Source organism: Paenibacillus ferrarius, from assembly GCF_002027705.1.
GTDB classification, from domain to species: domain Bacteria; phylum Bacillota; class Bacilli; order Paenibacillales; family NBRC-103111; genus Paenibacillus_E; species Paenibacillus_E ferrarius.
In genome coordinates this window covers 1-57671 of sequence record NZ_MBTG01000073.1, presented here as the reverse complement: position 1 = coordinate 57671, position 57671 = coordinate 1, and the positions used below count along the sequence as shown (strand labels likewise).

Here is a 57671-nt window from a genome sequence, read left to right as displayed (position 1 = left end):
AAGGCACTGGGGTTACATATATCAACTGTAGGAGAAACCTTTTACATGTTATTCGAATGACGTACCACCGGCACATCAATTGTTATGCGAGTTCCCGTGTCCGAATCGCTTTCATACCGCATACATTGGCTTTCACCAAAGTATAATTCCAAACGTTTCTCGATATTTTTGATCCCATATCCGCTGCCACGATAACCAGGTCTATCGCTTAAATCATTCTTTAAGCCGATTCCATCATCCTCAATAGATAGAAGCAATCGCTGATCTTTCGCAGTTGCCTTTATAGTGACAGTTCCCTTACCATCAGGCTTTTCTGTAATACCGTGCACAATGGCATTCTCAACTAAAGGTTGGAGCGTGATCTTGGGGAGTAAACAATCCAAAAGCTCCTCATCTACCTCAATTGCGAATGTAATCCTCCCTCTGAAGCGCCTCTGCTGGATATCCACATAAATACGACACATGCGAAGCTCATCCTTCAGCGTAACGAGATCCTCACCTTTATTCAAAATAAGTTTGTAATAATCCGATAACGCATAAACCACTTGCTGGATATTGTCCCGTTCTTCTCTTTGGGCCATCCAATTCAGCATATCGAGGGTGTTATATAGAAAATGTGGATTGATCTGGGATTGGAGCGCCTTGAGCTCTGCCCCCTTTTTTTCCTGGCCTAACTGATATTGCTCCTGAAGAAGATCTTGAACACTATTAATCATGTAGTTGTAGCTTGAAACGAGTCGACCCATTTCATCGTCGCGCGGCTCAATATCAAGTTTCCTCAGCTCACCTAGCCGAACCTGATCCATCTTCCTGGACAACAAGAAAATTCGAGCTGTAATCGATCTAGTTACGGGGAAAATAAGGATCATCAATGCAGCAGCCACCACCACATAGATCATGATCATTTGTGTACCTACAATATCTACGGCTTTTGATGCCGCTGTTTTGGGAATGATCGAAGTCAAGAAAATGCCAGTTTTTCCAATCTGGTTGCATCGTAGCAAGTAATCCATATTATTCAGCTTGATTTCCTCAAAATCACTTTTTGTTTCCTTAATTTGAGAGGGGCTTATGACTAGGTCGGATACATGGGCTGCGTTGACATTGTCACTACCCGCAACCAGCTGTCCCTCTTCATTTATCAAATAAACTACCTGCTCAGGGACAGTTCGCGTTAAGTTATCTCGTATTTTCTTTAAATCCAAGTCGATCGTTACTAAACCTATCGAGTCACTATAGTTCCTCGTATCCCATAAAATTCTTCCTAAAGTCAAATACTTGCGTGACTCGTTAGAACTCTCATTTTCGTACAACACCCAAGTAGGCCTTCCCGCATTGTTAATTACTTTCTTGGACCATTCTCGACCTTCAATTAACTTTAATTTGCGGAAACGCGTATCTGTTCCTGACACAACAAACCGATCATCGATATAGTAGGTAATACGTTCGCTCTCCGAGCTCTCCTCCAATGTCTTTGTATAAGTTTCTATTTTGCCAAAATCAATGAGTTGTTCACCAATATCCTTCTGCAAGGGATCAGTTCCTAAAGCGGATACAAGAGCATCATTTAAAATGACCATCGTCGACAACTTCTCAATTCGAGTAAATGTCCCAGATAAGGAAGAAAGGGTTTGTTCATAGTTTTGATTAGCTGCATAATTCTGAGACTTCAACGTAGCACTTGTTATTTTTTGATATGAAATAATGAAAGTAATCATCAGCGGGATAAGTCCTACCAAGGCGAATAAAAATAGCAGTTTTTGCTTTAATGATAAGTTTGAAAACCAAAGTTTGATCTTCATTTCATAATCATCTTTCTATACTCAACAGGTGTCAAATTCGTTGCTGCCCGGAAAACTTTCGTGAAATAACTGGCACTTGCGTAACCGCACAACTCCGAAATCATATTTATTTTATAATGTTCATTCGATATCAATTTTTTGGCCAGCTCCAATCTGTAATCGCCAATGTATTGCTTAATCGTTACCCCGGTTTCGTTCTTAAATAACATGCCGAGATGTGCTGTGGACAGATGAACAGACTCTGCAATTTCACGCACATCCAAATCCACATGGCTGCAATTGGAAGTAATATATGACATCACATCTCTTATAACCCTAGAATATTGGGATAAATCCTCCAATTCCTCAACATACAAAGTAAGGAGCTGCTGCATAAAATTCTTAATTGCAAAGATTGAACGACACTTATGAATATACATTTCTAGATCGTTCGTATTGAAAATGTGGTTCATTTTATTTAAGAGTGAGCTTTTCTCGTGCAATATAGCTTGCGCAAAAGAAATGAACAATTCACAAACTCGTTCTTTGCGTGGATATTCAAACTCGCAGAACTGCTTACAGATCATATCAACCCAAGCAGCTAATTGGGTGGGTTCATTCTTCAACAAACTGTAGAATTCCGAATAGAGCTCAACTCCCAATCCCTGAGGAGCATTTTTTCTTTGTTCCAATCCGAACATTTGTAGATTTGGATGATAAAAGGAACTTTCTAATGCACGCAATGCTGTTTGAAAGCTTTCAGCAACCGTTTCTAAATGAAGCGCTTCCTTTCCAACGCCTAGAATCCAGCCTTCATTTTTTTTTAAGAGAAGATCAATTACATATAAGATTCGCTTCCTGTCATGCTTCTTAACGGACAATATAGAGAGGTACTTATTATTTTCAACTACTGTACCTAGAGATGGGATGTGGTAGGAGCTCCAATAATCGTTAATAAAAGCTATCCAACTATCTTGTACTTCTTCATCTGTTCCTTGTGAGAGTACAATGCACATATATGTACTATCCGCTGGAAAATCAGTCTCCTTGCAAATTGAAATGACTTCTTTCACGTTCATGCTTTTGGATTTCAACATTCCCGCGAGTTTTTGGCGTTGTAAGGCCATGTTCTGATTCATCATACTTTGGTGTCTATTCTTCGTATGAATAAATGCTACTGTTTTCTTGATCGCGGCTTCCAAATCTGTCAGCCTAATTGGCTTCTCTATATAATCTACGGCAGATAGTTTGATTGCACTTTTTAGATAATCAACATCCATATATCCACTCATAAATAACAACTTACTTTCACTGGAACAAACAGCTAATTTCTCTGCGAATTCAATACCATTAAGCTTGGGCATTCGGATATCCGTCAACACAATATCGGGATGGAAATCCTCAGCAATTCGGAGTGCTTCCGCACCATCTCTAGCTTCTTTTATCTCTGTAATACCTAATGGTGTCCAATCCATCGATTCCATTATGCCAAGCCTGGTGTAATCATCGTCATCTGCAATTAATAAGCGCATGGGATCGTACTCCTTTTAAGATCACTTCATAAGTTCATCTTAGCATATCTGATAGGTGAAATGCAGGCATCCCACCCCTATTCGGGATGGGATAAATATGGGATCTATTTCTTTTTAGCAGCAGCGAAAGTATCCAGTTGTTTCTGCAAAGCTGCCATATACTTATCAAAGCCTGCACCTTTAAGTTGTTGCTTCAAGGCTTCTAGATCAGCCTCTTGGTTTTTCTTAACCATCCCTACTACCAGAGGCAGAGCAAATTGTGTTCTTACTGTTTCTAAACTTGAATTTTCAGCAGCCAGTTCAGACGTGTTAAATACAAATCCTTCGTACGGATTCATTTTCAAAGAAGGAACAAGAGCTTCACCTGCAGACTTTAATTTTTCATAAATACCTTGCCATTCAGCAGGATATTTCGGTTCTGGATTCATAAAACCATCACTCAGGCCTGTCCATGCTGGCTTTTTGTTTTTGGCATCAATTCCCTCTGAGGAGACTGCACCATTGACCATTTTATAGTTTTCACCTTCAACACCGAAGCTGAGCAAATTATAATAAGTCTGATCCACATGTGCTTTTTCAATGAATTTCAAAGCCGTTTCAACGTTCTTACTTTGAGCGCCAACTGAAATCATCGTTGTTGTTTCATTGGAATGCGATGGCAAGAATATCGTTTTGGGATTCATCATTGAAAAGTCTACCCAATTCAATTCAAATTCTGGATGAGCATCTTTAATGGTTGCAATATAATTGCTGCTTACAGCATAGAACTGATTGTTGAACTCAAGTGGTTTTTTGCCAGCTTTCATGAGCTCTTTCGTTTTGTCGCCTTCATTACCTTGCGATGCTAACACATCATGGGCAATAATCCCATCGTCGTACCATTTTTTTACATACCCAAGAACTTGTTTAAACTCTGGCGTATCATAAATACTCATTGCTTTGTATGGTTCATCCACCGACGCCACCGTTAGTACCGTTCCATTCAAGGATGTAACTGTTAAATACTTATTACCAGCAACCATAGCCCAGACGTTGTTAACTGCACGCTTATCGATAATCATTGGCGTATCTGGAAATTCTTGCTTAGCTTTATACAAGTATTTCTCTGCCGTTTCAAGATTTGTGATTTCCGGTAATCCCCATTTCTTTCTCAAGTCTTCACGGAACAGCATGCCTTCCCCAGCAGCAATACCCGGTTTTGACAATTGGGGAATGCCGTAATTTTTGCCATCAATCTTAAGACGATCCAGAATATCTCCATAGCGCTCAGTAAGCTTCGGCGTGTTCTTCAAGAACGGTGTTAGATCAGCGAATGCATTTTTAACGGCAAAATTTTTGAAATCCGACCATGCTCCGCCAACATAAAGATCATATTCCTTGGCTACAATGGCACGACTAATTTGATTTTTCTCATCGCCCCATGGAATGAATGTAAATCTGACTGTTGCATTAAAATCCTTCTTCGTAAGCTCATCCAGCTTCTTATAGAAGTTAGCCATTCCACTAGCTGGTTCTGCCCCCATTGTGATCGCTTTCAATTCTATAAGTGGACCAGATGCTTGCGATGCAGCCGGTGTAGTCCCCGTTGATACACCTGGAGTTGATGTTGCATTTTTGTCGGATGAACATGCCGCAGCCGAAATGACAACAGATGACATGAGTACTGCGGATAATACTGTTTTTAGTTTTTTTGTTGCTAACAAGAAAATCCCCTCCAATAATTTTTATATATGTTTTACAGAGGAAGCAATCCGAGAAAGGCTTCCTCCAGTCAACAACAGAATGGGTACAGTGTCAACCTTTTACGCCGCCAATAGTAAGTCCAGATACGAAATAACGTTGGGCAAAAGGATAGAATAGAAGAACAGGACCTGTAACCAACATAGCGGTAGCCAACTTCATCGTTTCTGAAGGTAAAGCATCCATAACAATCTGAGAGTCCTTGACCGCATCAGTCATCCGAGCTAGCATCCTGTAGAGTAAATACTGCAGCCCCCACTTATCCTTATCTGAAATCAGATAGAGACTATATCCAAACCAATTGTTCCAATAGCCAAGCGATAGAAACAAACCAACCGTAGCAGATACGGGCTTGCATAATGGAATGATGATCTGCCAATAAACACGGAAGTCACCTGCCCCGTCAATCCTTGCAGACTCAACTAAGGAGTGAGGAATACCTTTAATATAATTACGAAACAAGAAGATATTAAATGGACCTAATAAGCCAGGTAGGATGACGGCCCACAACGAATGATTTAGATGAAGAAAGGTCGTATTAACCAAATAAGAAGGAATTAATCCACCACTGAACAACGTTGTGAAGTAGATAAAGAAAGCTGCTTTATCTCTGTGTTTAAAATCAGTCCGTGACAGTACATAACCGCTCATGGAGGTTAGCAGTAGTCCTACTACCGTCCCAACAAGTGTTACGTAAATGGTGACCAAGTACGCATTTCCTATCGTGTCCCCTAAATTACTAAATACGACTTTGTAGGCTTGTAATGAAAACTCCTGAGGAAACAGTTTATATCCGTTAATAGCGACCTGACTTTCATCACTAAACGAGCCAGACAGTACAAGGACGAAGGGCAATAGACAAACGATGGCAAAGAACGATACGATCGTAACCGCGATCACATTAAAAATTTTGGTACCAGCATCCTGTTGTATCGTATTCCTTTGCTTTTTAATGGATAATTCAGCCATAATAAACTCCTTTCACCTGAAAAATAGCAAGTTAGAAAAGTGCATTTTCCTTATCAGCTTTTTTCACAATATAATTAACAGTCAAGATAACAAATAAGCCAAATACAGATTGAAACAGTCCAGCTGCTGAACCTAAGCCCATACTAAAATTGACGGTAAGTGAGCGGTATACGTAAGTATCAATAATATCTGTTGCATTTAAGAGGAATCCGTTTTGACCAATAATATTCCAGAACAAATCAAACTGCCCACGCATAATACTTCCTAATGAGAATAGAAGCAGTACAATTACTGTTGGTTTGAGCAGTGGTAATGTGATGTGAATGATTCGCTGCCATTTGGAAGCACCGTCCACATAAGCTGCCTCGTAAATACTCTCATCAATTCCCATGATGGATGCCAAGTAAATGACGCTGCCATACCCCAAGCCCTTCCAAATCTCGACAGCAACGATAATGAATGGCCAAACTGCCGGTGTCGCATAAAAATCAAACTTCTCAAAACCCATTGCCGTGAAAGCGCTGTTAATTACTCCAAAATCATAATTGAATAAGTTGTAAACAATTGAACTAATAATAACCATAGAAACGAAATATGGCATAAACATTAGCGTCTGAGAAGTCTTAACAAACTTCTTATAGGTAAGCTCTCTGAGAAGAATAGCGACAGACATTTGAAAAAAAGTGTTTAGTCCAATAAAAGCAATATTGTATAAAATTGTGTTTTTCGTTAATTTCCATATGATGGAGTCAAACCCGCCTTGGAACAAAAACTCAAAGTTTTTGAACCAGACAAACTTACTTGCGATTCCTTTGCTAAAATCATAGTCCACGAAGGCGTAATAGACACCAAACATCGGCAGGTATGAAAATAGGATAAAGAATACGATCATTGGGGTAAGCATAAAATAATACGTTTTATGTTCTCTAAAGTCCGAAAATAATTTTTTCTTTGTTTTTTTCTTCGTATTTTCATTCGTTTGCACAGTTATGATTGCTTCTGACATATGCTCTCCCTCTCCTTCTGTTTTAATTTTATCAAAGGCAAAGTTAAGGGCATATATCACTTTTACATGATTTCTTGTACTTTTTTAAAGCGCATACATTAAATGTAGAACGCTTTCTTTCAGCATACAAACAGCTCATTTGAAATCAACAATATCGTTTTCTGATTCCTACGGTCTTCAAGCAAGAACATGAGGACGCAGTACGGGAACCAAAGCGATTGGAATGAGCCCGTTCGCTTGGAGATTGCGACTACCATTAATGCAATCAAACGTGAAATACTAAAAAAATAAAGAGACCGTTATGAAAATGAAACGGACTCTTTTTTTACTCAATTTTCACTCATTTTATCTCGACCTTTGATCCCGATACCAATCATTAACTTCTTGAGTTATCTTATCTCCCCCATACGCAAACCATTTTTTCACAAATGATTCGATGTCGCTTTCAGGGGTACTATTGAACAGGAACTCTTGAAAAGTCTGCTGTTCAAGTTTCTGAAGAAGTTCCCATTTTGATTTCATGGTTGTAGTAGGCGGCCCTGTAAATGCTTCTTTCATGGAAGCTCCTTCTGGAGAGAACAACTCGGGCGTAATATCCTTAGGAATTGCATCTATTACTTTCGATGGAATTCGCGCTCCGTCAAAAGTCAACGTATAGGATGACACTCGAACGGCTCCCCCCGGAATTAAAGCAGCATCAGAAGAAGGAACTCCATTGACTACCGTCCAATCGTAGTCTCTGGCAAGCCCCTGTGCAAATTCTCCTGTTGAAGTGGCATAATAATCAAACAAGTAGTTTTGGTACTTAAAGAAGATTTCGGGATCCTTCATCTTTTTATTGATAAGAATGGCGCCGTTAACGGGCAACGTACCTCTTCTCCCGACGAAGCCGCTCGGACCATTGGGTATGGGGATCGCTTTAATTACAACTTTAGGGTCATTTTTCAGCAGATCAGATAACGGCCATCCAGACATCCAATATGGTCCCGCAATAATGCCTGCCTTGCCAGCAATGAACAAATCAGCCGCCTTTGTCTCATTGTACCATTCACTTTCTTTTGAAACATAACCTTTCTGTATCCACTTTTTCAGCACCCGTAGCGCATCCTTTGCACCGGGCTGAACCGATCCGTACTTTAATTTGCCGTCTTCAGCTAGATTCCACTGTTTAGGTATTATCCCGAATGCGCCAAAAATCCAACTGGAATCAGCCATCCATGTGCTGGGGCCGTTTCTTAATCCGATCGTTAGTCCGAATGTATCATTCTTTCCATTACCGTCGGGATCCTTATTTGTGAATGCTTCCATCACCGCTTCAAGATCTTCTATCGTTCTTGGTACAGGAAGCTTTAACTTATCTAACCAATCCTGACGAATCCAAAGAACAGGATCGGTAGAATATTGATAGTCAAGAATCGGAATTGCATATTTTTTTCCGTCACGCACAAAAGAATCCCATACGGCCGGGTCTTCCTTCATGGCACTTTTCCAGACAGGAGAGGCATATTTTTCAAATAAATCACCAATCTCCCTGAATTGCCCGGAGTCTATTAATTCTTGTATTACATCTCGTTCCCTGATGGTAACAATGTCAGGCATATTTCCCTTAGCAAGTTCAATACGAAGCTTGTTGGCATAGGCGCCATTCGAATCGTGAATCGTCCAAAGATACCGGATTCGGATGCCCAATCGTTCCTCAGCCCAATTGGTATGTATATTATTCTCCAGATTCTCGCCATTTTTAAATTTCATATCGGGGTTTATGGAGCCAACTGTGTACATGTTAACTGGAGGTACATACTTTCCAAGTTTCGCGTCATAATGTATCGAATCTTGCATTTGGGCCGTAGTGTTGTTGGTGATTTTTCCATTGTTTGTTTCGCTGCACCCAGAACAAATGATCAACACTAATACGATCAGTAAACATGACCATATCTTTCCCACCTGAAGACCCCCTTCCAAACAGTCTCATAGTATATTCATCTTATTATAAATTTTAAGGTCGTCCTATCATAACAGAACAATCGTCTATATGGTATAATCGATATGGTATAATTTCATTAACAAAATAGTTTTGCAGTAAAGGATGGTCCATTGCGATTGCGTGCTAATCTATTCCTCAAAATAACCGTATTACTGTTCACGATCATATCTATCACTTTATTGCTATATGGATTATCCTACAAAAAAGATGTCGGAGTCATCACCGAACAAATTAAAACCTCCGATTTGAATCATTTAGATTTTTTCACAAAACAAATGGACAATAACGTGAATCAGTTAGCCGGTTTAGCTTATACCTTACAACGCGACCCTACGATCCGAGAATATGAGCATATCCAAGATCTCCAACATCTTATTGATCCCAACAAAACCACACTGACTGTTCTGGAAAAGTTGGCTCTGCAAACTAGTTCAAGTACATGGGAAAATCAGATTAACATTTATAATATACAAAAACGGGAGGCACTGTCTTCAGATGCTTCGGTTGTTTTCGAAGAGTCCCTGCTGAAAAAACCTCTGGCAAAAGGCTGGAATTATGATCCGTCGATGAAAATGAACAGTTCGGATAACGGTTTCCGCTTGCTGCTCGCCGATCCTGTCGACTTTGCAGAGACGCCAGAATTGTCGAATATGATCATTGAAGTCCGTTTCCCAGTATCCAATTTGCAAAAAATGATCGGGGAATATAAGTATTACGGTGATACATTCCTTTATCATCCAAAACTCGGTCTTATAAAAAACCAGAATTTGGATACAAATCTAGCAATCGGGATTATGAACAACTTGAAGAACATTCAAGCTGAACAGCAGTTTTCAACCACAGTCTATCTTCAAGGCAAGCAATACTTGGTCAGTATGATTCGTTCGACATCGTTAGGATGGTATATGATTCATTATTCACCGCTTGAACAAATTTTGCATCCAATTAGAACCAGCCGGGTTTCATTTATCACCGCTTCTTTTGTATTGCTTGCTCTCAGCACTTTGTTTTCTCTAATCATGTTCCGTCAGGTACAGCGCCCAATCGGTATTTTACTCAGAGCTGTAAACAAGATGAAAGAAGGTTATTGGTCCACACGAATTCCGACGAAAACAAATAATGAATTCTCCCTCTTAAATCAAGGATTTAACGAAATGGCTCAGAAGGTTCAGGAATTGATCGAATGTGTCTATCTCGAACAACTACGTACCAAGGATGCTTATCTGAAGCAATTGCAAGCGCAGATCAATCCGCACTTTCTTTATAACTGCCTTAATTTTATGAAAAGCAAGGCAAGAGTAGGCGATACAGCCTCTGTTGAAGCAATGGCACTTAACCTTGGCGAGTATTATCGCTACATAACGCGAATGGATCATTCATTGACAACGATCGGACAAGAAATGAAGTTAGTGGAAAGCTATTTATCGATTCAAAATCTGCGTAAACAACGTATCGATTATTCCATAAGCATCACGGACGTTTTGCTTACAGAGCCCATTCCTAAATTGTTAATCCAGCCTATCGTTGAGAACAGCATTATCCATGGAATCGAAAAGAAATTGGGTGACGGCAGGATCATGATCCATGGAGAAATCAAGGATGACACGCTGATCATTTCAGTCGAAGACAATGGAGCGGGAATGGATCCCCACCAAATGGAAGAGCTCTATGCCGTACTAGACACGCCAATCCGTGAGGATGGCGGATGTGGGCTTTGGAACGTTCAGCAGCGTTTGAAACACCAGTATGGCGGCTTGTCCGGTTTACTCATTGAACCTTCTGAGCTTGGAGGAGTCAAAGTTACACTTCGCATCCAAAAGAAAGGATTGAATCATGTTACAAATACTACTCGTTGACGACGAACCTTATGTTGTAGATGACTTGTCTATCACAATCCCTTGGGCGGATTTGCAGTTTGAACAAGTCCATAAAGCCTACTCAGGACAAGAAGCATTAGAAATCCTTATGCACAATCCTATTGATATCGTCATAACGGATATCAGCATGCCTGAAATGTCCGGCCTGCAGCTGATCGAGGAAATTCGCAGCGGGTGGAAGCATATCAAATGTGTGCTGCTTACTGGTTATGCAGAATTTGAATATGCCAAGAAAGCTATCGAGAACCAAGCAAGCGCTTATTTGCTAAAGCCAATCGGGGATGAGCAATTGATCGAAGTGCTTCAGCAACTGCATCTTGAGATTCAGCGTGAATGGGAGACATTATCTTCCTTCCAGAATACGATGCAGACGTTTCGTGAGCATTTGCCGTTGCTGCGAGACCGGCTTCTTAATGAAACTCTTCAAGGACGACGATTCACTAAAGAGCAACTTTCAGAACATATGCATAAATACCAACTGTCTCCGATGATTGACGAGCATGTAGCGATTATGATCGTGCGGCTTGAAGATTACTTTCAGAGGCAAGACATGAACAGTATACCTCTGTTCGAATACGCTATTGTCAATATTGCAAATGAGTTGTTTCATGAACAGTTCGATATTTGGTCATGTAAAGATGTACATGAATATTTAGTCTTTCTTCTCAAGCCAAAATCACCGGACGTCCGCTCTTATTCTTTAACTCAAACTGCCTTTGAACTGCAAAAAAACGTTAGCATGTACCTCAAAGGAGATGTTTCAGTCGCAACTACGTCATGGGGAATATTCCCATACAAAGTGCGTGAACTATATCAATCTGCAGTTGCTTTGATCAGGCAGAGAATCGGACAAGATACTGGTCTCTTCTTGACCGTAGATCAACAGATCAGGAATCAGGACATCCAAATCATGCAATCGCTTTATGAACCTCCAACCTTTCTTCATTTGTTCGAAGCGAACCGCTGGGATGCCATTGAAGAAAAACTTCATGCCGTTTTTCATGAATTAAAAGGCAGTGGAGAACACTCTCAGGAGCATATTGAGGTGACCAGAAATTATTTAAAGACAGCATTTTATTATTTTGCCCATAAAAACAATAAGTTGCTCAGAGATATCCTTGCCCCCTCGATGAATGAAAGTAGAAAGTTCCACTCTCCCGAGATGCTGAAGGATTGGGCAATGGAACTCATAGTGCAATTAAGGGCATATTTTGACTCGGGGCATCAAGACCAGCGTTCAATTCTTATTAACGATGTGCATGACTTTGTAGATAGTAATATCGGTTATGTCTCCCTTCAATCCATTGCAGATCATGTACAGCTACATCCCGTATATCTCTCTAAAATTTACAAATCAGAAACCGGAAAAAGCATCAGCGATTATTTTTTCCAGGTTAAGATGGAAAAAGCAGCCCACTTACTGACTAACAGCCAGCTTAAAATTTATGAGATTTCAACTTTGCTTGGTTATTCGACTGCACACTATTTTATTAAGCTGTTCAAAGAGTACAGTCATATGACTCCCCAAGAATTCAGAGAACGGTCAAATTGAGAGGATTATTGAAAATTCAAAAACGTGGAGCATCGTTACGACACTCCGCGTTTTTGTAATAATTGTATGGTCAATTACGCTGTAAGGCTCTTCAGCATTTGATAGGAGATCTAAATCTACAAATCAAATCCGCCTTTGCGAATGACTTCCTTATACCAGAAAAAACTGTTCTTTCGCGTGCGGGTTAACGTTTGAAAATCGACATGTATGAGTCCAAATCGTTTGCCGTATCCCTCTGCCCATTCAAAATTATCCAGCAATGACCAGGTGAGATAACCGATCAGATTCACACCGCTCTCCAAACAACGATTCAATTGAATCAAATGCTGCTTTAGATATTGAATTCGCCTATTATCGGTTACGTGCCCTTCCTCCACCTCATCGTTATAACAAGCGCCATTTTCTGTAATTAGAAGTGGGATATTCCCGTACTTTTGCGTAATATAGCACAGCACATTATAAAATCCATCGGGATAAATAAACCAATCCAAATCTGTCTTAGCATATCCGGTATCGACATCCTCATAGTCGAATAAACCTTCATCCTGCTTGTATCTGCCCACATTGCCCGTATAATAATTAATCCCCACATAATCAATTGGATAGTGAATATCTTTCATATCGCCTTCCTTTATTTCCAGAGAGACTCCCTTCGAGGCGAACCAATCGAGCATAAATTGCGGATACTTTCCTAATAAAACCGGATCCATAAACCATTCCAAAAAGAAAGCGATGCCTCTGCGGCATGCATCCGCGTCTTCCTTGCGATTGGAATACGGCTCCAACCAGGTCATATTAGGAGCAATACCTATTTGTCCTGAGATCCCCAGTTCCCTGAAACGTTTCACGGCTCGACCATGAGCAATCAGAAGATGATGTGAAATCGTAACAGCGAGCTGCAAGTCCCGATTCCCAGGCGCATGAATACCCATATAATTGGAGAGAAATGAAATGCACCATGGTTCGTTTATAGTTATCCAATACTTGATTCTCCCTGCAAATTCACGAAAAATGACTTCCGAATAGGCAACAAACGCACCAATTGTATCTCTGTTTGCCCATCCGCCCCGATCCTCCAACGTTTGTGGCAAATCCCAATGATATAATGTACAAACAGGTTCGATTCCAGCTGCTAAAAGTTCATCAACCAGATTGGAATAATATTCGAGTCCTTTCAAATTTATCTCTCCAGTGCCGCTCGGGAATATCCTGGGCCATGCAATTGAGAAACGGTACATCGTAATTCCCAAATCTTTCATAAGTGCGACATCTTCTTTGTATCGATAGTAGCTATCGCATGCTATATCGCCATTATCGCCATTCTTCACTTTACCAGGCGTATGCGAAAATGTGTCCCATATAGAGGGTCCTCGCCCGTCATCCTTCGAGGCCCCTTCTATTTGATAAGCAGCAGTCGCCGCTCCCCAATGAAAATCTTGTGGGAATCGTATTTGTGCCATTGATCATTTCCCTTTCTGTATATCGATCATGATTTAACTGCTCCCGTCATGGCGCCTTCAATAATATACCGCTGCAAGAAAATATACAGGATGATCATTGGACTTGCCACAATGACAAGTGCCGCAGCCAATAAAGTCCATTGATTGCTGAATTGGCCGTAGAACTTGAATAACCCCAGTACAATTGGAAATAGCTTCTTATCGGAAAGATAAATGGTCGCCCCTATCACGTTGTTCCAGACCCCTATTGCTTGCAGAATCGCGCTTGTCGCCAATACGGGTTTTATTAGGGGCATAATTATCATCATCACATATCTGGAATAGCTGCACCCGTCGATGCTGGCCGCTTCATCCAATTCTCTCGGGACCGCCTTTATGTAACCCGTCATGAGCATAAATCCGAGACCAATCCCTGTGTTCACCAAAATATACCCGATTCTGGTATTATACAAACCTAGCCAATGGATCAAATTCCACTGCGGAATCATATTGTTCGGCAAAAAAATCGCGATCATAAAAAATACGTATACAAAGTTGCTCCATTTGATATAACTGCGGGATACAGGAAAAGCAGCCAGAGCGGAAATCAGAACTGACGCCCCGACCGCTACACCGGTGTAAAGTATACTGTTCCAAATGTACGTGCTAAAATTCCCCTGTTTCCATGCATTTACATAATTTTCAGGTTGAAATTGCTTGACAATGCCTACCGGATCCACAATAAATTCAACGTCCGGCTTAAAGGACACATTAAACAGATATAAAAGGGGATACAGGTAAAGTATCACCATTATCAGCATGATGAGATAGCCGAGAGGTCTGGGCACCAAATGGATCTTCATTACAACTGCACCTCTCTTCGCCGTAAATAATATTGAGCAATTACTGCTATGACCAGGACAATGCTGAATTGAATAACAGCAACCGCAGAAGCAAATCCTTGTCGAAGTCCTAAAGCACCCGGCGTACCTCCGAATGCGGCACGATATATTTCATAACCAAGTACACTTGTGTTGAAATTGCCTTGAGTCAGAACAAAAACTACGTCATATGTTTGCAGCGATCCAATAATGGCCAAAAGTAAATTTACTGTGGCTGTCGAAGCCAGCATTGGCCATGTGATATGAACAAACGATTGCCATGCTCTAGCGCCATCAATATGACCTGCTTCATAAAGGTCGCCTGGGATTGCCTGCAAGCCGGCAAGAAAGATGACCACCGTATACCCCAGCGAGCCCCATATCTGTATAAAAACAACGATGTAGAACGCCAAATCATAGGAGCCCAAAAAAGTAGAAGAGCTGCCGAATATCCCCCACAGCTTCTGAATCGGTCCATCCATCGGATTAAACATGAGCGACCAAATCAATCCAAAGACCGTTACGCCCAACACGACCGGCATAAAAATCAACGATCTGTAAAACAAATGGCCTTTCAATTTCGAATTAATAATGATAGCGAGAAGAAGCCCGATAGCTGTCTGTACGATCGTGACAGCAAACGAAAAAATGACAGTTCTCTTGACCGAAGCCAAATAAGCCGCCGTTCTGCCTGAATGAAAAAATTCTTTGTAATTATCGAGACCGATAAAATGCCACTTCACTCCTGCAACTCCCGAAATATCGGTAAATGAGTATATAATGCTCGCCATTGAGGGTCCAAAAGAAAATACAATGTAAATGATTAATGCCGGCAGCAGGAATCCGTAGGGAGCCCATTTATGCCACTTTTTACCGAATGGATACATCTCCAGCAACTCCTGTCTAGTGAAAAATGGAGGTAGGCGCGCAAGCAGGACTACCCCCAAGTGTTTGTCTTCAATTATTTAGCGTTTTTCATTTCGACTTCCCACTCTTTTTGCATCTTTTGCATAATTTCTTCAGGAGTTTCCTTGCCTGCCGGCTTCAGAAACTGAACAGGCGTCGGACTGCCCGTGTAATCGCCAGCTCCTTGCGGTGCTTGCCAAATAACATCCATGGCCAGCTTCAAACTACTTGCAAGCGGAGCAACTTCCTGCATAAACGGATTCGTGAATTTGACATTTGGCTGAGTAGGCAAGAAACCAACTGTATTAATAAATTCGTTATAGATATCTGGTTGAGAGATAAATTCGAGATACTTTAATGCGGCATCTTTATTAGCCGATTTTGCGGCGACTAATAGAGACATGTCATATTTACCGAAGAAATTTTTATTATTCTCCGCTTTATCACTGGCTGGCATCGGAAAGTATCCAAATTTCAGACTCGGATTCGCTTTCTCAATGGCACCTGAATTCCAAATCCCGTCAGGCATCATAGCCGCTTTCCCCGTTGCGAACCGTCCAACGACCGAAGCATAGTCGATACCCATAAAGTCCTTCTCGGTATAGTTCAACATTTGTTGATATTTAGTAAATATCTCCGAGAATACCGGATCGGTGAACTTAGTTTCACCAGACCATAACTTCTTGTCTAATTGTTCAACGTTAGGCTCAATAGCCTGAATAAATCCATTAGCTACCATTCCAAGCGGCCACACATCTTTGCCTGCGAGTGTGAACGGAGAAACTCCGCTATCTTTAAGCTTCTTAGAGACCTCCATCATCTCTGGCCAAGTTGTCGGTACTTTTAGGCCATTTTTCTCAAACAATTCCTTGTTGTAAAATACGCCTGTGTAAGTAACGGTTCCGATATCGACACCCCAAACTTTATCCTTGTATGTAGTGGCATTTTTCAAAGCTTCCGGGAAGTAATTATTCAAGTACGGTTTTCCCGTCAAATCCTCAATCAGGCCGGCATCGATGTATTGCTGCAGCGGAGGAACGGCTGCGCCTTTATGCCAATCTTTTTTGGGGTTGATCGCGAAATCCGTTATGATATCCGCATCGTTAGCGTTTAAGCGGGTTTGCAGTAAAGTTTGATATGCGGCGTCAGGTTTTGATGTATCTAACGTAATTGTAATGTTTGGATATTTCGCATGAAACTTTTCGTTGACTTTCGTCAAAGCCGCAATATTCGTTGGCTGTTCCCATGTAGCCAGTTTCAACGTGATCGGTTTTTCAGCTTTTGCTGTTTGCACAGAAGTGGTGCTTTGATTATCTTTTGGTTTACTGTCTGTCGTTGCCGTGTTACTGCCGCATGCCGTGAAAACAAGTGCCATTGAACAAGTAGTCAATACAGTTAATCCTTTTTTGCCAAGCAGACGCATTGATAGTCCCCCTAAATAAGTAGTTGTATGTAACCGGTACCGTTGTTACTCCTTTATTATAAATTTGAGAGAATAGGCATTAAATAACAAATCGACAGCATTGATAACAAAAAAGCAATATACAAGTTATTCACTACAAAATTAGAATCGGATTGTGTCAAGGGGTAATCGCGCCGTCATTGACTAAGATAATGTCGTCGATAAATACGCTTAAGTCGCCGGCATTGCCTCCGGCAATATTCCCAAGCTCGAAGCTCACTCGTCCTTTATCCGTAGTATCCTTGTCATCAATAAAAGTAAACGAATATGTCTGATCGGTCGTACCCAAATCAATGATTTTACTGCCATAACCATGCCATGCGTAGTTATGAGCGGCATCATCCGACCAACCGACACTGATGTTCATCTTACGCGGTGTTGTCGAATGCGCCTTGAATGACAGCGTGTATTGGTTGCCATTTTTATAACCAACTCCCTCATAGTAAACTTGGCGCTGCCAGGATTCTGTCCCGACAGTTCCTACATCGGCCCTCAACGAACCGTTGTCATTGGAGATGGCAAGCTGGCCGCTATCTTGTGAGAATAATGTCCAACCCGTTAAACCCGAAGCAAAATCGCCATTGGGAATCAAATTCGCCTTTTGTGACATAACCTGCACCAGAGAAACATTATCCAGATAAACGGAATGAGTGACAGAAATTTCGCCGAGTTTGCCTAAACTAAACAGAGCTACTGCGTCCGGAACATCGGCTGTCATCGTGAATACTTTCTCGAAATGCTGCTTATTGCCAGTTAAACTTACTCTTTGATCCATATAAGGCGTATATGGAGCCTCTTTTAACTGTACGATTCCTTTCATATCCCTCGAAACTGACGCTGAAGCATCAAAACTGAACCGATATGTCTTTCCGTTCGCAAGCGCCTTATTTGCTGTTTGTTTAACTTGGATATCGTATTCGTTCGCACCAGGTCCATCAATATCCACGCTTAATTCCCCATTGGCTGCAGAAATTGCGGTGGACTGCACGCCAGCGTCTGCTGAATTTTTCATCAGTGTCCATCCACTTGTATCATTGTTGCTGAAATCCCCGTTTTGAATCATTTCCCGAGAGAAGCCGATCCATACGGTGCTATAATCCTGCCCTGCCAAACGCAAGTAATAGGTTCCTGCTTGCAGATCCAACTGTTCGATATAAATCGTTGTATACGATTGCCTGCCCCCAGTATTGCCAACGGCAACTGCGATCGTTTTCACTGCATGCAAGGATTCGTCCAGAACCGTAAAGTTCAATACGGAGTCGTCTTTGACGCTTGAGACCCTTACTGATGGCACATAGCGTCCTGGCTGCACGATGCTGATTTTGTAATCAGTATAATTGCCTGGGGCCATTCCTGTGAGGTCTTTAGCGCCCTCCCCACTTGCTTCTAACGTTGTTCCTCGCGTTTCCCAATATTGGTCTGCTGGAATATGAACATAATCATTCACTGTGGGGGAATCATTACGTTTAATCAAACGTACATTATCCAATACAATTGTTCCCGTGTCACCGCCTAACAGAAACTTCAGGTTAGAGTCAGTTTGTGTATCATTTACCGTAAAATGTTTGGTATAAGTATTCATGGCATCAGTCAGATTCACGGTCGGTCCTCCCGTATAGGTTACACCGCCACTCACTCCTGAATCGAGACCGACTGCGATCGAACGGTTGTGATCTGCCTTAGCATCAAACGTTAACGTATACGTAGCCCCTTTGGAGAGCACAAGCCCTGATTGCGACAAGTAAACACTCTCAGGAGTAGTACCACCATTTGCTGTGGTTACATTAAGCTTACGATCCATCATGTAGGTGGAAGGTACAAGATCGTTGCTTACCGAGGCCGCTGCAACTGCCCCTACAGCTTTTGTAATATTCCAGAACGCCATTCTATCACTGCCTTGATCGAATCCGCCGTTAAAGACCAGATTGCCGTCGCTAAGCGGCTGCCTTACCTTTGGCGGCTCCGGAATCCACGGAATCTCAACCACCCTTACGTTTGTAAAATAAACGTTCGCGGTAGACGTCTTTCCCAGATTGAACTCGAAACGGGTATTATTATCAGTCTTACTCTTCATATTGAAGGAGTACTCGTAGGTCTGCCATTGATCGGTGAGTTGTCCAGTCACTTCTCCCGAATAAGGCGTCCAACTTCCCTGATATTGCGACACCTTCGACATAATCGAACGAGGCGCATCCGCCTTGGCATCGTAAGTGACCTTATATGCCTTACCTTGTTCCAACATGAGAGGCATTTGCGTTAGTTGAATCGAATAAAGTTGGTCGCCTGCATTCGTAACAGTGACTTTCGCTGCATTCCCTTTGACTGGATCTTGGACGATACTAACATTCCCATCGCCATTGACGTTCTTAAGGAACTGCCATTTGTGAGGAACGCCATTATCGTCAATCCCCCCATCGAATTTGTTGTTCCAAATTTGATTCCCGTCCAGCATCGGATCACGCTGTGGCAAGTTGAGACTTGATGACTCTGGGCGCTTTCCAGTCACGTCAGGCAATTTATCCAAATCTTTGTACTTGTAGGCACGGACATAATCGACATACATTTTATCGGACTTGAAATCGCCCTTCGGATTTCCCGGCATATCGCCACCGACAGCCAGATTCAGAATCATGTAGAAAGGCCGATCGAAAGGCGCAGGATACGTATAATTTTCCGCCTGCCCGTCACCCCTTGAACCCCAATCACTGGTTTCATGGAACTTATGTCCATCCACAAACCAACTGATTTTCCCAGGCAGCCATTCCACCGAAAACACGTGATAATCATCGGCAAACGTCTGTCCTTGCGGCAGTAAATAATGATTATATTGCTGCTCGTGAGGATTACCGTAGTGAATAGTGCCTTGGACCTTCCTCGGATACACATCCGCATTAGCGGGATCAGACGCTACTGGCCCCGTAAGCTCCATCATGTCAATTTCGCCGGAGCCAGGCCATGGTCCATATTGCTTGAGTTCATCTGTAGGCATCATCCAAATGGCAGGCCACATGCCTTGCTGAATAGGCAATTTGGCACGAACTTCGAACTTTCCATACGTCCAGTCGCCTTTCATTTGGGAGGTCAGCTTACCCGACGTATAGTCACGGCCCGAGTGAGATTCTTTTTTTGCTTCTAGAACAAGTACGTTTTCGTTACCGTCTTTCTCAATGCTTGCATTGTTAGGACTATAATATTCCAACTCATTATTGTAAACTGTTCCAGTATCTTGAACGTTCCATTTACTCGAATCGATTGTATTGCCGTTAAACTCGTCATTCCAGATCAATTGCCAAGGACTTTCTTGCGAAGAACTACTTGAATTGCTTGAATTACTTGATGAACTGGTTGGCGTACTAGGCTTAACTCCTGAATCTTCGGGCAAATTAAGATCGTCGCCTTTGCTCACCGGTTTATCGTTAACCGTAACACCAGCAGCCCCTACTTTCATATGAACAATCGTCCCTTTGTTCACGATCTTGGAGCCGTAAGCCGATTCTCCAATATGTAATTCCTTCACTGTAGTACCCGAAGATAATTCCACGATAGATGGATGATTGACCTCGATGAATTTAGCCGAAGAATTGTCGTTTAAAGCAAATCTCACCAGTTTATTCTTCTTGTTCAGGACCACGTGAGACAGATTCGACTTATTAAATATGACGGAATGTGTGCCGCCTCCATTAATGAATGTGTCACCTGCAACCGTAATGTTGCTGAATGTAGCCTCCCCTTCGCCTACTCCTTCCGTAACAAAAAGATTCCCATCAATTTTCACATCTTGAAGCGTCGTTCCAGGGCGATTGATGATTACATTCCCTTTGATTTCCTTTGTTGTGATATCGCCAAAATCCGGGCTCATCCAGGCAATCATGCGCCCCAGCAATTCGACGGTTTCAGCACGCGTCATTGCACGTTTTGGCTGCAAATTTTGCCCGTCGCCCCCTGTTAGATATCCCTCCGAGATTAGACTGCTCATAGCTGACTTGGCATAATCATCGATTTCTGCAGCATCATGGAAACGTAATATCGAATCATTGGTACTATTGCTAATTTGAAATGCCCGAGTTAGCAAAAGTACGGCATCCTGGCGCTGAATCCGCTCATTCGGAATAAATCTTCCGTCCGGATACCCTTGGATCAGTCCGGCATTCGTCGCTTTGGAAACGGCTTCCTTATACCAATCGGAAGGTTTTACATCCGTAAACAATGACGGTCCATCACTCTCATACCTGAACACGCGGTTAAGGAATGTGACAAATTCGGCGCGCGTTACCGGCTCGTCAGGATGAAACTCTTGATCCTCGTAACCGGTTACAATACCAGCCTGCGCAAATTTAGCGACAGCAAGATTCGCCCAGTGGCCATTCATGTCCTCGAAATTAACAGCCATTGATGATGGCTTTTCTTCTGCAGAAGCGGCCAAAACTGGCGCTGCCGAAGAGAAGAACGGGACAACAAGACTAAAGCTTAAAAGTGTAGAACATACTTTCCGATACACGTTGACTCCTCCTATTAACGATAGTTGGTAAAGCTGGCTGCGGGCTGTCTCCATTATAGGCTTGCCCCTTGCTGCCAGATATACCAAATCATAAATCTGAATAACAAATATTCAATGTGGAGTCGACTACTAACTTTTTTTGACACTTCAAAAAGCACTTATTATACACCGTAGGAGGTTTATAAGTGCTTTTATCTTGGGGCCGAAAATGCGAATGGCTGCCGATGAATTAAATCATCGGCAGCCATTCTGTTGTACGCGCTGCATCATAGGTCATCTAGATCTATATGATGAAAGCCCGGCGGATAATCGCAAGCGCTTACAAAAAACTGCCGTGATGGATGGCTTTTTCAGTATTAAGTCATTATTAATTACTCGTATACTTTACCCAATCGTAGTAAGCAGATAGAGGATTTTTACCGTCATAAGTCCCGAGCCAGGAATCCACTCCCGTGCCATTCCATATATTCATCATGATCTTGCCCGGTGTCTTTGGAATGTTGGAGGTGGCTGTATGCTTCAAAACGCCATCCACATACCATTTAATAGAGCCTGCCTGCCAATTGAATGCGTACGAATGAAATCCTTGAGAAGCATCGAAGCCGAGGTCAACGACCTTCTCATGGCCGCCCACACCATTCGTGTAGTAATTAAACTGCACTTTCGTTGTATCCTTGCCAAGGAATTCGATGTCGATCTCATCCCACTGGGTACCATCACTCGGACCGGTATAAGTGAAGAATGAGGAGACAATACCCACATTCTTAGCAGGCTTCATGTTGACCTCATATTTACCATAGCCGTATTTGTTCGTGGAACGGTATTCGCCACAGTCGAATTTGTTGTAAGATGGACTGGTGATCTTTAGTTCCAATTGTCCGCCGCTGGTGAAATTGGCATTATTTTCTCTCCATGTACAATTAAACATGGAACCGTTAGAGTAATTATTCGCTTTTTCCCAAGTGCTTAGATTGTGATAAGTGAGCGGATCCCAGAACTCCCACGCTGCTGATGCGGACGTTATCAGACTAAGCGATAAAATCACTCCGATAAGGGCAAGCATCCATTTCTTCTTCTTCATAAACCTACCTCCAGCTTTATAGTATGTTTGTTTGTTACGTCTCTATGTTATCAGGGTATGACCAGTCTCATTCTTCTTAGCGAAATTGTAGCGGAAGAAATCTATCTGCTCCCAATCGTTTGATTCTCGCTTCAAGTCATGCTTGGCATGCCTTGTTCCCGATTACTCGCCGCGACACACACGAAAACCTTGATCGGGGCCAACGCCATTTGCCTCGAACTTGCCTCGGAAAGATAACTGGCTGTTGCTGACGTCACCGATCCAACCGCCGCCCTTCACAACCCGGTAAGACCCGCTATTACTATCCAAGTCTCCATACCAGTTCCAGCTCCATTCCCTTACATTACCTGACATATCGTAAAGTCCTAACTCGTTGGGTTTCTTGTCACCGATAGATTTTGTTTTATTATGGTTATTTTCTATCGCAGGCCAGTTCCAATCACCTGATAAGTATTTATCTCCAGCGTTTTTCCAATACCATGCTACTTCATCTGCATTATTGCTTCCGCTGTACGTGTAACTCTTGCTCACTTGACCTCCACCTGCAGCATATTCCCACTCCGCTTCTGTCGGCAATCGGTAACCATTAGCTTCCGCATTGATCGTCACTGTCCATTTTATATTATCGTTATCACTCTTATTATTCGGGTCTATATTATTCTTATCTATGTTGTAATACGGTTTTAAGCCCTCTTTTATACTTCTTTTAACACAGTACTCAACAACGTCATACCAGCTTACCATTTCTACCGGCAAATTATCGCCTTTGAATTCCGAGGGATTACTTCCCATTACCTGAGTCCACTCTTTTTGAGTTACCTCATATTTGCCGATATAAAAATTCGATATTTTTACACTTTTTCCGTAGTAGTTGGACTTTGTGTTCATAAAAGTCCCGCCTTTGACTAGTACAAAGTTATTATTCTTTTCAGGTTTTTCTTGCGAACAAGCGCTGACAGCAACCATCATTCCCATTAAAAAGAAAGGTAATAGCTTTCTCATAGATTATCTCCTTTAAACGGATAGGAAAAAGGGATCGGTTCCCTCGCGCCCCTTCACTTTTCTGAAAGGTATATAAGACCGCCGGCTGTTAGGCCGGCCGGCCTTAGCAGTATCAGTGATTGAAAAACTTTCTCAATATTCTAGAAACGCTCAGGCACCCGTCAGTTGCCCTGCTTGCAGGTGAGTTGTTACCACACCGTTACGTTAGAGCTCCCACTACTTTGATATCCCTCTGTCGCTAATACCTGGTAAGCCCAACTACTCCCCAGATTCATTCCTTTGCTCTGCCATGCGTTAACGTGGTTGCTAAAAGTGATAGCGACGTTGCTGCCGGTCGCTCTCTTCGACTGTCGGACACTCCAGAACTGGGTGAAAGTTTGTGTACCATCAATGGAAGGTGCGTTAGTTCGCGTAGTCGTATATATGTCATAAGTGCCCCCATCACTGGTCACAGTGCCTTTATACGTTCCAGTAGGTCTATATGTCCCCCAGCTATCAACGACGTAATATTCTATGAGTGAGTTTCTCGTCCACCCATAGAGAGTCAAATACCCATTGCCGGATGGTGCCCAGACGCCAGCATTGTAGTTTATTGTCCTAGTTGCTGATCCGATATTCCAGCCTTTACCGACAACGAAATTCCCTGAATTTGACCAGTTGACGCTGTAATTACCATCAGATCCATTCACAGCATTTACAGTTCCGCCGCCATCTGTCCAATTTTGCCAGTAATCTGTCGCTGCACTTGCGGTTATTGCAAACATGCTGGTACAACCTACTGTAGCTGCAAGAACTAACGTTAAGAACTTCTTTTTAAACTTTGACATAGTCTACCTCCTAGAATATTTTGTCACAACGTACCTCCATACTACTTGAGTATTACCCTTTGTAAATTACCTCCTCTCTAAGTAAATTATAGAACGTAAGCGCATACATAACCATTTAACAAATTAAAGAATAACCCCCCTTATTTTTAACTTACTTACAAACGAAGAATCTGTACGTGTTGCTCTGCAATACTCATTACAGTGTTTTCATCACAACATGGGACCTTACATGATCATCACAATTTCTGAATATCAATCGACTAAAATTGTAAGCACCGTTATTCCAAACATGGAAATCATGATGACCATCCTTAATCAGAATTTGATAAAAATAATTAAGATGATTCTCCGATTGGTTGATAAGCCCATCTATCGATTCTATACAGCTGCCAATTGCTACTCTGTCCGCATCGCCGCAGGTGGTATATAGCAAATGAAGATTATGAACGCAAGACGCAAGACTGACTCCAAGCGTTTTGCCATCACTCGACGTAGGAGCGTTTGAAAAAGCTCCGACATAAGCGAACAAATCTATCATACCTGGTGCGAGCACAGTCTTATCCAACCCATTGTTCCAAGGACTCTCCGTGCGAGTGATTCGCGTCGAATCATGCCGGTAACCGCCGAGGATCAGATTCAGGGCTTGCATTCCCCCCATAGAGAGCCCAGCGATTGCTCTGCGCGTACGGTTATATATGATGCCCTCTTGTGATGTTTCCGTTATATCTGCTGCGGTTTGGTAATTCGATTCTATGAATGGAATCAGATCGTATCTCAGCTCATAATCAAAATAATAGAATCCTAGCATATTGGTTCCTTCAGGATTGAAGGAAGTATCTGTCCAGTCATACGCGCTTCTTCCGTTGGGAAATACGACAATCAACGGATCGATATCACCGTTTGCTATGAGATTGTCAATTAGATTGCAAATGATAAATTGTCCTTCTGCTTTACCGTTGCTGCTTAACCATTCAGATTGATCTCCGCCTACGCCATGAAGCAAATACAATACATTGTATCTGACAGAATTGTCGTTTGGGTCATAAGCGGCAGGCAAGTAGACGTTGCATTTCTTCAATATAGCATCTCCCGCAACGGTTTCTCTTCCTGCTTCACTGCTATCGATGATCCGATTTGTTACAAGCTGCCGAGTCAAATGAATATAGTTGCTTACCTTATAGGAAACCTCTTGAATCGTACCTTGAAGCCCCTCATTAGCTGACCTAAAATATTCGGCAGGCACTGCCGTCACATTCATGCTGCTCATGGCTCATTAGTCCCCCTTAAGATATATATACTTGTTCCCAGTTAACCCCATCCCAAAATCCTAATAATACTAACCACCGCTTCTGCGCGGGTGCAAAAAGCCTTCGGCTTCAGCGTACCGTCTTCATAGCCGTTCAGCACACCCTTGGCAGTCAAAGCCGTAAGTGGTCCTTGGGACCACGTGGAGATGTCACTCCTGTCCTTATAATCCAGACTGCCGCTGGCCGCAGCCAGGTGGGCTGCACGTGCAAGGATTACGGCCATTTGTTCCCGGGTGATGTTGTCATCCGGGCCGAAAGTTCCGTCCTCATAGCCGACTACAATCCCCAGTGCGGATGCTATTTCAATAGCATCCTTTGCCCAGTGGCTACCGGTATCGGAGAACCCAGCTCCGCCTGTTGCCTTCAGGTGAAAAGCTTTGACGATCATGGCTACGAACTCGGATCTTGTTAGGGTTGAATCAGGCTGGAATGTGCCGTCCGGGTAGCCGTCGATCACTCCTGCTTTTACAAGTTCTTGGATCCCTGCTTCGGCCCAGTGTCCTTGAATATCGATCAAGGCCGGAACCCGATCAATGGTCGCTCCATTCTGTTCCACTTTGCCGCCCTTGTGCTCCTCACCTTTCATGGACTCCTCCGGTGTAGAGGCCGGGGGCGTGTCGTTCTGAGGGGGTGCAGGCTTTGGCTGAAGCGTCAGAACACCGAATCTCGAGGTGTTCTGATAGGATTGACCTGTCGGGTCATTCCAAGAAAAGACGCTGTCCCGGCTTCCACTGTCCTGAGCATTGTTGACTTGGAGGTCGAATCCGATCATGGTTCCTGGAGTAGGAGTGATCGAATCCAGTGAGATTGCTGCTTCCACGACGTAGCCTCCGTCAATTCTTTTGGTGGCTGATGTATAGTTGTTTTGTGATGCATGGCCGCCGACAGTCTTTACGTTCTTGAAGTTGATTCGGTATTGGCCATCGTCATCTTGGTAGTTCTCCGATTTTCCGTTGTTCTGGTCAACGAAAATTTCCACTGAATCCTGCTCCCATGCGTTGACGTTAGCATCGTTCAATACGCTGTCGTACACAACAGCATAGACATAAAGGTTATGCTCATCCCACATCGTACGGAATTGCGCTTTAGCGATTGCATTGTTATGTTGCTCTATCATTACATCGGTCGTATTAACCGGAGCGTCTGCCCACATGCTGTCCATTTCGCCGTCGATAGCAGGGGTGCCATAAAAAGATTTTGCCGTTTTGGTAGCATCGATATAAGTCAAGACCCCGTAACCGAGGCTATCGTTGCCCTGGACGTTCCGAGGATCGCTCCAGGAAACGATAGTACCGTTGCTGCCATGCTCCGTACCGTCATTAATCCCCATGTCGGTCACTCTTACATCAAACTTGACTTGCTTGCCTAAGGTACCGGCCAACGGGATAGATGCTTGCAGCACATAACCGTCAGAACCTTCCGTAATTTGAGCATCATTTCGTGCGAACGTATATTTCTTGATTCCATTGTCATCCACGAAGAGCTCGATTTTATCCGTTGTGGTTTTGGTAATGTCTTTGACCGCTACGCGGGCATAGAGATTATGTTCATCCCACAAGGTTTTCACCTGAGCCTGCAGTGTACCTGACTGTTGAGTCTTTATGGTCTGAATGGTATTCCAAACCGAGTCCGAGGCATTCACAGGTGTGCCTTGAGCTGTAAGTGCTGTTCGAGCAGTTATAGGAAGATGGGTAGGCGACAGCGTCTTTACTGCCTCAATCATTCCCCAATAAGCATATTTGGCTTGATACTGCACATCGAACGGAAGAGGAGCATCTTTACGGGTTATATTATTGATGTTGTCGAGCCAAGTATGATCGTCTGCAATCCCCCATATCGTAACATTGCTGATCCATCCGTCAGGATTATAAGCCGGAGTGTTCGTATTAGCTTTTTTCCCCTCATTGTCCAGCCTCACCAGCTCTTGGAACAATTGCTTGTAACGGTAGCCTTGTTTCACAAGCATGGAGTCATCAAAGCTGGTGGAATTGTCCGTATATACTGAAACGTCAAGCTCCGTTATCTGATTGTCAAATCCGGCTTCTCCGAATTTCCGGATGGATTCGGAAATTTGATCGATAGAGGGACCGCCAATGCTAATGTGCGTTTGGTGGCCCACGCCGTCAATCGGAACTCCTTCGCCTTTCAGCTTCGTCACCAGATTAAACAAGTAATCGCGTTTGACCGGATCCTGCGTACTGTAATCGTTGATATACAGTTTTGCGTTCGGCAGCTCTTGACGAGCAACTCTGAAGGCTGTCCGGATGAAGTCCAAGCCAGTCAACCTATACCACTCGCTCTTCCGCATGCCGTCTGGCTGCCCAGGGTCAATGACTTCGTTTACGACGTCGATGGCATCGATCGGCACGGCTATAGCACCGAAGTGACGCGCCACGGTTTGGATATAAGTCGTCAGACGGTCAAGCACCAACTGTTTATTCTCCGCCGTAGCTGCAAGCGGCTGACCCTGGGCATCCTTAAACATCCATTCCGCAGCCTGCGAATGCCAAGCAAGGGTATGCAGCCGGAAATTCATAGTGTGAGCCTTGGCATATTGTGCGATTTTGTCTGCTTCCGCCCAGTTCCATTGCCCTTCTGCCGGTTCCAGAGAGCCTGGCTTTGTGGCGTTCTCGGCGACGATGGAGCTATAGTGATAATCCAGAAGGTTGTGAACATCGGAAGAAAGCTGATCTCCCGTTATGGCAGCACCAATTTTGAAGTTGTCCGCATAGATGTCCTTCAAAGGATCAATGTCCGTTTGAATCGGCTTCGGTCCGGATACTTGACCCGAATAGGACAATTCGAAATCGTCCAAATAAAAAGATCTTGCATCGCTATACGGGTTGGCTACTTCTACGTATGCATTCAAAACAGTCGGAGTGCTTGTTAATGTAAATGTGCCGGTCAACTTTACCCAAGCGTCGGATGTTACCGTCACGTTGGACGAAACATTGGCATAAGAACTGTCACCGCTCTGTACAGAGAGTCGCAATATAGTGGGAGACTGCCCCGAAGCCATTTTTACCCATGCGGACAAATTGTACTTGTAACCCTTGGACATCTTACCAAGGACGTTCAACAAAGGTCCGTCATATTGCTCTGATACCGTGGTCAGCAAGCTCTTGGTGCCGCCTGTGGTGTGATTGTCAGCCGTCGATATATCGATATTGCCGGAGCCGTTTCGGCGTACCCAATTTCCTTGCCCTTCCTCAAAGGAGGATTGAATTCCAGTTGGGTCAACAACTCCCGAATCCGTTGCTGCAGCTGGCGTGACGTCCGTTAACTTCACTTCATCGATATAAAGGTCCTCTGTAGTGGTGGAAGCTGGATCCGACTCCACCCATATTTTGAACGCCTTCGTATCGCCCGGAAGCTCGTATCCCTTCCGTTCAAAGGTGGTCCAATCGGTGGAGCTAACCGATTTATTCTCCACCAACCAAGGATATTTGTTGCTTAGCGAGTCGGCTTCGACATTGGAAGCAATATGGAAACTATCAGTTCCTGCTCCGACTTTAAGCTTCAGTGATAAATCGTACGTATGGCCGGCTTGCGTATACGAAGTCAAATCCAGAAACGGGCTGCTGTTCCTCGCAGCACGGTTCGTCATTGCCAAAGATTTGGAGCCTTCGGAGGCTGTTGCCGATGTTACGGCAATCGTTCCGTCCCCCATCCAGGATACCTTAACCCAACCGCCAGTTTGGTCGTCTTCAAAACTTTGGGACAAAACAATCGTATTACTAGCAGCAGCAGATGCCATCAAAGGTACTAGCAGATGGGGAGCGATCATCCCGAACAGCAGAACGATGACCATCCATACATTAAAATTTTGTCTCACAAGCATCCTCCTCATTTTGCAATCGCTTACAAATTTATTCCAATCTCATTCATTCTACAACTTAGATAGTACGTTGTCGGCTCCCCAATTGCAGGCGGAGAACAAGATGTCCCGCCCGCAGTTTTTAAGAGCCAAGGCCAAATTTTTCTCGTTAATAAGGATTGATCGTCCGAATCGTTCCATCTTCGTTATAGTGTAACTCCGTATATTTGACGCAGCGCTTGTGGTTAACGCCTTCGGATAAAGAACTGTCGTGGTAAAATAAGTACCATTTGTCTTCGAACTGGACAATGGAGTGATGCGTTGTCCAGCCCATAACCGGAGTTAAGATCGTGCCCTTGAAGGTATACGGTCCCAACGGATTCCGGCTGACGGCGTATACTAATTTATGGGTGGTGCCCGTGGAGTAGGACAAGTAGTACCATCCGTTATATTTGTGTACCCACGGTCCTTCAAAATAGCGCCTATCCTCGTCTCCAGCGAGAATGGGGCTGCCGTTTTCGTCAACAATCGAAATTTCTAGAGGAGCGGTTTGAAATGACAGCATGTCCTCGCTCAGCAGAGCGACCCGAGGACCAATCGCAGGCGCCTCCGCCGCAGGTCCCACCGCTTCCGGCTCGAAAGTACTGGTCTGCCATTTTTCCAATTGCCCGCCCCAAAGACCGCCGAAATAAATGTAAGCCCGATTGTCGTCATCAACAAGCACGGCTGGATCGATACTGAAGCTTTCCTCGATATAAGACGGTTGAGGAAGAAAAGGACCAGCCGGCGAAGTGCTTGTCGCCACACCGATTCGAAAAATCCCATCATGATCCCGGGCAGGAAAGTACAAGAAATAGGTTCCGGCCTTAAAAGCAGCATCAGGAGCCCAGAGTTGTTTGGAAGCCCAGGGAATATCTTTTAGATGAAGGACCTGGCCATGGTCGATAACGGGGGACTCGAAGCCATCCATGGATAGAACATGATAATCTTCCATTGCATATTGATCCCCATTGTCATTATCGGGGCCGTCATGATCAAGATCGTGTGACGGGTAGATGTAAATTTTCCCCTCAAATACGTGTGCCGAAGGATCAGCAGTAAAGATATGGGTGACAAGCGGGTGATGAGGTTTCGGTAAATTGTGCATACATGTGCTCCTCTATTTTATTTTTTTGGTTGTTCATTTTGTCTTGTTACTTTATTATGAGACCTTGTATGCGATTACAAAATAAATAGATTAAAGATCTATCCCCCCTTTAATAAAGATGCGTGATAACGTTTTAGAACAACTTGCCTAAAATAGCACCTTAATCTTGCGTGCGTTCACATTTCCCGACAAGTAGGACCATGGGGAAAGAAAGCAGACGAATGAATGCATTCGACCTGCCCTTTCCTTTTCGTATGCAATTAACCGCTGATTTTATCAAGTATATTACTCACGACATGCAGTATTTATGTCATTTGCTGCAACAACCATTGGCTCTAGCATTTGCAAATCATCAACATATTTCCATCTGGATCTTTAAAATTGAACCAATGCCCATTCTCTATATCGGTAACAAGTTCAACTTTACGGTCTTTCATGAATTGGTAAGCCATATGTATATCATCAGTGTTAAAATGGACGATAGGAGTTCTAAAGTATGAATCCCCATGGTGAATTTTGCTGTCTAAAACAAGGTTTAATCCATTATTATCCAAAGGTATACAACAAAGATGTCCCGCAATAATATCAAACATAGGCTCCAGTCCAAGAATAGAACAATACCATTCCCTTGCCTCACTAATATTACTTACTGGAATAAAAATGGCTCCTACTTTACTTAAAATAATACTCACATTTTTCACACTCCTTAATAATCTTCAGATTAGAAATATTGTACCATGATATGGTAAAATACAGGAGTTGATACATATACATTAACTTAGTTCATTTAATTGACAAACTAAGTTACGAGTGCTATCATCACACCATGATAACCAAAACTTATACTCGTACATTTTAAAGGAGGAGTATAGCCATCATGGATCAAACTATTAAACATGCGATAATCAGGGGAGAAACCTCGCTTGGCATCGAATTTGGATCCACACGAATCAAGGCTGTACTGATTGATTACAATTTTGAAACAATCAGTTCCAGCAGCTATGAGTGGGAAAATCAATTGATCGACGGTTATTGGACCTACGATCTCAATGAAGTGATTAACGGGTTGCAAGAAACCTATCACCAATTACAGCAAGAGATTGAGAATAATTATGGCATAACATTGCAAAAAATCGGATCAATCGGATGTTCTGCCATGATGCAGGGCTATATTGCACTTGATCAAGCAGGGGAGCTGTTGGTTCCGTTCCGTACATGGCGCAATGCCACAACGGGTACTGCTGCATCGGAGCTAACCGAGAAATTCCAATTTAAAATTCCTCAACGCTGGAGCATAGCACATTTGTATCAAGCGATTTTAAACGATGAAGAGCATGTCACTAACATAGGTTATATTACAACCTTGTCGGGTTACATTCATTGGCTGTTGAGCGGCAGCAAAGCTCTTGGGATGGGGGATGCCTCCGGTATGTTCCCAATCGATAAATCTACTCAGCAATATAGTGAAGATATGATCAATCAGTTTGCCGAACTAATTGCCGATAAAGACTACCCGTGGAATCTTAAAGATATTTTACCTAATGTGTATACCGCTGGTGAACATGCTGGATATCTCAATGAAGCTGGTGCCCGACTATTAGATCCATCAGGCAGCCTGCAAGCAGGTATTCCACTATGCCCTCCAGAAGGCGATGCCGGAACAGGAATGGTCGCTACGAATAGTGTCAAAAAGGGTACCGGCAACATTTCCGTAGGTACGTCGATTTTTGCCATGATTGTACTGGATAAAGATATATCCGTGTACCCTGAGATTGACATCGTGACTACACCTGATGGCAGCCCTGTCGGCATGGTTCTTGCTAATAACTGCTCCAGTGATATTAATGCATGGGTAGGCTTGTTCCGCGAATGTTATGAAGCAATGGGGCTGAAACCCGATATGAACCAGTTATTCAGCGTCCTGTTCAACAAAGCGCTGGAAGCAGACGCTGATGGCGGCGGCTTGCTGAGCTACGGCTACTATTCAGGTGAGAACATTACCGGGCTTTCAAAAGGTCGTCCGCTGTTCGTTCGTTCTCCAGAAAGCCGCTTCAATCTGGCTAACTTTATGAGAGTACATCTGTTTACCGCGTTTGCTGCACTAAGGCTCGGGATGGATATTTTGACACAGAAGGAGCAGGTGACGATTAACCGTATTTTGGCGCATGGCGGATTGTTCAAAACGCCGCTAGTCGGTCAAAAAATGTGTGCCGCAGCACTGAATGTTCCTGTTTCGGTCATATCTACGGCTGGTGAGGGCGGCGCATGGGGGATGGCAATTTTGGCATCCTATATGGTTAATAAGGAGCAGGACGAGGGCTTGGCAGATTTCCTTACCACTAAAGTGTTCAATGATGCAGAAGGACAAGAGGTTTATCCTGACAGCGCAGATGTGGATGGCTTTGCCTTGTTTATGGAGCGTTACACGGAAGGGCTGGCAATTGAGCAGGCAGCGGTAGATCATTTTGTAGAAAATTGGAAGAAATGATACCCAAGTATCTACTTATTGCACAGGTAACCAAATTTCCATCTCATATTCAGCAGTTTCTTCTTTTCCAAACATATTAGATTTTACGATTTCAATTTCAGGCATTCCTACTTTTATTTTATAACCTCCCCTGTCAAATACCTTCCATAGCTCCCCATAAGTATATGGAATTTCATTAGAAGGACCAAAATGTTTGAATACAACATATTTTTGTTTGGGAAAGGTATGTAAAGTCATTCCTTTTTCAACTGTGTCGTAATCGACAGCCTCTATCTCAATTCCACAGGTATAAAAGTAATGGTTACTTCTTGGGGGGAGGCACACTCCTACAATTTTATCTGCATTGTTTTCAGAAATAAACTTATACGCTTTCTCCCATAATCCTGGAATTGTTTCTCTTGACTATTTTTGCTCTCCCCGTTATTAGAGGGAGGATCTGCACACGAAGCAACGTAAAAAAGGCCCGCAATCAGCGAAGCCTCCTGAGTTATACAGGATGAACAACCTTAAAATAACCCTTTATAAATCCTCCACAGCGACCTTCTCAATTGCCAACTCAGTTTGTTTATCCGATTACGCGCCAGAATGCTTTTTTAGGCTGTAATTCCCCATCGAATAGGAACGGCCAGTTCTTTCTGCCGCGAACTGGGAAGTTGTCCAACCAAGTATAGTTGTCAGCCGCTCCCCAGAAAGTTACCGACGTAATGACTTCTCGATATTCCTTAAATAGCCTGAAGATATCCTCGTACCGCTGCACCTGCAGGTCCACCATCTGCTCAGTGGGTACCAACAGATCGGTCCGCTTGTCCTCAAATTGAAACATGGAAAGATCTAGCTCAGTGATGTGAAGCTCCAGATCGAGGGATGCGTAAAGCTCGATCGCTTGCCGTATTTCATCCAAGGAAGGACCATAGATATTCCAATGTCCCTGCATGCCGATCCCGTGGATAGGAACCCCCTTCTCCTTCAATGAACGGACGAGATTATAAATCTTATCTCGTTTGACTGGCTCTGTCTCGTTGTAGTCGTTATAGAATAGAAGCGCATTCGGATCGGCTTCATGTGCTGCCTCGAAGGCATGGCGGATATAATCCTCCCCGAGAATATCCAGCCATTTGGTACTTCGCATCACCAAGTCCGCCTTGTCTTCGATTGCTTCATTAACCACGTCCCACGCATAAACCTTGCCCTTATAACGACTGGCAACCGTACGGATATGCTCCTGCATCCGCAACAGAACCAATTCTTTGTCGGCAGGACCGCCAGAAGGGCCTTCAAACACCCAATCGGAGGTTTGATTATGCCAGACCATCGTATGCCCCCGAACGGCAATTCCGTTCTGCAAGGCGAAATCCATTATTTCATCCGCCGCCTCAAACGTATATCGCTCTTCCTCTGGATGGATCTCCTCGAACTTCATCTGGTTCTCCGCGGTAATGCTGTTGTAATGAAGAGCGATGAAGTCCCCCTCGGATCGGATGGTCTTCGTGCTAACAGCAGCCCCGATTCTGAATATCCCATTATAAGCCTCGTGCAAGTTCGGTACCTTGTTGTTCATAGATATTGGCAAACCTCCTCATCATCCCCTGTTTAAACAGGCCTTCTATGTTATATGATATAGAATCTGAATGCACTTACCATTCACAGATTAAAGATCTCTCCCCCATATTCTGTTAGGTTTTGCATAATTGTCTATACACGGCTGGCTTGTCGGATACACGTTTCTCAAACTCTTTGAGGAAATGATGATAGTTAGCATATCCAATCTGCTCCGAGATCACGCGAATCGTTGCATCCGATTCACACAGCATTCGCTTCGCCTCATGAATGCGCAGGTCATGAATATACTCAATCATGCCTACGCCGCACCGCTTCATGAACGCTTGGCCTAAGTAAACCGGGTTCATGAAGAACCTTTCTCCGATCTCTTTAATTGTTAACGTTTCCCGATAATGTTCTTGAATATAACGCTCAATGACCCGAAGGGGATGGCCCGAGAATTTGTCTTTATGCTGCTTCAACTGGCTCAAATAATGCTGCATATAAACCTGCAGGGATTCTTCTACTTCTCTTAAGCACCGATGCTCCTTTCTCAAAAAATCGCGAATACGAGGCAGCTCTTCTGAATCGATGCCCATCTCCCGCATGACGGCTGCGCTCTTCAGAATAATGCGGATGACCAACAAATGGACGACCTCCCGAGCCGTTTTATTATCAGATATCCTCACAAACATTTGTTTAATCAGCTCCCCAACTCGTTTCTCCTGAAGCGCCTCAATCGCAATGTGAATGTCGTCTACGATAGAAACCGCATTGAGATCGTAGTTGATGTGCTTGTGATGGATCGTTTCGTAATCGAGGGGACCACCGGATACATGAAAGAAATGATGCACCGAAGTCTCTAAAGAACCTGCATACGAATCTGCAATATGACGAAGGGAGTCCACCCGCGGACCTATCGACAAGCAGCATTCGATACCTTGCTCGCGCAGGTCTTCGTATACTTGTTGAGCCCATTTCTCGATCTCGGGGAAAGACTCCATGACAAGGCCGTCCTGACTCCCAAACAAGTCAATTGCATAAGCTTTCCGCGAAAGGAAGTAACGGGCATCCAGCTCCTGTTCTGGGCTATCAAGCCATTCGACATGAATATACCTCCAGCCTTGATCTCCTTGTGCCAAGGGATCTAGTATCTCCCCCACGTTCCCGTCTGCTGCCGAAATTTCCCCCCGAAGCATCTGAGCAAGCAAAGTCGGTACAAGACGATTAGCAACAAGGTTATTTCGCACCTTTTGCTCTTCTCTGTGCTGCAGCTCCTGAATAACTAGTTGAATGACAGCATCCCATTCTCTATCTAAAGCCGGTTTAAGCAAATAATGCTTAACCCCATACCTCAGGGCAGATCGAGCATATTCGAAATCGTTGTACCCGCTTAGAATAATGAATACCGGATCACTGCCTGCCTTTTGCACCCTTTCAATCAATTCTAATCCGTCAATCACCGGCATCCGAATATCTGTTACCACGAGATCGGGCTTGCACTCTTCAATACGGGCCAATGCTTCTTCGCCATTCTCGCACATTCCCACAACTTCAAAACCAAGCTCTTCCCACTCGACCATAAGCTTTATTCCTTCCAAGGCGAAAGGCTCGTCATCAGCAAAAATAACCTTATACATGTCCACGGGCCTCCTCCTGGATCTTGATTAAACTCAGAGGGATTTGTATGGTAACGCTTGTCTTCTCGAAGGGGATACTTTCAATATGGAACAAAGAACGTTCTGCGTAAAACAGATTTAAGCGGCGGTACACATTGCGAAGTCCAATGTTCTTGCCGTTGTCTTCTCCCTTAAATAGACTCTGAACAATCTCATCCAGCTTCGCACTGTTCATACCGATTCCATTATCTTCGACCTTCATGAGCAAGTTCATTCCTGCTTTCTGTACAGATATTCGAATCCTGCGATTCCCTTTAACTGATTGAAGCCCATGCTTGCAGGAGTTCTCAACGAGCGATTGAATACTCATCTTCGGGATTCGATACGACAGAACAGATTCGTCAATGGACAATTCATAATGAAACCGATCTTGGAATCGGAACTTCTCGATTTGGAGGTACATTTCGGTAAAGCTTAACTCTTCTTCTACAGTTACCAGGTCCTCTTTCCAGCTTAGCAGCCTTCTCAGAATTTGGGACAAGTTTTGTATGATTTCCGTCACATGCTCATAGCGATATTTCTTACAGACGACGAGAATCGCGTTTAACGTATTGAACAGGAAATGAGGGTCTACCTGGCTTTGCAAATAGTTCAACTCTGCCTGTACACGTTCCAGCTCCAAATCTTTTTTTTGAAATTCGAGCTTGTAAACGTCGTTAATTAAATCACGGATTTTCTCCGTCATCAGATTAAAGCTGCGAAGAAGATTGCCGATCTCATCTTTCCCTTCATACATCGTGATGGGCTCAAACCGCTCGTTTTTCACCAATTGCATATGTTTGGAGAGCTTTCTGACCCGGAAATTAAAGGAATGCATAATGATATAAATCAATATCGTCGGAATAATCGTAGAGATGAGAGTCAACCATGTGAAAAAATGGATAATTCCTTTTCTCCCCTCCGCCATTTGGCTTCCCTCTGGAATCCCGACTAGCCGCCAGTTAAGCACGTAACTGGCCGTTCCGAGAGGACGGACGAAGCTCTTCACTGGTAAGCCTACTAGCTGATTATCGCCAGATACAGGCAGGGTCTGCAGCAAAGGTTCTACGCCTTTATATGTACCTGCTGATTCCAGAACAAGCCGATTTTCCTCATCTATCAGCTTAATTAGCAAATACTTGTGTTCTTTATCAAACAGCTCCAGCAGCTTATCCATCCGAATATCGATGCGTAAATATTTGGGAAACTTCATGAGGTCAGGGAAATTGTCCAGCTTCCGAATGATGCTGACATACACCATTTTCTCCTCGGGATTCATGGGATTCGTATCCAAATACGAGGTCACTGTCACCTTATCTTTGTTTACATTCATCTTTTGATACCATTCACTCTGCAGATCACTGGACTTAAGCATAAAGTAACTTCCACCATTGGATAGCGTTGGGTTAGAGGTATAGACGCCAATCCAAGAGATGTAGGGATAAATATTAGGATACTGTCCCAATTTATCTCGGAGGTAACTATCGTATTCTTCGTAATAAGCGGCATTATCCGAGTACTTATATTCAAGCATTTCATTAAAGACGCGGTCAGCGGATACGGCGTTGCCGATCACTACACCTTCGTTCACCATTTGCATGATTTCATTGCCGACTCGATCCAAGGAAATTCGCAAGTTGTCCATCACTCTACGTTCCGTATTCCTGCTATCCTGCAAGTAAAATAGACTGTTTATAGACAAAATGGGAAGCAGCACACACATCAAGTAAATGATCAAAAACTTGAATTTCAGCGGAATATCATTAACTATACGTAACAGATTCCATCTCCGGCGCATATTCGTTCTCCTTGTCAGTCGTAGATTAGCCCTTTTTGTAGGCAGAGGGTAACAGGCCGGTAAGCGCCTTGAACTTGGTTACGAACTGTTCGGAATCCGAGTAGCCGACACGAACGGCGACATCAGATATTTTCAGTTCTTCACGACGAAGTAATTTTTTGGCCTCGTCAATTCGTACGACATGTAAGTATTCATTGAATGTGAGGCTGACTTGTTTCTTGAACCTCTGGCCAAAGTAAGCCGGATTCAGCCGAAAATGTTCTGCAACATGCTGGAGTTGCAGCTTTTCGCTGTAATGCGATTTGACGTAGTCTTCCGCAGCAGATATGACAGGATCTTGCCCTATGCCTTTCTTCTGGCCAATCCACTCTGCAGCTTGCAGGAATTCCCGCATGACCTTGCGTTCCAAGAGACCCAGATCTGTTGGCACATATGAAGCAAACCAATTCGGCGCCAACACATCTTCACCTCCAGATTGGGTAACAACCTTAAGAATTTCAAGCTTAATGTTGCCTAAATAAGCGCTCACCCAAGATCCGGAGACGGACTGCCTCGAAAGAGTGATAAATAGGTGGTGCACGTGGGCTCGTACCGTTTCTGGGCACCCACTCCCGACGGCAGCTAGGATGGATTCCGTCATTCCAACAAAGGCAGGCAGCTCCGCTGACCACTCTCCTTGATAGAAGTAAACCCCTTCAGTTCCAGAAGGGAACTTGCACATTTCGGCCAAAAGTCCCTCACGGAATGCTTCTTTTAACGCATGCGGTCCCTTGTGTTCGCCGCTTACTGAAAACGAGAGCGAACTGCCCCAGTTATTTCGGACACTAGCAACTAACTCTATCATTATTGCGGGAGCAAGATCAGGCTCCTCTGGCCCCGAGACCAGCAAGAAACCCTGTCGTTCTTTGCCAACGCCAAATGGAAACAATGTCGCTTGAGGAAGCTTGATCATATCCTCAATAACCTGCTTCAGATTCAATTGGACCTGAGCCTGGACGTCAGGTTCAAGTAAGATGCAGCGAATGCTGGAACTTTCATGAAGATTCAACAAGGCGTTCGCCTGATCCATCCATTTCTGCCCGATTTCTCCCTGCATCAGTTTTGAAATCGTTTCCAATCGTAAGCGATCCAAGGCAGCACTTTCGTACTGATTGTGAGTTTCACGCGCCTGAATCGTATTTGCGACCGCTTCCACTGCAGCAACAAGCTCCCCTTCATTTAAAGGTTTCATCAAATAATTAGCCACACCATGACGCATAGCTCTTTTGGCGTATTCGAAATCTGCGTATCCACTCAAGATAATAAATTTCGCCTCAGGGTGTAGAGTGGCAGCTAGTTCAATCAGTTTCAATCCATCTATGACAGGCATTCGTACATCCGTCAGCACCAAATGAGGCCGTGTCGACGCCATCATGGCTAATGCGTCTTCGCCATCCAACGCTTCCCCGCACACTTCAAAGCCTAACTTATGCCAATCAATCATTAACCGCAGTCCCTCTAGCATGTAGGGCTCGTCATCAGCAAACATGACCCTTAACATGGGAAACACCTCATTTCAGGGAGTCGATATGGCTATTATAAAGGATATGATGCGTTTAAATAAAGCAAAAACCGTCCCAGCTCCGAGCTGAAACGGAAAATGATTATCATCATGGTTCATTCCTTCTTACTCTTTGACACTTCCAAGGTTCATGCCGACGATAAAATACCTTTGCAGGAAAGGATAAACGAATAGAATAGGAACCGCTGCCACAATCGTAATCGCAGCACGTATAGAAGAAGGCGTAACCATGGCCTTCGTTTGATTTGTGTTTGCCCCTGCCATCAGACCGGGATCGTTGTTGCTGCTCATCGTTGATCCAAGCAGCTTCATCATTTCGTACTGAAGTGTACTCAGCTTCAAATCAGACGAAGCATACAAGAACGTATCGAACCAGGTATTCCAAGATCCAACCGCAATAAACAAGGAAATGGTCGCTAGTACTGGCGTACACAATGGGAAGATAATCCTCAAAAATATGGTGAAATCACCGGCTCCGTCCATTTTCGCAGACTCAACCAAGCCTGATGGAAGCGTTCGAATATACGTCCGAATGACAATGAGATTAAATGCATTCACCATTCCTGGGAGCACATACACCCAGAAGTTATTCAAAAGTCCCAGGCTCTTGATCAGAAAATAGTTAGGAATTAATCCTGCATTAAAATACATCGTCAACACAAAAATTAAACCAATTATTTTGCGGAAAATATATTGGGGCTGCGCCAGTGTGTAGGCTAGCATGGTTGTAAGAAATACACCTAATACGGTAGTTGTGATAGTACGAGCCACAGATATCCATGCCGCATGGTAGATCGTACCTGAAAGGAAAATTGCCTTATAATTTTGCAGCGACCATGAACGTGGCCATATGTAGATGCCTCCACGAAGCGCATCATTGCCCTCATTGAATGAAATGGTTAATGTGTGAAGGAAAGGATAAAGTGTCACTATCGAAAGAACGAGCATGAAGATGCCGTTAATCGTATGGAACAGAATCGGCTCCATCCGAATTCTGCGCGCAGTCATTGTTCCCATCGTCTTCTCTCCTTTATATCAACCGCTCTTCACCAAGGCGCTTGGCGGTAGAATTTGCAATCAGAATAAGGACTATGCTTACAACTGTTTTGAAAATACCTGCCGCAGTTGCCAGCGAATAGTTGCCCAAAGCAATACCGTATTTTAGAACGAAAATATCAATGGTTTGCGACCAGTCGACGATCAATCCATTGCCGAGCAGATACTGAATTTCAAAGCCTGCATCCAGAATATGTCCGATGTTCATGATTAATAGAATGATAAATGTCGATTTGATTCCAGGCAGCGTGACGTACAGGATCTTCTGATAACGGTTTGCACCGTCGATCCCAGCAGACTCATACAGCGACGGATCAATCGAGGTGATAGCTGCAAGGTAAATGATGGTGTTCCATCCCACCTCTTTCCATACATTAGACAAGCCCACAATCCCCCAAAAATATTTACCTTGACTCAGCCACATCACAGGTTCGTTAATGAGGTGCAGCTTCATCAACAACTGATTGATGATACCATCGTCAACTGATAGCGAAGTCGCTACAATACCCGCAGCAATGATCCATGACAGAAAATGAGGCAGATAAGAAATCGTTTGGATGGACCGTTTCCAAAAACGAACTTTAATTTCATTTAGTAAAAGAGCTAAAATAATGGCTGTTGCAAAGCCAAGAACTAAATTGATCATACTCATGGCAAGCGTGTTGCGAAGCACTGTCAAGAACGTATCATCTTGAACCAGAAATTTAAACTGCTTCAGCCCTACCCACTGCTGTTGGGAAAATTTCAAAGCCGGACGATAATTTTGGAACGCCATCAACCAACCCCAAATCGGTACATAATTAAAGATCAGAATATAAATCATGATGGGAAACGACATCAGAATTAATTGCTTTTGATTTTTGATCGTCTTCCAACTTAAACCGACGCCGATTTCCGGATCAATTTTTTGCTTTTTCTTTGTTTTTTTGGACAGTGTGGTCTCGGCCATCGACATTCCCTCCTAGGAAGTAAAGCGGAGAAGACCCTGAGTCTCCCCCACTCTACTGCATGTTCTATCCCTTTATTTACTGCTCCAATTCTGAATACGCCAGTTAAGTTGATCATTGATACGATCTTCATAGGCCTTGATGTTGGTTTTGGAAATCTGATCGACATATTCCTTCCATACACCTTCAAAGTCATCTGGCTTGGCCAAAATAGCTTTTGGTAAATATTTCACCGAAAGATCGTTCAGCTTCGTTTGGGCCACTTTGGCCGGCGAACCATCAATCAGATCAATGCTCCAGGCTGGATAGTATATTGGATTATCCGCAGGCATTTTGAAGAACTCTGCCCATGTCTTATGGTTGTATGCCTTCAGCACTTCCTGATCCTGCGGCTTCAAGCTGTCGAAGAATTCCTGTGGCTGTGTTCCCGGATCTGTCGCATTTCCGTCACTATACGTCCCTTGCATCTTAGGCAGGTTCCCCAAGAATGCTTCCGCTTTATTCGCTAGCTTCCATGTATTATCGTCTGCTTTCGAGCGCTGTTCAGGCGTACGGTAGAACTTACCATCCTTCACCTCATAATCCTCGCCTTGAGTACCCCATTGGAGTATCTTCTGCCAGTCTTCGGTCATTAGCGCATCAAGGAATTTGATGATTTGAACCGGATCCTTGGCTTTCGTCGAAATCCCGTATCCGCGGTTGATGTTCACAACTGGACGGTCACGGTAGTACTCTTTGGCGCCTGGATATACGAGCGGGAACCCGACATATGTACTGCCGAATTTACCCTGTGATTTCAAAGAATTTTCTCCATCGCCAAAGTTCCAGTGCTGATCGAACATCCCAATGACTCGGCCACTGGCAATTTTAGCTAAGTACTGATCGTAGTTCTGTACCAGAGCTTCCCTATCCATCAAGCCTTGCGCATTGATCTCATTCAGCTTCTTGTAATATGTCTTGGCAATATCCTTATCTGCAAAAATTTGCGCTTTCCCGTTTTCGACGATAACACCACCGTCATTTGGGTGACCGGCCAAATGCTCTGGCGGATTAAGCAACGGGAAGTTTCTCCAGTCGAAGTTCAACGTCTCGAAACCGATCATATCTGGATGTTTCGCTTTGTATTTCGCAATGATATCGAAATAATCGTCCAATGTTTTAGGAGTTGGATAACCCATTTCCTTCAGGACATCCTTTTGCAGGTAAAAGCCCGGTCCTTCATACCCAGTTTCATTAAATTGACCACTAAAAACGCCGTAAGCTGGCAGAACATAAAGGTGACCGCTTGCAGGGTCCTTGGCCTGATTCAACACGGAGGCATAGTGCTTCTTCAGATTCGGCGCATACTTGTCAATTAAGTCCTCGAGGGGAATAAAAGCACCGGCCGCAATTAACTTATCATCCCCGGTCATGATATCCGAATAATCACCGCCGGCAATCATAACGCCCAGCTTCTGCTGCAGGTCACCGACCAGAAACTCCATTTTTAGACTAACGCCTGTTTTATCTTTAATCATCTTGTAGATCTTGTTGTCAGGAGTCGGCTGTTGATAAGGGCTACCAATGAACATAGATAATGTAACTGGCTTGATCGCATCGGTTTTCGTTGCTGCCGGACTTGTCTGACTACCGCTAGGTGAAGCAGAGCTATTCACAGCAGCACCATCCTTCGAGTCGCTGCAGGCTGATAGTGTCAGGCCTAGTGCCAGAATGGGTACCATTGTTGCTAAGACAGGTCGTTTTATTTGCTTAACCATTTTTCTAATCCTCCCTTATTGTCTCCAAGATGATACATGTTTGTATAGGTTAATCATTTGTTTGCTTACACTATTTATTATACGCATCAAGAATACGCTTACAATTCACATAATAAAGATATTACCCCTACGAATTACAGTCACTTAACCACTACCTCAGCTGTCTTCAGGTAATAAGATAAATGCTAATTAGTGCTTGCCTACACCTAGAGAATTTCGAAAAAATCACCGGTAGCCCCTGAAATAAAGCTTGCCAGCCAGCTGCCGAATGTCACTTAAAAAATAACAACCGATTGGCGTATGCATTGCGGTAATCGGTTGGTGTAAGGCCTGTGATTTTCTTAAAGCTATGCGTAAATTGTTGACTTTCCGAGTAACCCAAGTGGTGAGATATTTCCTTTATACTTTGATTCGTATCCACCAATAGCGTTTTTGCGGCATCCATCTTCTCTTGCAACATAAATTGCTTAATGGAGATTCCCGCAATTTCTGAGAACAAAAAGGATAAATGCTTGGCATTATAGCCGAAATGCTCAGCTAGCTGGTTCACTTTCATATTCTCATTCCGGTTCCACTTAATATAATCCACGATGTCGTTATACAGCTGCTGCTTGCGATTCTTCCCAGATTGGTGGGCAAGAAACAACTGATTAACCAATTCACATAGAATACTTGTCGTCAAATAATTGTTCAACGTTTGTTCCCTATAGCTGCGGATGGAATCCTGAAGCTGCTTCATCATCACAATCAGCTTATCGGGATTTCGAAGTGTCCCCTTTTCGGGAATCGTTAATACGGAGGGCTCGTACACCGAGTCGCTATGTAACGTCTCATAGCCTTCTTGAACATTAAAATGAAGCCAGTAGAAGCTGCAGTCCGACTCTTGATAACCGTATTGCACGGCTTGTGGCGGCATGAGCAGGAAGTCTCCTTCATTCAGGACATACCGTTCCTTGTCCATCTCGATATACAACGTGCCACTGGTTTGAATAAAAAGTTCGAATTCCGATAATACACGGTACATATGCTTCCACTCTGGAGAGGGAGCAACGAATTTGCCGGTCATAACGAGAGATACGGGTGTATCAACACGGAAGCTGTAGCAGGTCATAAGCCTTCATCCTTTCTCACTATTCATCTTAGAATAAAATAGGCAGAAGTTAAAGAATGCGTACAAAACAACTTCCCTTTTGACACATAATCAAACCTTATGCTATTTACTTGAATTGCGCACTCGTAATAAGCTTTTATTACCATTGCGAGAGGATGATCGTTTTGAAAGCACTCACCAACCCTGCCACTTTAAGGCATTTCGAGCTTAATCAAGTCCAATTATGGGACGATATTCTTACTAATGCATGTAAGAAAGAATGGAACTATTTGACCAGCTACGAAGCAGACCGCCTTCTTGCAGGCTTCCGCGAAACAAAGGGCTTGCAGCCGAAAGCAGAAAAATACCCGGGGTGGGAGAACACTGAAATTCGGGGCCATACGTTAGGCCACTATTTGGCTGCTGTCTCACAAGCTTATTCGCAAACAAAAGATAAGGATATGCTTGCGAGAATCGAATACCTTGTTGCAGAATTAGCCCAATGCCAACAGGATAGCGGTTATCTATCCGCTTTTCCCGAAACGTTGTTTGACAATGTAGAGAATCACAAACCCGCTTGGGTGCCATGGTATACCCTGCACAAAATTATTGCAGGCCTGATTGCCGTCCATCATGCTACACAGCTGCAGCAAGCATTTCATGTCGTGAACCGTCTGGGCGATTGGGTGGCGAACCGCGCCCTCGCATGGACAGACGAAGTCCAAACTACCGTGCTGGCTGTGGAATATGGCGGCATGAACGATTGCCTGTACGATCTTTACAAGCTGACAGGAAACAGCCGCCATCTTGAGGCTGCCCATCGGTTCGATGAGGTCAGCCTGTTCGATGCGCTTCGGGAGAGAAGAGATGTACTGAAGGGCAAACATGCCAATACGATGATTCCGAAGTTTATCGGAGCATTGAACCGGTATTTGACACTTGGGGAAAGCGAACGCAGCTATTTTGAAGCGGCCGTTAACTTCTGGGATACCGTTGTTTACCATCACAGCTACATCACGGGCGGTAACAGTGAGTGCGAGCATTTCGGCGAACCTGATGAGCTGGACAGCAAACGTTCCGATGTCACCTGCGAGACATGCAATAGCTATAATATGTTGAAACTGACCAAAGAGCTGTTCAAGCTTACGCAAGATATCAAATATGCTGATTTTTACGAACGAACTTATCTGAACGCCATCTTGTCATCCCAAAATCCGGACACTGGCATGACAATGTATTTTCAGCCCATGGCAACCGGATATTTCAAAGTCTACAGCTCCCCGTTCGAACATTTCTGGTGCTGCACCGGTACGGGGATGGAAAGTTTCACCAAACTAAATGATAGTATCTATTTCTATGCCGATAACCAGCTATATGTCAATCAGTTCGTAAGCTCGAAGCTGCTGTGGCAGGAGCAACATGTGACGATTACCCAGTCCACCTTACTGCCCCAAACCGATATGGTTCGTCTAACAGTCGAAACGATGGAGCCAAAGCAGCTTGCCTTGCACATTCGTGTCCCTTATTGGGCGGCAGAAGCGATTGAAATGACAGTTAACGGAGAAGGTGTTTCACCTGTCATAGAGCGGGGTTATGCGATTATTAACCGGATTTGGCAGGATGGCGATACAATTGGGCTGCGAATTCCGATGAAGGTTGTCTATTCCCGCCTGCCTGATTCGTCTCATGTCATTGGGCTCCAATATGGCCCGGTTGTTCTAAGCGCAGCACTTGGCACCGAAGATATGGTCGAATCGAAAACCGGTGTTATCGTCAACGTTGCGACCAGGCGAATGATCCTCAAAGATTATATCGTCCCGCAAGGAATGAGTGTCGAGGAATGGCTTCGAAGTTTCGATGATCATGTGATTCGTCTAGGCCAAGATTTGGCGTTTGCGCTTAAGCATACAGATGAAGATGAGCGGCTTGTCTTTACACCGCACTATAAGCAACATCATGAAAGATACGGCATCTACTGGAGCCTACTGGACGTAGGGTCTGAAGAGCTGAAGAAGCATGTGAAGAAAGCGGAACGGGAACGGAATCTGAGAGTAAGGAAGCCGTAACCATTAAGTTCATGCCGCGCGAAATGGAGAATGGCATCTATGGCGTTCTTCGTACAATTAAACATACGACTTAAGAAAAAGCTGAAAAAGTCATCATTGCAGTTTTTTTGCAAAGATGACTTTTTGTGATTTACTTCTCCGTTGATCGATCAGATCATTGCGTCTTCAGCCGTTCGAGTCAGCACTGTGTCTGATCGGCGGCGATTACAAGGATACTCTCTTGTATACAAGCATAAGCAGTAAAAGAGAGCCCGTTTTCCGAGGAGAGCTCGTTTTCACTTATCAGCTTTTCCTTCATCTTGAGAAGAAGCCCTTTCGCGTTACTATTATCAACTTTGACTGATACGGTATATTGATGCTTTTTTTGGATTGCATCTATTTCCAACATATATAAATCCCTCCCATAATAAAGTAATAAGCACTTTCATCTTAGTGCAATTATTTGCCCTATCCCTTGCTCGGAAGCAATGTTTAAGGGATAGGGCGCACTATTAGTTTATGTGATCATGAAAGCAAATCAGATTTCCGTAACAACTGTTGTACCAACTTAGCAACCTCAGCTCTTGTAATATAAGCTTTTGGTGCAAGCGCAGCTTCGTCTCTTCCACTTACAATGCCCGCTTGGATGCTATCAGCAATGCCACTCATTGCCCAAGGTGCACTTTCTGTTGCATCTGTGTAACCACGTAATACATCAGCGGCATTGTGGTTTGTGAGTTTCGCTTTCAAACCGGTGATCGCCATCGCTTTAGCCATAATAACCATGGCCTGCTCTCTGGTAATTTTGTCTCCAGGACGGAAGGTGCCATCCTCGAAACCGTCAATAAGATGGCTGGATTGAGCCGTCATGATTGCACTACTATACCAATCCGCAGCCTTTACATCGGAGAAGTTCGGTGTTCTATTCTCCAACTTCAAACCCAATCCTCGAACTATGATGGCAGCAAACTCAGCACGAGTAATATCTGCTTCGGGATTAAATAGATCATTGCCAATCCCACTAATGATCATTCTTGACCCTAAATTGTTCACAGCATCTTTTGCCCAGTGCGTCGAGACATCAGAGAATGCTACTGGATGCCAAATCAGAGAGTACGTACTGTTCGTTAAACTGCTAACCTCTGCATAATACTTGCCGTCTATGATGACAAGTTTAGTTGGTACATGACGAACAGTGCCATCCGGCTCTACAACAACTGCTGTTGTAATTTTATTCGGATCTACGCCATCCGGAATGGCAATCGTACGTTTCACATAGGCGTTGAATTTAGATAGATCGATGATCTTGCCGCCGTATGCAGCTCCAACTGTAAAGTCGATCGACGGCACAACAAGCGTAAACTGATCTTTGTCTGCCGCATTCTCCACCACTTTAACCATATCTGCTGTTGGCTTCGAGATTTTAATTTGTATCGTAATGTCTTGCAAAGCCACTGAATTGCCGACTTGACCAGAGATCGCGGGAATATCGATCAGCTGTGAAGGCAGGGTATACGTTGCACGATCTGTTTTAATCTCCAGATCTGCTTTATTTTCTTGCAAGCTTTTGACCATCTGAGCGTTCAGCTGCCCAATCACAATATCGGAATTGTTAGTAACTCGCACAGTAATGTTAGCCTTTTCCCCTACCGCTGCGAGCAATTGAACCAATTTCATCTGGTCAATTGTAATAGTCGTGACCGTTTGGCCATTAGCTTGGGTTGTCGCTGTATTTCCTACACTCTCTTTCTTGCCATTTACTAGAATGTCTGCCTCTTTACCGCTAGACTCTGGTGTTGTTGTAGTACTGCTACCACCGTTGTTACCGCTGTGATTATTGTCATCACCACCACTACTTAAAGGACTCACCGTAATAATCGTTTCGGCTGTCTTCTTCGTGCTTCCAGCGATGACTGTTAATTTAAGCGTTCCCGTACCGGCAGATACTCCTCTAATTGTAACTTTATCTTGGTTGCTTTCGCCTACAATGCTAATACCACCATTTGCTTCCCATAGATACGTTGCGCCTGTTACACTAGTTGGATTGATCATGGAGTTAAAAGTTATTTGATCATTCACTGTAACCGATTGCGATCCACCTGTGATAGTGACTGCTTGTAAAGGATTGACAGGGTCGACGCTCGATGGAGACACCGTAATCGTCGTTTCGGCAGTCTTTTTCGTGCCTCCGGCATTGACTGTTAATTTAAGCGTTCCCGTACCAGCAGAAACTCCTCTGATTGTAACCGTAACTTGGTTGCTTTCACCTACAATGTTAATGCCACCACTTGCTTCCCATAGATACGTTGCACCCGTTACACTAGTTGGATTGATCATGGAGTTAAAGGTTAATTGATCATTAACTGTAACCGATTGCGATCCGCCTGTGATAGTGACTGAGTGTAAATAATCTACAGGGTCGACGCTCGATGGAGATACCGTAATCGTCGTTTCGGCTTTCTTCTCCGTCCCCCCCGCAAGAACTGTTAATTTAAGTGTACCTGTCCCCGCATTGGTTCCTTTGATTGTTACCGAATCCTTGCGGTTGTCTCCTATGATGCTAATACCGCCACTAACTTCCCATAGATAAGTTGCCCCCGTTACGCTAGATGGATTGATCATGGAGTTAAAAGTCAATTGATCATTCACCGTAACCGATTGGGCTCCCCCTGTGATATGGACTGATTCTAACGGAATGACCACAGGCCCTGGTGCCTTCACGTTGAATTTCCAATAGTCCATATTAAATAACTTACTTCCTGATCCAGAGAACATAAAGAAGATATTATGAATACCTTTGACATTCTCCACATCCGTTTTCAGCAGCTGCCATACTTGATCTCCACCTGTTGGAGCGACATCAAGGGTACCAATAACTTTACCAATCGGACTATCCAGACGTATTTCTACTTTACCGCCTACTGTCGATGCCATGTTCGCTTCAAATGAAGCTGCTCCTTTGTCACCGAAGTCTGCGTTTGACACAGCAAGCCAGTCTCCATTATTGATATCTGTAACATCAAGGTTAAGGCTCGCTAGCGGGTTACCTGGCGCTGTGCTCACCTCAGTAAGTATACCCGCGTTCCAAGCAATCGTTTCCGCCTCAACTCGCGAATACGGGTCAAGATTTGCTATCTGGGATACACCTTTCATATCCCCCTTAATATCCTTAATTAATCCGTTATCGTAATACTCAACCTTATTAATATGAGGAGAACGATATCCTTTGCCATCCCCTACGACAGCTTTACTGACCGTTTGAGCATGGTAGACCACATACCACTGATCATTAAATTCAAAAATCGCATGATGGTTATTACCGCCAACGCCAAAGAATACAGATGGGTTTTTCAAGATCGGTGAAACGTAAGTAAACGGACCCATCGGACTATCACTTACCATGTAAGCAATTTCTCCTGGAGGAGGTGTTCCATCCGGGTGTGTACCAGAGAAATTAGAGCAATAAGAGTAATAATATTTGCCATTGTATTTGTGAATACCTGAATCTTCAAACATATAAGGCGCATCAATTGTAACAGCTGCCCCTGCCATATGAATCATATCATCAGCTAACTTCACTACTCTAGCCGTTTTCGGATGTGCAATTTGCTCTGGGGTTGGATTCGGATCTCCTGGTATACCCCCACCAAAATAGAGATAACCAGTTCCATCATCATCAACCAATACGGCTGGATCAAATAGCCATGCTACACCTGGAACTCCAGGGCTGTTACTAGTAATCAACGCTTGGCCCAGTGGATCAGTCCACGGACCAATCGGACTATCCGCAGTGAGCACACCAATTCCACTAGCACCATTTGCGAAATAAAGGAAGAATTTATCTACACCATTAATTTTCTTATGTGCTGCTGCTGGCGCCCAAGATAGATCTGCCCATTTGGCAACACCCGCGCCATTATTCACATTATTCTTTCCAGCTACGGGGATTGCACCATGATCTGTCCAGTTGACCATATCAGCTGATGAAATCACAAATATTCTATTCAAATTGCTAAATGAATTATCTTTGATTTTTCCATTTGCATCATACTCATAATCGTCACTTGACATATAAATGTACACTCTGCCGTCATAAACCATCGCAAACGGATCTGCTCCTAATTTATGACTCATAAGCGGGTTCGCATACCCTGGAATTTTGGCATATGCATTTGTAGGCAGTTGCTTTAATCCAATGTTTGAAACGGTATTGTTAACATTGTATCGAACATTTCCACCATCAACTTTGATGTAATCCGTCTTAATCTGAACGGTTTGATCAGCAGGGACAAAACCATTAACCTTTAGCTTAATTGTTGCGAACACATCAGAAGATTGATTGTTTGCAAAGTTTACGGTATTTCCAGTTACATGTAAAAGCAATTGATTGTTGGCAAACGTATAGGAAGTATCTCCAACAATATTAGCCTTATTAAAGTCTACACCCGTTACAGTAAGCTCCTTCGGTATATTCAAGGAAGCTGAGATTGCTGAATAATTCCCATTCGGTAAGGCATTCATTTGGACTGGAACTTGCAGCTCGATATTCTGAACTCCAATTACATTCGGTACATTGGCTAAATTTGCTTGAAGTACTGTTGCAGGCGAATTCGTGCCTGTCAATTTATCATCTATTCTAAAATAGTCAAAATCAACAATACCTCCTGTTGTTTTCGTTGCATAGTTGAATAAACCGAAACGATAGCCCATAAAATGAGGCAATGTATAATGCATTTGCAGCGTATTCCCTATCGCAGTCCACGTTAAGCCGTTAAGGCTGTAATAGAAATAAGCCTTATCTGTCTGATTTTTATAGTCAAAATCAATTTTAAAATATACATTATCCTGAGTGACAGGAATACTAGCTTTTTCAACTGGCGTTCCAGAACTGCCATCCACCATAACAATGGATTTCGAAGTCCCACTCATTTTTATCCCTACAAACCCGTACTCCTTTTGGAATGCAGCGAGCCCCGCATAATCGCCATCCTTCATCTTGCTGATATCCAGTGCAACATTTCCTGAGCTTTCTGGACCAAATGTTCTCTGAGTCAATGTATTTCTGGCATCAAGAATACTTGTACTCTTTCTTCCGGTAGTAAGTCTTAGATAGCCAGGACGCTCCGTAAGGGACCAGTGGTTATTATCGGGATTATGATTCCATTGCCATACTAATCCAAGATTAGATCCATTGTAATCATATTCCCCGTTCTTCGCTTTATCCAAACCGCCAGTGGGCGTAGCATCTATTAAGGAAATATCATCGACATAGAAATCCATTAAATCATTCGTCAGATCTTGCGCTGCTGTCCAGGAAGTTTCAATAAATATACGAGGTTGATTAAAAACAGCATTGTCAGGAACTGTATAGGTGCCTTCAATTGTGCCCCATACACCTTTGGTCATGACGCCAGATCCAAGAACCTTAATCGTCTGCCAATCTCCATCTTGGATATCGAAATTAAATACTCTCGTAGCAGGACCTGCGTTATATTTCACTTTCGCTGAAAACTTATATTTACTTCCAGCCGTTACTTTTCCGGTAACAAACTGTTGCACGCCAGCTCCAGTTGCTGCCCTTCCACTAATAAATAAACTGTTGGTGCCGCTAAAATGCTCATTCGTTGATACCGCAACCGTTGCAGTGTCATGTTTTTCCCAAGGAGTTAGCCCCTTTTCCATCTTACCATTCGTCAAAAGATTCCCGTCAGGTGTAACATCCACGAAAGAAATATCATCGGCATAGAAATTCATTAAATCATTCGTGGGATCTTGTGCTGCTGTCCAAATTGTCTCAATAAATATACGCGGTAGAGTGAAGGTTGCATCCGCCGGAACTGTATAGGTTCCTTCAATTGTTCCCCATTCACCTTTGGTCATAACGCCTGATCCAATAATCTTGATCGTCGTCCAATCTCCATCTTGGATATCGAAATTGAATTGCTTCGTAGCAGGACCTGCGTTATATTTCACTTTCGCTGAAAATTTATAGATAGCCCCAGCTTTTATTTTTCCAGTAACAAATTGTTGCACACCAGCACCCGTAGCTCCCCTGCCGCTAATATATAAACTATTGGTTCCGCTAAAATGCTCATCTGTTGTTACCGCAACCGTTGCAGTATCATGTTTCTCCCATGGTGTTAACCCGTTCTCTATCCCACCGTTTACCAAAAGTTCTGTTCCCTCATTTATAGGCAGTGGTGTCACAGGTGTTGTCACTGTCGGTGATGTGGTTGAAGAAGATGAGGTATTGATAACGGTATGCGAAGCCCCAATTTTTTGGGAGCTTTGATAGAATTCATCAGAAGCTACCCAATTGTTCTTAGATGCTGCACCGATAACGGGAATCGCCATACTTTGTGGAACCGTACCGTTAATGCCGAATACTGGCCAACCATCATTCCATGTAACTGGCACTAGGTAAGGTATGCGTCCGACTGAGCCGCGGTCTCCAAACAACATTGCATACCATTTGCCATCAGCGGTATCAATAATACCGCCTTGTGCAATACCAGCATTGTTTAAGGCAACTTTGCCTTCATATACACCGTCAATACGGTCTGCTCGATGCATGATTTCAACACGACCAGAATTCTTAGGCCATGTAATATTGAATACGTAATATTTACCGTTAATTTTTTGGATATGCGTGCCTTCAGCTGGAAGACTGACATTCTCCGCTGTACTTGCAACTAGACTTGCATTAGGAATAATGACTTTATTAAGGCCGCCTGGTTTGATTGCGGTTGCGTCTGGAGTCAGTTCAATTGCTTTAATATCACCGCCGCCATAAACCATATAGACACGTCCATCATCATCAAACAGCAATGACATATCATGATAAACGCCATCAAGCTCTGAATGGGTCCATGGCCCCTTCTCTATATCTGTTGTTTGATAGATATAGGTTTTGCCGGTATCATAGGAAGGAAATGCTACGTAATATTTGCCATTATGATATCTTAGGCTGCTTGCCCACGAACCTTTCCCATAATTGTCTTTTCCATTTCTAAGTGCTTGTTCATCATTATCAGCAAGCATATCGTAAACATAATTGACGATTTCCCAGTTTTTGAGATCATATGATTTCATAATAGGAACGCCAGGGTTCATATGCATGGTTGTGCTGCTCATATAATAAGCATCGCCTACTCTGATCACATCGAGGTCTGGAACATCAGCCCATATAAATGGGTTCTCTAAGGTGTCTTCATTGGATTGCGCATATATCGAAGCACTTGGTACAACACTTAGCAATAATGTAAGCGCTAATAAAAATACGGTTAGCTTCTTGCTCATATGCATAAGACTCCTCACATGTTTCTTTTTCATTTCCATTTATTACACTCCTTTTTAGTAATTTGTATGTAACAAATTACTATGCTGTGATAATTACTGTTTACAGTTTAACTTAAACGTAATCATTTCAGAATGTAATTTCTTATTCCAAAAGTGAAGATTTCTATGAATTAAACATGCTAGATTTCCCCCATATTTGATCGTTGAAAAGTATACATTTACCGTAAAAAAACAACGCAAAATTTAGGTAATCATTCCTTTTTTTCCTCTAATAACTTCTAGTTGCAATCTCACCCGCCGCAGTTACCTGTGTAAACACATTTTCTGGCGTAACAATTCGTTTAGGCAAGGTGCTGCCTTTCAGAATTTCCTTCACAGCTTGAATAAGATTAGGGCCCAGCAACGGATTACACTCAACGACTAAATTAATTTTGCCCTCATTCATCTTCTCGAGCGCTTTCCGAGTTCCATCTACGGTGATGACTACAATATCTTTGCCCGGGACTAACCCGTATTCTTCAATCGCCTCTAGGGCCCCGAACGTCATATCATCGTTATGGGAATATAAGACACGAATGTCCCTTCCTTTTTCTTTTAGAAATTTCTTCATTACTTCTTTACCTTTCGCAACGGTGAAATCCGCGTTCTCACTCTTCAAAAATTGTAAATCAGAGCGTGAAGAGATGACGTCACGGAATCCCTTCCCCCGAGCAATGGATGGCGTTGATCCCTCCGTACCTTTTAATTCAACAATGCCTATAGGTTTATTCGATTTGGGGAGTTTATCCAATAAGTACTTCCCTGCTTTCCGACCTTCCTCATAAAAATCAGAACCAATATGTGTCACATACAGTGATGGATCAGTGACATCGACAAGGCGATCAATAATAATGACTGGAATTCCTGCTTGTTTAACTTCTTTTAATATATAGTCCCATCCCGTTTCCACAACAGGAGCAATGGCGATCACATCGACTTTCTGTTTGACAAACTCTCGAATGGCCTCTATTTGCTTCTCTTGCGATTGCTCTGCATTTTGAAATATGAGTGTAACATCTGACTCAATTGCGGAATTTTTAATTGAGGACGAATTGGCAATTCGCCACTCACTTTCTGAACCTAGTTGTGAAAATCCTACGACGGGTTCCTTACTGATGGGAGTCGCAATGGAAACAACATGACTATCTTCCTCCACATGATTAGCAGACTCCTTTACTTGAGCTTGCTCGCAGCCAAAGAACAGCAATAGAAAGCTCATTGTCATGATAAGTTTCGTAAGTGCAAATAACGTCGTTTTCAGTTTACTGAAATGCATAAATTCATGTTCCCCCTACAAAATTATTCCGTCTGAAAGTAAGACATTTGTCTCTCTAATTGGCCAGATATCAGATTCAGCCTAGCGGAGAGTTCCAACAATTGATTACCAATCGTTAACTGCGTTGAACAAAGTGAGGCGACTTGCTCTGTTGAAGCTGATGATTGTTGCGATACTGCAGATACTTCGAATATAGCTTGACCAAGTATCGTTTGTACATCGTTTAATTTATCCAGGGAAACTGTAACATCCGATGAACGAGTTATTAACTGATTCATTTCTACTTGAATTCTCGCAAATAATTTATATACACCATGTACCTCTTGATTCATATCTTGAAAAAAGGGAAGTGTATCCGATATCGCTCCTACTGTGGATTCTACCTCTTGTAATATAATATCCGTAAATTGCCCCACGTCACCTATGGAAGCATTTGATCGTTCTGCCAGCTGACGTATTTCGTTCGAAATGACTTTGAAACTTGCACCTGCGGCGCCCGCTCTAGTTGCCTCTATCGATGCATTTAGCGACAATACTTTCGTGGAGTTTGCAATCTCTTTCAACAATTTCAGAATGGAGCGAACGGAACTTGCCGATTCCTGAAGACTGGTAACTTTCCGTGCTACGTTACGTAAAAGAACAGTTACCGAGCTTCCTCCCTCACTGCAAACATGATCTACCTCTTGCGCTGAACTTGCCATATTATATTGAAGCGACAATACATCCGATAAGGACCTACCCATTTGTTCCATACGTGAAGTACCTTCCTCCGCGTTGGACGCCAAGTCAATGGCGCCGCTCGCTCAATGCGACGAGAATGTTCAACCCAATAAATAAATAAGTCATATGTTGAATTTTACTAACAGAATGGGTTAACTCACCTAACGGTGCACTCGCTATGAAGGTCCAATTACTGACTGCAGATTGGCGATAAGCAAGCAAATTATTCAATCCTCTGGTGCTTTTATCTATGAAGCTACCTGAAGCTGTTGAATTCGCAGGTAATGAAACATCATGAAGGTTCGACACCCTGTTATTGCTCAAGATCATCTTGCCAGATTGCGTTGTAATAAGGGTTTCAGCACCTTCACTAAGTTTAAAGCCGTCTACCATCGATTGTAAAACGTTAGCTTCTATTTGAACAAGTAAGATGAAATCATCAGAGCCAACATTATTTTTCCCTAGTAATCTCCCATAAGCAAAGAGGGGTTTGGGCGAATCGCCTAAATACCCTTTTTCTTCAATAGGCATCCAGACAGGCTTACCGTTCGCACTACGAATAGTTTGAATCCAATTAGCCGTTCTTAGCTTTGAATTCACTCCTTCTCGTTCCGTACTAATGATTTCAAGTGAATTTTGAACAGGTACGAGTGTGATATCCCGAATACTCTGATCAGATAACGCTAACTGGTCGAATAGATCTCTCATTTCGGAAGTTCTTCGTTGAAGCTCAGCCTTACCTATCCCTGCATTAGAAATTTGAAATAAATTTTTAGTAAACGTGCTATCACTTATGAGTTGATTCGATAAATCTACGTAAAATTGTTGCTTCATATCTAATTTTTCACCAGCAGTTGTGACTAAATCCTGTGAGCTTTTTTTCATTAGATCTATGATTGCGTTTTCAGCGATATTTGAAGAAAATATGCCCATACCTGCAACAGACATACCTAGGGAACAAAAAAAGATGAGGAATAATTTTGTGCCTATAGATCGACTTGGCAGTTGAAAGAGCATACGCACCATGATTTTTAATATTTGCATGTAAGTTCCTCCGAGTAATGGCATTTACATAGATATCAGGTTAAAACTAAGAAAAACGGCTTCGCCGCCCTGTCTCTTATTAGCGACAAAACCTGTTAAGGGAACTAGAGGACGCTATTTTGGCAAATAGCAGGGTTGCTAGGGCAATAGCGGAACTACAGGGTCTTATTTCCACCAAAAGAGCTGAATTTCCCAGAAAACAGCAAAATAGCGGACTGTAGTTCCCTCCCTCTGTTCTTAGCGTTTTTCTTGCATATACTCGCTCATTCGTAGGATTACATCATTCTTGAAGCAGGGTTCTCTAGAAGATGAGGGAGCTGTTTCTCTAAAATCATCAAGAGGGCATGCGGGAATAGAGGAAGTGTTATTAATTCCTCATTTTCCCATATGTGCACGTTTGACTCCACGGTCTCTTGGTGGTTTACCCTCCCATGACTCAACGGGTCGCAGCCCTTACATTCCTTCGTTATACCTGTCCAAGAGGTGGAGGCCGAGATGCTCTAGTAACGGGTCTGTGCCCTTTGGGAACTACTACTCGGTACTTCC

36 protein-coding genes are annotated in these 57671 nt (G+C 43.4%); 4 read left to right on the top strand and 32 right to left on the bottom strand.

Going from position 1 to position 57671, the window contains the following annotated elements:
• Window positions 1-41: 41 nt before the first annotated feature.
• From BC351_RS40420 to BC351_RS40395, 6 genes are all read right to left on the bottom strand, one after another.
• Window positions 42-1802, bottom strand: a complete 1761-nt coding sequence (locus tag BC351_RS40420) for a cache domain-containing sensor histidine kinase (RefSeq protein WP_079421347.1) — start codon at window positions 1800-1802, stop codon at window positions 42-44.
• A complete protein-coding gene (locus BC351_RS40415; RefSeq protein ID WP_079421346.1) occupies window positions 1799-3313 on the bottom strand; it encodes a response regulator transcription factor in 1515 nt (504 codons plus the stop codon). Before BC351_RS40415 ends, BC351_RS40420 begins: the two co-directional genes overlap by 4 nt.
• Window positions 3314-3417: 104 nt before the next feature.
• Window positions 3418-5016 carry a DUF3502 domain-containing protein gene (locus tag BC351_RS40410; RefSeq protein ID WP_079421345.1) on the bottom strand — a complete coding sequence of 533 codons (1599 nt, stop codon included), beginning with the start codon at window positions 5014-5016 and terminating at the stop codon, window positions 3418-3420.
• Window positions 5017-5107: 91 nt separating this feature from the next.
• On the bottom strand, window positions 5108-6022 hold the full coding sequence (locus tag BC351_RS40405; protein WP_079421344.1) for a carbohydrate ABC transporter permease: 915 nt from the start codon (window positions 6020-6022) through the stop codon (window positions 5108-5110).
• 31 nt (window positions 6023-6053) lie between these two features.
• Window positions 6054-7028 carry an ABC transporter permease gene (locus tag BC351_RS40400; protein ID WP_079421343.1) on the bottom strand — a complete coding sequence of 325 codons (975 nt, stop codon included), beginning with the start codon at window positions 7026-7028 and terminating at the stop codon, window positions 6054-6056.
• A 345-nt stretch (window positions 7029-7373) separates the two neighbouring features.
• The gene (locus BC351_RS40395; RefSeq protein WP_144028703.1) at window positions 7374-8972 is read right to left on the bottom strand and encodes an extracellular solute-binding protein; all 1599 of its coding nucleotides are present in this window, start codon (window positions 8970-8972) and stop codon (window positions 7374-7376) included.
• Window positions 8973-9128: 156 nt separating this feature from the next.
• On the opposite strand from BC351_RS40395, the gene BC351_RS40390 reads away from it, so the two are divergent.
• Window positions 9129-10868 (top strand): sensor histidine kinase, encoded by a 1740-nt coding sequence (locus BC351_RS40390; RefSeq protein ID WP_079421342.1) that lies wholly within the window; start codon window positions 9129-9131, stop codon window positions 10866-10868.
• Window positions 10846-12441 (top strand): response regulator, encoded by a 1596-nt coding sequence (locus BC351_RS40385; protein WP_079421341.1) that lies wholly within the window; start codon window positions 10846-10848, stop codon window positions 12439-12441. Before BC351_RS40390 ends, BC351_RS40385 begins: the two co-directional genes overlap by 23 nt.
• A gap of 116 nt (window positions 12442-12557) precedes the next feature.
• Here BC351_RS40385 and BC351_RS40380 read toward each other — a convergent pair whose 3' ends face one another.
• The 12 genes from BC351_RS40380 to BC351_RS40325 form a co-directional block, all read right to left on the bottom strand.
• On the bottom strand, window positions 12558-13901 hold the full coding sequence (locus tag BC351_RS40380) for a GH1 family beta-glucosidase (RefSeq protein WP_079421340.1): 1344 nt from the start codon (window positions 13899-13901) through the stop codon (window positions 12558-12560).
• Window positions 13902-13927: 26 nt separating this feature from the next.
• Entirely contained in the window at window positions 13928-14743 is an 816-nt protein-coding gene (locus tag BC351_RS40375) for a carbohydrate ABC transporter permease (RefSeq protein ID WP_079421339.1), read from the bottom strand.
• Window positions 14743-15648, bottom strand: coding sequence for a carbohydrate ABC transporter permease (locus BC351_RS40370; protein WP_079421338.1), 906 nt, complete (start codon window positions 15646-15648; stop codon window positions 14743-14745). Before BC351_RS40370 ends, BC351_RS40375 begins: the two co-directional genes overlap by 1 nt.
• Window positions 15649-15722: 74 nt before the next feature.
• Complete coding sequence (locus tag BC351_RS40365) at window positions 15723-17090, bottom strand: ABC transporter substrate-binding protein (protein ID WP_079421337.1); 1368 nt, start codon at window positions 17088-17090, stop codon at window positions 15723-15725.
• A gap of 157 nt (window positions 17091-17247) precedes the next feature.
• Window positions 17248-21627, bottom strand: coding sequence for a carbohydrate binding domain-containing protein (locus BC351_RS40360; RefSeq protein WP_158082396.1), 4380 nt, complete (start codon window positions 21625-21627; stop codon window positions 17248-17250).
• A 367-nt stretch (window positions 21628-21994) separates the two neighbouring features.
• Window positions 21995-22708, bottom strand: coding sequence for a beta-glucanase (gene bglS, locus BC351_RS40355; RefSeq protein WP_079421335.1), 714 nt, complete (start codon window positions 22706-22708; stop codon window positions 21995-21997).
• 162 nt (window positions 22709-22870) lie between these two features.
• Entirely contained in the window at window positions 22871-23710 is an 840-nt protein-coding gene (locus tag BC351_RS40350) for a formylglycine-generating enzyme family protein (RefSeq protein WP_079421334.1), read from the bottom strand.
• A gap of 188 nt (window positions 23711-23898) precedes the next feature.
• The gene (locus tag BC351_RS40345; RefSeq protein WP_079421333.1) at window positions 23899-24537 is read right to left on the bottom strand and encodes a glycoside hydrolase family 11 protein; all 639 of its coding nucleotides are present in this window, start codon (window positions 24535-24537) and stop codon (window positions 23899-23901) included.
• 196 nt (window positions 24538-24733) lie between these two features.
• Complete coding sequence (locus BC351_RS40340) at window positions 24734-25804, bottom strand: alpha/beta hydrolase (RefSeq protein WP_079421332.1); 1071 nt, start codon at window positions 25802-25804, stop codon at window positions 24734-24736.
• A gap of 41 nt (window positions 25805-25845) precedes the next feature.
• Window positions 25846-29679, bottom strand: a complete 3834-nt coding sequence (locus tag BC351_RS40335; RefSeq protein ID WP_158082395.1) for an endo-1,4-beta-xylanase — start codon at window positions 29677-29679, stop codon at window positions 25846-25848.
• A 151-nt stretch (window positions 29680-29830) separates the two neighbouring features.
• Window positions 29831-30808 carry a glycoside hydrolase family 43 protein gene (locus BC351_RS40330; RefSeq protein WP_079421330.1) on the bottom strand — a complete coding sequence of 326 codons (978 nt, stop codon included), beginning with the start codon at window positions 30806-30808 and terminating at the stop codon, window positions 29831-29833.
• 335 nt (window positions 30809-31143) lie between these two features.
• Window positions 31144-31500 (bottom strand): VOC family protein, encoded by a 357-nt coding sequence (locus BC351_RS40325; RefSeq protein ID WP_079421329.1) that lies wholly within the window; start codon window positions 31498-31500, stop codon window positions 31144-31146.
• A gap of 185 nt (window positions 31501-31685) precedes the next feature.
• Between BC351_RS40325 and BC351_RS40320 the strand changes: the two genes are divergently transcribed.
• Entirely contained in the window at window positions 31686-33296 is a 1611-nt protein-coding gene (locus tag BC351_RS40320; protein WP_079421328.1) for a xylulokinase, read from the top strand.
• Between the two features lie 15 nt (window positions 33297-33311).
• Here the strand turns inward: BC351_RS40320 and BC351_RS40315 are convergent, their stop codons facing one another.
• The 9 genes from BC351_RS40315 to BC351_RS40275 all read right to left on the bottom strand — a co-directional run bounded on the left by BC351_RS40315 (window position 33312) and on the right by BC351_RS40275 (window position 44723).
• The gene (locus BC351_RS40315; RefSeq protein ID WP_079421327.1) at window positions 33312-33686 is read right to left on the bottom strand and encodes a GyrI-like domain-containing protein; all 375 of its coding nucleotides are present in this window, start codon (window positions 33684-33686) and stop codon (window positions 33312-33314) included.
• Between the two features lie 175 nt (window positions 33687-33861).
• Window positions 33862-34854, bottom strand: a complete 993-nt coding sequence (locus BC351_RS40310) for an endo-1,4-beta-xylanase (RefSeq protein ID WP_079421326.1) — start codon at window positions 34852-34854, stop codon at window positions 33862-33864.
• A 115-nt stretch (window positions 34855-34969) separates the two neighbouring features.
• Window positions 34970-36475: a response regulator transcription factor gene (locus BC351_RS40305; protein ID WP_079421325.1), complete on the bottom strand. Its 1506-nt coding sequence runs from the start codon at window positions 36473-36475 to the stop codon at window positions 34970-34972.
• Window positions 36468-38291, bottom strand: a complete 1824-nt coding sequence (locus BC351_RS40300; protein WP_079421324.1) for a sensor histidine kinase — start codon at window positions 38289-38291, stop codon at window positions 36468-36470. Before BC351_RS40300 ends, BC351_RS40305 begins: the two co-directional genes overlap by 8 nt.
• 25 nt (window positions 38292-38316) lie before the next feature.
• The gene (locus BC351_RS40295; protein ID WP_079421323.1) at window positions 38317-39831 is read right to left on the bottom strand and encodes a response regulator transcription factor; all 1515 of its coding nucleotides are present in this window, start codon (window positions 39829-39831) and stop codon (window positions 38317-38319) included.
• Window positions 39832-39957: 126 nt separating this feature from the next.
• Entirely contained in the window at window positions 39958-40860 is a 903-nt protein-coding gene (locus BC351_RS40290) for a carbohydrate ABC transporter permease (RefSeq protein WP_144028711.1), read from the bottom strand.
• 22 nt (window positions 40861-40882) lie between these two features.
• Window positions 40883-41857 carry an ABC transporter permease gene (locus BC351_RS40285; RefSeq protein WP_079421321.1) on the bottom strand — a complete coding sequence of 325 codons (975 nt, stop codon included), beginning with the start codon at window positions 41855-41857 and terminating at the stop codon, window positions 40883-40885.
• 72 nt (window positions 41858-41929) lie between these two features.
• Window positions 41930-43612 carry a type 2 periplasmic-binding domain-containing protein gene (locus BC351_RS40280; RefSeq protein ID WP_079421320.1) on the bottom strand — a complete coding sequence of 561 codons (1683 nt, stop codon included), beginning with the start codon at window positions 43610-43612 and terminating at the stop codon, window positions 41930-41932.
• 271 nt (window positions 43613-43883) lie between these two features.
• Entirely contained in the window at window positions 43884-44723 is an 840-nt protein-coding gene (locus BC351_RS40275) for a helix-turn-helix domain-containing protein (protein ID WP_079421319.1), read from the bottom strand.
• Window positions 44724-44887: 164 nt separating this feature from the next.
• On the opposite strand from BC351_RS40275, the gene BC351_RS40270 reads away from it, so the two are divergent.
• Window positions 44888-46768 (top strand): beta-L-arabinofuranosidase domain-containing protein, encoded by a 1881-nt coding sequence (locus tag BC351_RS40270; RefSeq protein WP_079421318.1) that lies wholly within the window; start codon window positions 44888-44890, stop codon window positions 46766-46768.
• Between the two features lie 178 nt (window positions 46769-46946).
• Here the strand turns inward: BC351_RS40270 and BC351_RS40265 are convergent, their stop codons facing one another.
• From BC351_RS40265 to BC351_RS40230, 5 genes are all read right to left on the bottom strand, one after another.
• Window positions 46947-47156, bottom strand: a complete 210-nt coding sequence (locus BC351_RS40265) for a hypothetical protein (RefSeq protein WP_079421317.1) — start codon at window positions 47154-47156, stop codon at window positions 46947-46949.
• Window positions 47157-47272: 116 nt separating this feature from the next.
• The gene (locus BC351_RS43750; RefSeq protein ID WP_244209349.1) at window positions 47273-54046 is read right to left on the bottom strand and encodes a family 43 glycosylhydrolase; all 6774 of its coding nucleotides are present in this window, start codon (window positions 54044-54046) and stop codon (window positions 47273-47275) included.
• A 268-nt stretch (window positions 54047-54314) separates the two neighbouring features.
• Entirely contained in the window at window positions 54315-55361 is a 1047-nt protein-coding gene (locus BC351_RS40240) for an ABC transporter substrate-binding protein (protein WP_079421316.1), read from the bottom strand.
• A gap of 23 nt (window positions 55362-55384) precedes the next feature.
• The gene (locus BC351_RS40235; RefSeq protein ID WP_079421315.1) at window positions 55385-56113 is read right to left on the bottom strand and encodes a methyl-accepting chemotaxis protein; all 729 of its coding nucleotides are present in this window, start codon (window positions 56111-56113) and stop codon (window positions 55385-55387) included.
• Between the two features lie 34 nt (window positions 56114-56147).
• Window positions 56148-57125, bottom strand: a complete 978-nt coding sequence (locus BC351_RS40230; RefSeq protein WP_079421314.1) for a PDC sensor domain-containing protein — start codon at window positions 57123-57125, stop codon at window positions 56148-56150.
• Between the last annotated feature and the right edge of the window lie 546 nt (window positions 57126-57671).

Excerpts from the sequence above, each read along its gene's own strand:
- BC351_RS40420 (WP_079421347.1), bottom strand. The coding sequence starts at position 1,802 with ATGAAGATCAAACTTTGGTTTTCAAACTTATCATTAAAGCAAAAACTG.
- BC351_RS40415 (WP_079421346.1), bottom strand. The coding sequence starts at position 3,313 with ATGCGCTTATTAATTGCAGATGACGATGATTACACCAGGCTTGGCATA.
- BC351_RS40405 (WP_079421344.1), bottom strand. The coding sequence starts at position 6,022 with ATGGCTGAATTATCCATTAAAAAGCAAAGGAATACGATACAACAGGAT.
- BC351_RS40400 (WP_079421343.1), bottom strand. The coding sequence starts at position 7,028 with ATGTCAGAAGCAATCATAACTGTGCAAACGAATGAAAATACGAAGAAA.
- BC351_RS40385 (WP_079421341.1), top strand. The coding sequence starts at position 10,846 with ATGTTACAAATACTACTCGTTGACGACGAACCTTATGTTGTAGATGAC.
- BC351_RS40380 (WP_079421340.1), bottom strand. The coding sequence starts at position 13,901 with ATGGCACAAATACGATTCCCACAAGATTTTCATTGGGGAGCGGCGACT.
- BC351_RS40375 (WP_079421339.1), bottom strand. The coding sequence starts at position 14,743 with ATGAAGATCCATTTGGTGCCCAGACCTCTCGGCTATCTCATCATGCTG.
- BC351_RS40370 (WP_079421338.1), bottom strand. The coding sequence starts at position 15,648 with ATGTATCCATTCGGTAAAAAGTGGCATAAATGGGCTCCCTACGGATTC.
- BC351_RS40365 (WP_079421337.1), bottom strand. The coding sequence starts at position 17,090 with ATGCGTCTGCTTGGCAAAAAAGGATTAACTGTATTGACTACTTGTTCA.
- bglS (WP_079421335.1), bottom strand. The coding sequence starts at position 22,708 with ATGAAGAAGAAGAAATGGATGCTTGCCCTTATCGGAGTGATTTTATCG.
- BC351_RS40350 (WP_079421334.1), bottom strand. The coding sequence starts at position 23,710 with ATGAGAAAGCTATTACCTTTCTTTTTAATGGGAATGATGGTTGCTGTC.
- BC351_RS40345 (WP_079421333.1), bottom strand. The coding sequence starts at position 24,537 with ATGTCAAAGTTTAAAAAGAAGTTCTTAACGTTAGTTCTTGCAGCTACA.
- BC351_RS40340 (WP_079421332.1), bottom strand. The coding sequence starts at position 25,804 with ATGAGCAGCATGAATGTGACGGCAGTGCCTGCCGAATATTTTAGGTCA.
- BC351_RS40330 (WP_079421330.1), bottom strand. The coding sequence starts at position 30,808 with ATGCACAATTTACCGAAACCTCATCACCCGCTTGTCACCCATATCTTT.
- BC351_RS40320 (WP_079421328.1), top strand. The coding sequence starts at position 31,686 with ATGGATCAAACTATTAAACATGCGATAATCAGGGGAGAAACCTCGCTT.
- BC351_RS40310 (WP_079421326.1), bottom strand. The coding sequence starts at position 34,854 with ATGAACAACAAGGTACCGAACTTGCACGAGGCTTATAATGGGATATTC.
- BC351_RS40305 (WP_079421325.1), bottom strand. The coding sequence starts at position 36,475 with ATGTATAAGGTTATTTTTGCTGATGACGAGCCTTTCGCCTTGGAAGGA.
- BC351_RS40300 (WP_079421324.1), bottom strand. The coding sequence starts at position 38,291 with ATGCGCCGGAGATGGAATCTGTTACGTATAGTTAATGATATTCCGCTG.
- BC351_RS40295 (WP_079421323.1), bottom strand. The coding sequence starts at position 39,831 with ATGTTAAGGGTCATGTTTGCTGATGACGAGCCCTACATGCTAGAGGGA.
- BC351_RS40290 (WP_144028711.1), bottom strand. The coding sequence starts at position 40,860 with ATGACTGCGCGCAGAATTCGGATGGAGCCGATTCTGTTCCATACGATT.
- BC351_RS40285 (WP_079421321.1), bottom strand. The coding sequence starts at position 41,857 with ATGGCCGAGACCACACTGTCCAAAAAAACAAAGAAAAAGCAAAAAATT.
- BC351_RS40280 (WP_079421320.1), bottom strand. The coding sequence starts at position 43,612 with ATGGTTAAGCAAATAAAACGACCTGTCTTAGCAACAATGGTACCCATT.
- BC351_RS40275 (WP_079421319.1), bottom strand. The coding sequence starts at position 44,723 with ATGACCTGCTACAGCTTCCGTGTTGATACACCCGTATCTCTCGTTATG.
- BC351_RS40265 (WP_079421317.1), bottom strand. The coding sequence starts at position 47,156 with ATGTTGGAAATAGATGCAATCCAAAAAAAGCATCAATATACCGTATCA.
- BC351_RS43750 (WP_244209349.1), bottom strand. The coding sequence starts at position 54,046 with ATGAGCAAGAAGCTAACCGTATTTTTATTAGCGCTTACATTATTGCTA.
- BC351_RS40240 (WP_079421316.1), bottom strand. The coding sequence starts at position 55,361 with ATGCATTTCAGTAAACTGAAAACGACGTTATTTGCACTTACGAAACTT.
- BC351_RS40235 (WP_079421315.1), bottom strand. The coding sequence starts at position 56,113 with ATGGAACAAATGGGTAGGTCCTTATCGGATGTATTGTCGCTTCAATAT.
- BC351_RS40230 (WP_079421314.1), bottom strand. The coding sequence starts at position 57,125 with ATGCAAATATTAAAAATCATGGTGCGTATGCTCTTTCAACTGCCAAGT.